Annotated in this window: 47 protein-coding genes and 1 other annotated feature; of the genes, 40 read left to right on the top strand and 7 right to left on the bottom strand. The window is 31.7% G+C overall.

Annotated features, from left to right (window positions below):
- Positions 1 to 306: 306 nt before the first annotated feature.
- Positions 307 to 900 carry a ribonuclease H1 domain-containing protein gene (locus ACTB1H_RS01890; protein ID WP_463261141.1) on the top strand — a complete coding sequence of 198 codons (594 nt, stop codon included), beginning with the start codon at positions 307 to 309 and terminating at the stop codon, positions 898 to 900.
- Here ACTB1H_RS01890 and ACTB1H_RS01885 read toward each other — a convergent pair.
- Positions 892 to 1,320 carry a deoxycytidylate deaminase gene (locus ACTB1H_RS01885; protein WP_463261140.1) on the bottom strand — a complete coding sequence of 143 codons (429 nt, stop codon included), beginning with the start codon at positions 1,318 to 1,320 and terminating at the stop codon, positions 892 to 894. The genes ACTB1H_RS01890 and ACTB1H_RS01885 overlap by 9 nt on opposite strands.
- 89 nt (positions 1,321 to 1,409) lie before the next feature.
- Between ACTB1H_RS01885 and ACTB1H_RS01880 the strand changes: the two genes are divergently transcribed.
- From ACTB1H_RS01880 to pgeF, 3 genes are read left to right on the top strand one after another with little or no spacing between them, the layout of a single operon-like run.
- Entirely contained in the window at positions 1,410 to 2,615 is a 1,206-nt protein-coding gene (locus ACTB1H_RS01880) for a patatin-like phospholipase family protein (RefSeq protein ID WP_463261139.1), read from the top strand.
- Position 2,616: 1 nt separating this feature from the next.
- On the top strand, positions 2,617 to 3,243 hold the full coding sequence (locus ACTB1H_RS01875; protein ID WP_463261138.1) for an NUDIX hydrolase: 627 nt from the start codon (positions 2,617 to 2,619) through the stop codon (positions 3,241 to 3,243).
- A 30-nt stretch (positions 3,244 to 3,273) separates the two neighbouring features.
- Complete coding sequence (pgeF, locus tag ACTB1H_RS01870) at positions 3,274 to 4,047, top strand: peptidoglycan editing factor PgeF (RefSeq protein ID WP_463261137.1); 774 nt, start codon at positions 3,274 to 3,276, stop codon at positions 4,045 to 4,047.
- Positions 4,048 to 4,070: 23 nt separating this feature from the next.
- Here pgeF and ACTB1H_RS01865 read toward each other — a convergent pair whose 3' ends face one another.
- The 5 genes from ACTB1H_RS01865 to ACTB1H_RS01845 all read right to left on the bottom strand — a co-directional run bounded on the left by ACTB1H_RS01865 (position 4,071) and on the right by ACTB1H_RS01845 (position 9,101).
- Positions 4,071 to 5,099 (bottom strand): electron transfer flavoprotein subunit alpha/FixB family protein, encoded by a 1,029-nt coding sequence (locus tag ACTB1H_RS01865; RefSeq protein WP_463261136.1) that lies wholly within the window; start codon positions 5,097 to 5,099, stop codon positions 4,071 to 4,073.
- A gap of 12 nt (positions 5,100 to 5,111) precedes the next feature.
- Complete coding sequence (locus ACTB1H_RS01860; RefSeq protein ID WP_463261135.1) at positions 5,112 to 5,900, bottom strand: electron transfer flavoprotein subunit beta; 789 nt, start codon at positions 5,898 to 5,900, stop codon at positions 5,112 to 5,114.
- Positions 5,901 to 5,912: 12 nt separating this feature from the next.
- Complete coding sequence (locus ACTB1H_RS01855; protein WP_463261134.1) at positions 5,913 to 7,052, bottom strand: acyl-CoA dehydrogenase; 1,140 nt, start codon at positions 7,050 to 7,052, stop codon at positions 5,913 to 5,915.
- A 184-nt stretch (positions 7,053 to 7,236) separates the two neighbouring features.
- Positions 7,237 to 8,460 (bottom strand): tyrosine--tRNA ligase, encoded by a 1,224-nt coding sequence (gene tyrS, locus ACTB1H_RS01850; protein WP_463261133.1) that lies wholly within the window; start codon positions 8,458 to 8,460, stop codon positions 7,237 to 7,239.
- A gap of 39 nt (positions 8,461 to 8,499) precedes the next feature.
- Positions 8,500 to 8,679 (bottom strand) — a binding site (T-box leader).
- A gap of 47 nt (positions 8,680 to 8,726) precedes the next feature.
- The gene (locus ACTB1H_RS01845; RefSeq protein ID WP_463261132.1) at positions 8,727 to 9,101 is read right to left on the bottom strand and encodes a class II SORL domain-containing protein; all 375 of its coding nucleotides are present in this window, start codon (positions 9,099 to 9,101) and stop codon (positions 8,727 to 8,729) included.
- Between the two features lie 118 nt (positions 9,102 to 9,219).
- Between ACTB1H_RS01845 and ACTB1H_RS01840 the strand changes: the two genes are divergently transcribed.
- The 6 genes from ACTB1H_RS01840 to ACTB1H_RS01815 all read left to right on the top strand — a co-directional run bounded on the left by ACTB1H_RS01840 (position 9,220) and on the right by ACTB1H_RS01815 (position 15,067).
- Positions 9,220 to 10,359 (top strand): THUMP domain-containing class I SAM-dependent RNA methyltransferase, encoded by a 1,140-nt coding sequence (locus ACTB1H_RS01840; protein WP_463261131.1) that lies wholly within the window; start codon positions 9,220 to 9,222, stop codon positions 10,357 to 10,359.
- Positions 10,360 to 10,363: 4 nt separating this feature from the next.
- Positions 10,364 to 10,894 carry a cob(I)yrinic acid a,c-diamide adenosyltransferase gene (locus ACTB1H_RS01835; protein ID WP_463261130.1) on the top strand — a complete coding sequence of 177 codons (531 nt, stop codon included), beginning with the start codon at positions 10,364 to 10,366 and terminating at the stop codon, positions 10,892 to 10,894.
- 23 nt (positions 10,895 to 10,917) lie between these two features.
- Positions 10,918 to 12,042: a SpoIIE family protein phosphatase gene (locus ACTB1H_RS01830; protein WP_463261129.1), complete on the top strand. Its 1,125-nt coding sequence runs from the start codon at positions 10,918 to 10,920 to the stop codon at positions 12,040 to 12,042.
- Between the two features lie 12 nt (positions 12,043 to 12,054).
- A complete protein-coding gene (locus ACTB1H_RS01825) occupies positions 12,055 to 13,350 on the top strand; it encodes a glucose-6-phosphate isomerase (RefSeq protein WP_463261128.1) in 1,296 nt (431 codons plus the stop codon).
- A 76-nt stretch (positions 13,351 to 13,426) separates the two neighbouring features.
- The gene (locus tag ACTB1H_RS01820; protein WP_463261127.1) at positions 13,427 to 14,206 is read left to right on the top strand and encodes an enoyl-CoA hydratase-related protein; all 780 of its coding nucleotides are present in this window, start codon (positions 13,427 to 13,429) and stop codon (positions 14,204 to 14,206) included.
- Positions 14,207 to 14,218: 12 nt separating this feature from the next.
- A complete protein-coding gene (locus ACTB1H_RS01815; protein WP_463261126.1) occupies positions 14,219 to 15,067 on the top strand; it encodes a 3-hydroxybutyryl-CoA dehydrogenase in 849 nt (282 codons plus the stop codon).
- A gap of 25 nt (positions 15,068 to 15,092) precedes the next feature.
- Here ACTB1H_RS01815 and murC read toward each other — a convergent pair whose 3' ends face one another.
- On the bottom strand, positions 15,093 to 16,508 hold the full coding sequence (gene murC / locus ACTB1H_RS01810; RefSeq protein WP_463261125.1) for a UDP-N-acetylmuramate--L-alanine ligase: 1,416 nt from the start codon (positions 16,506 to 16,508) through the stop codon (positions 15,093 to 15,095).
- Positions 16,509 to 16,724: 216 nt separating this feature from the next.
- Between murC and spoVG the strand changes: the two genes are divergently transcribed.
- The 30 genes from spoVG to ACTB1H_RS01660 all read left to right on the top strand — a co-directional run bounded on the left by spoVG (position 16,725) and on the right by ACTB1H_RS01660 (position 47,381).
- Positions 16,725 to 17,015, top strand: a complete 291-nt coding sequence (gene spoVG / locus ACTB1H_RS01805) for a septation regulator SpoVG (protein ID WP_463261124.1) — start codon at positions 16,725 to 16,727, stop codon at positions 17,013 to 17,015.
- 127 nt (positions 17,016 to 17,142) lie between these two features.
- Complete coding sequence (gene glmU / locus ACTB1H_RS01800) at positions 17,143 to 18,528, top strand: bifunctional UDP-N-acetylglucosamine diphosphorylase/glucosamine-1-phosphate N-acetyltransferase GlmU (RefSeq protein ID WP_463261123.1); 1,386 nt, start codon at positions 17,143 to 17,145, stop codon at positions 18,526 to 18,528.
- Positions 18,529 to 18,545: 17 nt separating this feature from the next.
- Positions 18,546 to 19,493, top strand: a complete 948-nt coding sequence (locus tag ACTB1H_RS01795) for a ribose-phosphate diphosphokinase (RefSeq protein WP_463261122.1) — start codon at positions 18,546 to 18,548, stop codon at positions 19,491 to 19,493.
- A 16-nt stretch (positions 19,494 to 19,509) separates the two neighbouring features.
- Positions 19,510 to 20,070: an aminoacyl-tRNA hydrolase gene (pth, locus tag ACTB1H_RS01790; protein ID WP_463261121.1), complete on the top strand. Its 561-nt coding sequence runs from the start codon at positions 19,510 to 19,512 to the stop codon at positions 20,068 to 20,070.
- 50 nt (positions 20,071 to 20,120) lie between these two features.
- Complete coding sequence (gene mfd, locus ACTB1H_RS01785) at positions 20,121 to 23,642, top strand: transcription-repair coupling factor (RefSeq protein ID WP_463261120.1); 3,522 nt, start codon at positions 20,121 to 20,123, stop codon at positions 23,640 to 23,642.
- 14 nt (positions 23,643 to 23,656) lie between these two features.
- Complete coding sequence (locus tag ACTB1H_RS01780) at positions 23,657 to 24,577, top strand: peptidylprolyl isomerase (protein WP_463261119.1); 921 nt, start codon at positions 23,657 to 23,659, stop codon at positions 24,575 to 24,577.
- A gap of 21 nt (positions 24,578 to 24,598) precedes the next feature.
- A complete protein-coding gene (locus ACTB1H_RS01775; RefSeq protein WP_463261118.1) occupies positions 24,599 to 26,200 on the top strand; it encodes a putative polysaccharide biosynthesis protein in 1,602 nt (533 codons plus the stop codon).
- Positions 26,201 to 26,212: 12 nt separating this feature from the next.
- On the top strand, positions 26,213 to 27,694 hold the full coding sequence (gene yabN / locus ACTB1H_RS01770) for a bifunctional methyltransferase/pyrophosphohydrolase YabN (protein WP_463261117.1): 1,482 nt from the start codon (positions 26,213 to 26,215) through the stop codon (positions 27,692 to 27,694).
- 37 nt (positions 27,695 to 27,731) lie between these two features.
- Positions 27,732 to 28,031, top strand: a complete 300-nt coding sequence (locus ACTB1H_RS01765) for an HU family DNA-binding protein (protein ID WP_463261116.1) — start codon at positions 27,732 to 27,734, stop codon at positions 28,029 to 28,031.
- A 45-nt stretch (positions 28,032 to 28,076) separates the two neighbouring features.
- Positions 28,077 to 28,319: an RNA-binding S4 domain-containing protein gene (locus ACTB1H_RS01760; protein ID WP_463261115.1), complete on the top strand. Its 243-nt coding sequence runs from the start codon at positions 28,077 to 28,079 to the stop codon at positions 28,317 to 28,319.
- A 61-nt stretch (positions 28,320 to 28,380) separates the two neighbouring features.
- Positions 28,381 to 28,716, top strand: a complete 336-nt coding sequence (locus ACTB1H_RS01755) for an FtsB family cell division protein (RefSeq protein WP_463261114.1) — start codon at positions 28,381 to 28,383, stop codon at positions 28,714 to 28,716.
- Between the two features lie 113 nt (positions 28,717 to 28,829).
- Positions 28,830 to 29,246, top strand: a complete 417-nt coding sequence (locus ACTB1H_RS01750; protein WP_463261113.1) for a S1 RNA-binding domain-containing protein — start codon at positions 28,830 to 28,832, stop codon at positions 29,244 to 29,246.
- A gap of 48 nt (positions 29,247 to 29,294) precedes the next feature.
- Positions 29,295 to 30,680: a tRNA lysidine(34) synthetase TilS gene (gene tilS / locus ACTB1H_RS01745; protein WP_463261112.1), complete on the top strand. Its 1,386-nt coding sequence runs from the start codon at positions 29,295 to 29,297 to the stop codon at positions 30,678 to 30,680.
- A gap of 15 nt (positions 30,681 to 30,695) precedes the next feature.
- Positions 30,696 to 31,235 (top strand): hypoxanthine phosphoribosyltransferase, encoded by a 540-nt coding sequence (gene hpt / locus ACTB1H_RS01740; RefSeq protein WP_463261111.1) that lies wholly within the window; start codon positions 30,696 to 30,698, stop codon positions 31,233 to 31,235.
- A gap of 44 nt (positions 31,236 to 31,279) precedes the next feature.
- Positions 31,280 to 33,094, top strand: a complete 1,815-nt coding sequence (gene ftsH, locus ACTB1H_RS01735) for an ATP-dependent zinc metalloprotease FtsH (RefSeq protein ID WP_463261110.1) — start codon at positions 31,280 to 31,282, stop codon at positions 33,092 to 33,094.
- Positions 33,095 to 33,275: 181 nt separating this feature from the next.
- A complete protein-coding gene (locus ACTB1H_RS01730) occupies positions 33,276 to 34,955 on the top strand; it encodes an acyl-CoA mutase large subunit family protein (RefSeq protein ID WP_463261109.1) in 1,680 nt (559 codons plus the stop codon).
- Positions 34,956 to 34,972: 17 nt separating this feature from the next.
- Positions 34,973 to 35,371: a cobalamin B12-binding domain-containing protein gene (locus ACTB1H_RS01725; RefSeq protein ID WP_463261108.1), complete on the top strand. Its 399-nt coding sequence runs from the start codon at positions 34,973 to 34,975 to the stop codon at positions 35,369 to 35,371.
- 11 nt (positions 35,372 to 35,382) lie between these two features.
- Positions 35,383 to 36,318 carry a methylmalonyl Co-A mutase-associated GTPase MeaB gene (gene meaB, locus ACTB1H_RS01720; RefSeq protein ID WP_463261107.1) on the top strand — a complete coding sequence of 312 codons (936 nt, stop codon included), beginning with the start codon at positions 35,383 to 35,385 and terminating at the stop codon, positions 36,316 to 36,318.
- Positions 36,319 to 36,333: 15 nt separating this feature from the next.
- The gene (gene mce, locus ACTB1H_RS01715) at positions 36,334 to 36,735 is read left to right on the top strand and encodes a methylmalonyl-CoA epimerase (protein ID WP_463261106.1); all 402 of its coding nucleotides are present in this window, start codon (positions 36,334 to 36,336) and stop codon (positions 36,733 to 36,735) included.
- 18 nt (positions 36,736 to 36,753) lie between these two features.
- Complete coding sequence (locus ACTB1H_RS01710) at positions 36,754 to 38,298, top strand: acyl-CoA carboxylase subunit beta (protein ID WP_463261105.1); 1,545 nt, start codon at positions 36,754 to 36,756, stop codon at positions 38,296 to 38,298.
- 11 nt (positions 38,299 to 38,309) lie between these two features.
- Entirely contained in the window at positions 38,310 to 38,672 is a 363-nt protein-coding gene (locus ACTB1H_RS01705) for an OadG family transporter subunit (protein ID WP_463261104.1), read from the top strand.
- Positions 38,673 to 38,687: 15 nt separating this feature from the next.
- Complete coding sequence (locus tag ACTB1H_RS01700; RefSeq protein ID WP_463261103.1) at positions 38,688 to 39,074, top strand: biotin/lipoyl-containing protein; 387 nt, start codon at positions 38,688 to 38,690, stop codon at positions 39,072 to 39,074.
- 25 nt (positions 39,075 to 39,099) lie between these two features.
- Positions 39,100 to 40,278 (top strand): sodium ion-translocating decarboxylase subunit beta, encoded by a 1,179-nt coding sequence (locus ACTB1H_RS01695; protein ID WP_463261102.1) that lies wholly within the window; start codon positions 39,100 to 39,102, stop codon positions 40,276 to 40,278.
- Positions 40,279 to 40,364: 86 nt separating this feature from the next.
- Entirely contained in the window at positions 40,365 to 41,321 is a 957-nt protein-coding gene (locus tag ACTB1H_RS01690; protein WP_463261101.1) for a P1 family peptidase, read from the top strand.
- A gap of 128 nt (positions 41,322 to 41,449) precedes the next feature.
- On the top strand, positions 41,450 to 42,196 hold the full coding sequence (locus ACTB1H_RS01685) for an ECF transporter S component (protein ID WP_463261100.1): 747 nt from the start codon (positions 41,450 to 41,452) through the stop codon (positions 42,194 to 42,196).
- Positions 42,193 to 42,996 (top strand): type III pantothenate kinase, encoded by an 804-nt coding sequence (locus ACTB1H_RS01680; RefSeq protein ID WP_463261099.1) that lies wholly within the window; start codon positions 42,193 to 42,195, stop codon positions 42,994 to 42,996. The genes ACTB1H_RS01685 and ACTB1H_RS01680 overlap by 4 nt, the downstream gene beginning before the upstream one ends.
- Positions 42,997 to 43,022: 26 nt before the next feature.
- Entirely contained in the window at positions 43,023 to 44,009 is a 987-nt protein-coding gene (dusB, locus tag ACTB1H_RS01675) for a tRNA dihydrouridine synthase DusB (RefSeq protein ID WP_463261098.1), read from the top strand.
- A 129-nt stretch (positions 44,010 to 44,138) separates the two neighbouring features.
- Complete coding sequence (gene greA, locus ACTB1H_RS01670) at positions 44,139 to 44,615, top strand: transcription elongation factor GreA (protein WP_463261097.1); 477 nt, start codon at positions 44,139 to 44,141, stop codon at positions 44,613 to 44,615.
- 59 nt (positions 44,616 to 44,674) lie between these two features.
- Entirely contained in the window at positions 44,675 to 46,123 is a 1,449-nt protein-coding gene (gene lysS, locus ACTB1H_RS01665) for a lysine--tRNA ligase (RefSeq protein ID WP_463261142.1), read from the top strand.
- Positions 46,124 to 46,169: 46 nt separating this feature from the next.
- The gene (locus ACTB1H_RS01660; protein ID WP_463261096.1) at positions 46,170 to 47,381 is read left to right on the top strand and encodes a glycosyltransferase family 4 protein; all 1,212 of its coding nucleotides are present in this window, start codon (positions 46,170 to 46,172) and stop codon (positions 47,379 to 47,381) included.
- Positions 47,382 to 47,488: the final 107 nt, after the last annotated feature.

The following is a 47,488-nucleotide window of genomic DNA, read 5'->3' as shown; positions in this document are numbered from 1 at the left end:
TATAATTAATTAATTGTTTAATTGCAAAATCTATTGAATTTTTAATTTTAGCTGTGGATAACTCTATATATTTTTAATTTTGTATTCTGCAACTATCTAATTAAATTAATTGATATAAGAAAACGTTTATATCAATTAATTTAATTGTAGCAGAAATAAAAATTAGTTACAATATAAATAACTGAAAATTAACAATAATATTAAAAATGATACAAATATAACGAACTTATAATATATAGAAAGAAATTACTTGATATTTTCTAAATTTAAAGATAATATTAAACAATAAATTCAATGAGGTGGAATATGTTTTACGCAGTTAAGAAAGGAAGAAATATTGGGATATATAATTCGTGGGAGGATTGTAAAAGAGAAGTAGAAGGTTTTAGTGGCGCTGAATACAAGAAGTTTAAAACTTATGAAGAGGCAAAGGCATTTATAGAGGAAGAATCAACAGATAAAAATCCTTCCATAGATTTAAATCAAGACACTGCCATAGCTTATATCGATGGAAGTTTCGACTTGGAAACACATACGTTTGGATTTGGAGCAGTAATTTTTTACAAAGGAGAAAAGATAACATTTTCACAAAGATATGAGGATGCAGAGCTATCCAATATGAGAAATGTCGCTGGAGAAATCAAAGGTGCAGAAGAAGTAATGAAATGGGCACTTGAAAACAATGTGAAGAAGTTAATTCTTTATTATGATTATATGGGCATAGAGAATTGGGCTTTAGGAAAATGGAAAACCACAAAGGCTGGCACTAAAGCTTATAAAGAATTTTACGATACTATAAAAGACAAATTAAATGTAAATTTTATTAAAGTAAAAGCACATTCTGGGGATGAATTTAATGAAGAAGCTGATAAATTGGCAAAGAATTCTAAGCTACTCTAACTTTTCAATGTCTACTTTGTTGTTTTTTAACAAATATAAGGCATATTCATCCACATTATATTCATGCTTATAATATATTTTTTTAATACCAGCTTGAATTAGAGCTTTAGTACAGTTAAGACAGGGGAAATGAGTTACATATGCTATGCAATTTTTTACAGAAATCCCTTCTTTAGCACAATATAAAAGTGCATTCATTTCTGCATGTATAGTAGCTATACAATGTCCATCTCTAATAGTGTGCCCAACGTCATCGCAATGAGGGTTACCTGACACAGACCCATTGTATCCCGTTGAAACAATTCTATGTTCATCATTTACTAAAACACAACCCACAAATGCTCTATCGCAAGTAGAGCGTGATGCTACCATTTCTGTAATTTCCATAAAATATTTATTCCAATTTTTTCTAGTTTCCATATAAAAACCTCCTATTAAAATGTATTATAACATAAATATATATTTATATTATATGGGTATATAATATTTATCAATGAGGAGGTTTTTATATGTATGGAGTTACTTTAGAAGGTGGAGGAGCAAAAGGAGCTTATCATTTAGGAGCATATAGAGCAATTTTAGAAAATGACTTTGAAATAAGTGCAATTGTTGGTACTTCGGTAGGAGCACTTAATGGAGCAATGATAGCTCAAGGTGATTTTGATATAGCTTATGAACTTTGGCAAAATGTTAATTATACAAATGTTATTAATGCAAATGAAGAAGAAATTAGAAAGTTTAGAGAGTCTAGACCAAATAAAGATGAAATTAGAATATTTTTAAGCACATTGCGAGAAGTTATAGTCGATGGTGGATTTGATATAACTCCACTTAAAAATTTAATTGACACTTATATAAATGAAGATTTAATCAGAAAGTCAAGATTAGATTATGGACTAGTTACAGTAAATGTTTCAGATTTAAAGCCATTGAAATTATTTAAAGAAGATATACCCGTTGGTGAAATGAAAGAATATATTCTTGCATCTTGTTATTTGCCAGTTTTTAAAAGAGAAAGGATAAATGGAAAGTATTATTTAGATGGAGCATATTATGATAATCTTCCATACAAAATGCTTATTGATAAAGGATTTACTGATTTGATTTTAATTAGAACTAAAGCATTAGGTATAACTAGAAAAATACCTAAGGACAAATATAACATAATAACTATTTCACCTTCTGACAATATTGGGAATTCATTTACTTATGAAAAAGATTTAGCTATACAAAATTTAAAACTTGGTTATTATGATGCTCTTAAAGTAATAAATGGATTAAAAGGCAATAAGTACTATTTTTATCCTTTAGGTGAAGAATATTATTTTCATCTGTTATCTAATTTAAAGGAAGATTGTTTAGAATCAATAGCAGAAACTCTAAATATAACTGAAGCCCCTAATAAGAGAACATTGTTTGAAATAATCATTCCTAGGATTGCAAAGTTATTAGATCTTAATGATAACTATGACTATGAAGATTTTGTGTTATTTCTTATAGAGGTGTTATTAGCATATTATGAAATAGAAAAATTTAAGATTTATGAATTTAAAGAATGTGTGAGTCTATTGCAAAAACAGCCAGCTTTAGTAATTCCAAATCAGATATCAACTTTTGAAAAAATACTGGTTAAAGCAAATATCATGAATACTTCTATGAGAGATGATATATTGATAAAAATAGCTTATGATATGATTAGAAATCTGGAGGTATAGAATGAATATCGAAGAATTAAAAAGAAAATTAAATTCAAGAATACCCCAACCAATAGATATAAAAAATAAATACTCCGTTTTAATTCCATTGATAAAAATAGATGATAAATGGCATATAATATATGAATTAAGAGCTTCTACCCTCTTGGCTCAACCTGGAGAAATTTCATTTCCAGGAGGAAGAGTTGAAAAAAATGAAACTTTTGAACAGGCTGCTTTGAGAGAAACCATGGAGGAGTTAAATATAGATGAAGAAAATATATGTAAAATAGGAGAATTAGATTACTTAATATCTTATGCTAATTTTACGATTCATTGTTTTCTTGGAGAGATAAAAAACATAAGATTAGAAGATATTAAACCTAATCAGGATGAAGTTGATCATATATTTGCAGTACCTCTAGATTATTTTTTAACACATGAGCCAATGATTTTTGAGTTAGTATTAAAAACCGAAAGTAATGAGTCTTTTCCTTATGAGCTTATTCCAAAGGGTAGAGATTATAATTTTAGAGAAGGAAAGCATGCTGTATTATTTTATCAATATGGAGAATATATCATATGGGGTTTTACAGCCAGAATGACAAAGCAGTTTATAGATATAATGAAAGAAATTGGAGAACTATAATAACAGGAATAGAAGAAAGGTAGGAGTAAATTGAATTACGACATTGTTTGTTATGAAAATAATAAATTTATTTATGTAAAAGAATTAAGACAAAAGGGTTTATATCATTGCTTTACTACTAAGGATATGGATATTGGGTTAAAAACTACTAAAGACCCTAATATCGTGAAATTAAATTTAGACAAAGCATATGAATTTATTGGTAAAAGACCTACAATGCTTTTTAATGGGCTACAGGTTCATGGGGATAATGTTATGATTGTTAATAGCATTTATGATGGTATAGAAAATAATATAGGAAGACATTTTAACGACACAGATGGCTTGATGACAAATAAAAGAGGTATTGGACTTATTACGAGGTTTGCTGATTGCACTCCAATTATTATTTATGACCCAGTCAATAAAGTTCATGCAAATATTCACTCGGGTTGGAGAGGTACATTAAAAACAATTGTTAGAAAAGCTATAGATATGATGATAGAAAACTTTTCATCAATTCCTACTGATTTAATAGCAGTACTAGGACCTTCAATCGATAAAGAAGATTTTGAGGTAGAAGAAGATGTTTATTTAATGTTTGAGCAAAAATTTTCAAATATATCGGATTTTTCAGCTATTAAAAATACAACTAAGTATTTAATAGATATAAAAGGAATTAACAAGCAAGCATTGATAGAGAAGGGTTTGAAACAGGAAAATGTTATTGACATAGATTTATCTACCTATTCAACCGAATTTTTGCATTCTTATAGACGAGATAAAGAATCATATGGGCTTATGGGAGCGATAACATTAATATAGTGAGTGCATATGCACTCACTATATTAATATGGTCTTTCTCTGTATCTTTTTATTTCTTCGGTAATAAGAGGAACTATTTCTAAAGCATCTCCGACAAATCCAATATTTGCTACGCTAAATATTGGAGCATCTGGATCTTTATTTATTGCAATTATAAAATCTGATTTTTCCATACCAGCCAAATGCTGAACGGCTCCTGAAATACCACATGCTATATAAACTTTAGGTCTTACTGTCTTACCAGTTTGACCAACCTGACGATCTTTTGAAATATAACCTTTGTCTACTGCTCCTCTAGAAGCACCGACTTCTGCGCCGATCATTTTAGCACATTCCTCAAGAATATGGAAATTATCACCAATTCCACGACCGCCAGAGATTATTATGTCTGCTTTTGTAATATCTACAGCCATGTGATCTCTTGGAAGTACTTCAACTAATTTCACTGGATCATTTATGTTTATAATGGAAACTTCCCTTTTTTCAATTTCAAATTGTTTAGTGGTATCCTTTTGAAGTTTTTCCATTACTCCAGGCCTAATAGTTGTCATTTGAGGTCTCTTCGTTTCATTTATGATAGTACCAAATAAATTTCCTCCAAATGCAGGTCTTGTAACATACAATAATGATGAATTTTCATTTTCAGGGTCAAATTCAAGTTTGGTAGCATCTGCTGTTAAACCAGTATCACATCTAGCTGCAATTCTAGGAGCTAAATCTCTTCCCATTACTGTAGCAGGAACGAGTACGATATCAGGTTTATCTTTTTCTATTACCTCATCAACAAATAGAGTAGTGAATATTTCGGTACTATAGTGATTTATATCTTTATTATATAGCCAGATGATTTTATCAGCACCATAATATCCTATTTCTTTTATTAAGTCTTCGCTTAAATTACCAATTGCAACTCCAACTACTTTATATCCAAGTTGAGGTCTATTTTCTACTAATCTACGAGCTTCACCTAACAATTCCAAAGAAGCATCATTTATATTTCCATCTTTCTCCTCGCAAAATACATATATATCTCTATATTCTTTTATATCCATATCTCAATCTCCTTATTTACCAATAAACTTAAAATCTATTAGTGTTTCAACAATTTTTCTAGCGGTTGTTTTTGGATCTAATTCTAGTACATCAGAATTTTTGTGAGCTTCTTTTGTAAAGGTCTTCTTTACTTTTGTAGGAGACCCTTTCAAGCCTATTATTGAAGGATCAATGTCAATGTCGTTAAATGTAACAACCTTTATATCTTTATCAAAAGCATGACTTATTCCTCTAACACTCATATACCTTGGGGTAGCAATTGTGCTCAATGTTGTTATTAAACATGGAAGAGGGCATTCAAGTATCTCATAACTATTTTCTAAAGCTTTTTTTACCCTAATCTTCTCATCGTTTATTTCTAATATTCCGTCAACATAAGTTATTTGTGGTATCCCTAATTTTTCAGCTGTTTGTGGTCCAACTTGTGCTGTATCTCCATCAATAGCTTGTCTGCCAGCTATAATAAGATCATAATCTAATTGATTTATAACAGCAGCTAAAGTATTTGAAGTTGCCCAAGTATCAGCACCGCCAAATTTAGGGTCACTTACTAAAATACATTCGTCAGCACCCATTGCATATAATTCTCTAAGCATATTTTTTGCTTGAGGAGGCCCCATTGTTATACAGGTAACTTTAGCTCCTTTTTCATCTTTTATTCTTAAAGCCATCTCAAACCCTGCTAAGTCATCGGGATTTGTTATTGTTGGAACACCTGTTCTTATAAGTGTGCCGGTTTCTTTGTCTATTTGCATTTCAGTTGTATCTGGAACTTGTTTTAACAATACTAGTATATTCATAATCGACTCCTATCATTTTAATAATTTATTTGATATTACTAATCTTTGAATTTCAGATGTGCCTTCATAGATTTCAGTAATTTTTGCATCTCTGAACATTCTTTCTACTGGATAATCTCTTGTATAACCATATCCACCATGTAGCTGAACAGCTTTTGTAGTAGTTTCCATAGCCACTTCAGCAGCAAATAGCTTTGCCATTGCAGCTTCAGTAGTATAGCTTTGATTAGTATCTTTCAAATAAGCAGCTCTATACACTAAAAGTCTTGCTGCATCTATCTTTGTTTGCAAATCTGCGATTATAAATTGAGTGTTTTGAAAAGCTGATATAGGCCTTCCAAATTGTTTTCTTTCTTTTACATATTTTATAGTTTCATTTAATGCTCCTTGAGCTATTCCAACAGCTTGTGCAGCGATACCTATTCTTCCGCCATCAAGAGTTGACATAGCTATCCCAAAACCTTTACCTTCTTGACCTAATAGGTTTTCTTTAGGAACATAAAGGTCTTTGAAAATCAATTCAGCAGTAGAACTACCATGAATTCCAAGCTTCTTTTCGATTTTACCTATTGAGAAACCGTCCATATCTTTTTCAACTATGAATGCTGATATACCTCTAGTTCCTTTTTGCTTATCGGTCATTGCAAATATGATGTAGATGTCTGCATATCCACCATTCGTTATAAAGATTTTAGAGCCGTTTATTCTATAATAGTCTCCTTCTTTAATAGCAGTAGTTTGTTGCATTGCAGCATCTGATCCAGCATTTGGCTCTGTAAGGCCGAATGCACCAAGTTTTTCACCTTTAGCCAAAGGCACTAAATATTTCATCTTCTGCTCTTCGGTGCCATAAGCATAGATTGGATTACAACAAAGAGATGTGTGTGCAGATAGAATTACACCAGTCGTTGCACATACTTTTGAAAGTTCTTCTACTGCTAAGATATATGATAAATTATCTCCATCTGAACCTCCGTATTTGCTTTCAAAAGGTATTCCCATCATACCAAGCTCTGACATTTTTCTTACATTTTCAATAGGAAATCTTTCCTCTTCATCGATTTCTGCTGCTAGAGGCTTTACTTCTTTCTCTGCAAATTCTCGAAACAATTTTCTCATAAGAGTTTGTTTCTCGTTTAAATCAAAATTCATACCGTTATTCAACAAATTCACCCCTCATAAATGTTAAAAAAATAACTATCATTATAAAAAAAATTAAAATATTTATCCCCAATTATTATTATAAACCTTAGATTTTTTTAATCAAGCGTAAAAGTGTAAAATTGATACTTATTTATCAAATATTAATAAAAAATATAATGTGGAAATTTCCACATTATAATCTGATTTGATGATATTGTTTTTTACCTTTCTTAATCATCAGTTTATTATCAGTAAAATCTGACAATGTTACAATTTTATCTATTGATTCTACTTTAATTCCATTTAGACTTACTCCACCTTGTTCAATCAATCTTCTACCTTCACTTTTTGATTTAGCAAGTTTAGTTTCAAACAACAAATCAACTACATTTATTCCATTTTCAAAGATGGATTTTTCCATAATTGTATGAGGAATAGAATTTTCATCTCCACCATTTGAGAATAATGCTCTAGCAGCATTTAAAGCGGAATCTGCTTCAGCTTTACCATGTACCATTTTGGTAACTTCATAGGCTAATACCTCTTTGGCCTTATTTAAACTTTCTCCACCTTCTTTTGTCAAATCTTCAATTTCTTCTTTAGATAAAAATGTCAAGAGATATAAGAACTTCTTAACATCTCTATCATCTGTATTTCTAAGATACTGATAGAAATCAAAAGGTGAAGTTTTATCTTTGTCAAGCCATATAGTGCCTTTTTCGGTTTTTCCCATTTTGTTTCCTGATGCAGTGGTCAAGAGCTGAAAAGTCATGCCATATGCTGTATCATTTTCAAGTTTTCTTACTAATTCGTATCCTCCAATTATATTTGACCATTGATCACTTCCGCCTAGCTGAAGTTTGCAATTATAGTTTCTATATAAATAAAGAAAATCATAACTTTGCATTAGCATGTAACCGAACTCAAAAAATGTAAGACCTTTTTCTAATCTATTTTTGTAGCAATCAAATGTAAGCATTCGATTAACTGAAAAATGTACACCGATTTCTCTCATAAAATCAACAAATTTTAATTCCAACAGCCAATCTGCATTGTTTACCATTATTGCATTACCATTAGAAAAGTCAAGAAATTTTGACAACTGTTCTTTAAATCTATTAGCATTGTAGTCGATTATATCTCTTGTTAAAACTCTTCTCATATCAGATTTTCCTGATGGATCACCAATCATAGTAGTCCCACCGCCAATTAGGGCTATAGGCCTATGCCCAGCTCTTTGCATATGAGTCATAACCATTATTTGCAAAAAATGACCCAATGTTAAACTATCAGCAGTGGCATCAAATCCTATATAAAATGTAACTTTTTCTTTGCCAAGCAATTCTTTTAATTCTTCTTCATGTGTTACTTGATCTATATATCCTCTTTCACTAAGAATATCAAAAACATTTTCCAAAATATATCCCTCCTAAAATAAAATAAAGGGTCTTCTCATCTAAAGGACGAGAAGACCCGTGGTACCACCTTAATTCGCTTAAAGCCTCATACACGTATGGTGTGAAAACCTCAAAACTCCAGATTGTAATTCGAATACTTGACTGCTACTAGTTTCCACCAAACACTAGCTCTCTAAAAGCACATCATATATTCTAATAAAGTCCTTCATCGTCTAATTTTCAATTAACACCATACTAATATATAAATTGTTTGTTGTCAAGTTAATTATGCCTCAACTTTTATGTCTACTGCATTTTCCCACAAGCCATGAATATTACAATAGCTAGTAGCATATAATGTACCTGGTTGTGTCGTACTAAAAACAGATACAACACAAGGCTCTGTGAATAAATCAGATTCACCATGAGCATTAAAATCATATGTTCCTAATTCAACTGGAAATTTAGATCCTTCTGGTTTGAAGTACAACTTGATCCATGATATATGATGCTCTAATGTATTAGGATGAGGAATTTCTTCACCAATTAAAACTTTTACCTCTATTTTTTCTCCTCTTTTTACAGTCTCTGGAGCATGGATTACTGGAACATGCTTTTCACCCTTAAAGTCTCCTGTTTGATATAAATTACCTATACTCATATATTACCCCTCCTTTAAAATTTTATCCTTATTTTTTATACCCAAAAATTTTTTATTACAACAAATAAATGGTATTAATTCAAATTTTAAGTATAATATAAATATGAGGTGGGATTAATTGAAAAAAATTGATATAATAGCTTCAACAACTTTTGGGTTAGAAGCTTTAACAAAAAGAGAGCTGTTAAATTTAGGATATGATGAATTTAAAGTTGAAAATGGCAAGATAACCATTAGAGGCGAAATAGAAGATGTAGTTAAATTGAATATGTGGCTTAGGACTGCAGAAAGAATATCTATTAAAGTAGGAGAATTTAAAGCTTTTAGTTTTGCAGAATTATTTGATAAAACCAAAGAACTCCCATGGGAAGAATGGATAGATATAGATGGCAATTTTTTAGTTTCTGGAAAAAGCCTAAATTCAAAGCTATTCAGTGTTTCTGATTGCCAAAGCATAGTAGAGAAAGCTATAGTTGAAAGACTGAAAGAAAACTATGATGTGGAGTGGTTCTCAAAAACTGGAGCTAGATTTAAAGTAGAAGTTTCACTTAATAAAGATATCGCGACACTTACTCTTGATACATCGGGAGATGGACTTCATAAGAGAGGTTATAGAAATAGAGCAAATTTAGCCCCCATTAAAGAAACTCTTGCTGCAAGTTTAGTGATGCTAAGCTATTGGAACAATGACAGACTTTTATACGATCCTTTTTGTGGATCTGGAACTATACTATTGGAAGCCTTATTAATAGGCAAAAATATTGCTCCTGGATTAGACAGAAAATTTGATTTTGAAGAATGGGAAGTATTTTCAAAAGAACTTGTTAAAGCAGAAAGGGTTAGAGCAAGAAATTCTGTAAAACATGATGTTAAACTTAGAATTATGGGAAGTGACATTGATAAGAAATCAATTTTGATTGCAAGAGATAATTTGGCGAATTTGGGATTGGACGATGAAATAACTTTCTTTGTCAAAGATATGAGAGAGGTTGATATAAAAAACGAATATGGTGTTTTAATAACCAATCCTCCATATGGCATTAGAATGGGAGACAACGATGAGGTTAGACAGTTATATATAGATTTTGGCAATAAATTTAGAGAACTAGACAAATGGTCAATATATGTTATCACAAGCGATGAGGAATTTGAACATTATTTTGGCAGAAAATCTGATAGAAAGAGAAAGTTGTATAATGGAAGAATAAAGGTTGATTATTATCAATTCTTTGGGCCTAAACCAACAAAGGAAGGGTGATTTTATGGGAATTTATACTAAGACAGGAGATAAAGGGACTACTTCATTGTTTGACAATCAGAGAGTTTATAAAGATGATATTAGAGTAGAAAGCTATGGTACGATAGATGAACTTGGCAGTTTTATAGGTTTAGCAAAGAATTATGTAGAAGAAGATGAAATAAAGGAAATTTTGTTCAAAATTCAAAACAAGTTATTTGTAGTGGCATCAAACCTAGCAACAATGGATCAAAATAAGATAAAATACAGAGTAAAAGAAGATGATATTGATTATCTTGAGAATATAATAGATATTTATATGGACAAAATAAACAATCCAACAGGATTTATCATCCCGGGGACTAACAAACAATCAGCTCATTTGCATGTTGCAAGGACTATTTGCAGAAGGGCTGAAAGGAGAATAATTTCATTATCTAAAGAAGAGTATGTAGATGAAACTCTAATAAAATATGTTAACAGATTATCAGATTGTTTATATGCTTTAGCTAGATATTTAGAGGATAAAGAAGAGAAAGTAAATTATGAAGGATAGTGTATATACCGCGGGGTGATTTTGTGATAGAAAGTAACAATAAATTAAATAGCAAAATTACTATGTTTCAACATGGGATACTAAATTATCAAGTATTAGATGGAATGGCAGATTGGGTAAGAGTAGTATCGAAAGAAGGACTAGTAATATATGCAAATAAAGCTATGAAAAGAGATTTGGGAGAAGACATAGTTGGCTCTAGTTGTTATAATATTTTGACCAAAGAGGATAGATGTGTTCATTGCATAACATTACAAAGCATATTTTCTGGGGAAACTTTCCAAAAGGAAGAAATAGTCAACGGTAGGTATTATTCTGTAAAGAGTTCACCAGTAAGAAATGTTGATGGTGATATTGTCGCTGCAGTTGAAGTTTTTAGAGATGTTACAAGAGAGAGAAAACTAGAATTAGAATTACTGGAGAGAAATAAACTCATAAGTGAAGATTTAAAATTTGCAAGAAAAGTACAAGAGAAAATTTTGCCCAGGCAAGGAATGTTTGAAAATCTTAATATAGAATATATTTATAAAGCATCAGAAATGCTTAGTGGAGATATGTTCGATGTATTTCGCATTGATGATGAAAAAATAGGCATATATATAAGCGATGTAGCGGGCCATGGGATTGCTGCTTCTATGCTTACTATGTTTATTAAACAAATGATGAGAGATATAAAAGACGAAATTAAGAGCCCATCTAAAGCACTTTTAGAATTGCATAAGAGATTTATAGAATTTGGCTTAGAACCTGATAAATATTTCACAATATTTTATGGTGTATACAACAGAACTGAAAGTACTTTTTCCTATTCAAATGCTGGGCATAACTGCTATCCTATAAAGTTCAATAGCATTGATGTCAATCCATTAAAAATGAAAGGATATCCTATTACCATTTTGTTTGATGAGATGAACTATGAAGAAAAGCAAGTAAAACTAAATATTGGAGACAAAATCTTATTATACACTGATGACATAACTGAAGCTATGGACTATAATGGAAAACAGTTTGGAATAGAAGGAGTGCTCGATACAGTTAAAAATCACCCTGACAATTTGCTTCATGAAATCGAAGACAAATTTATTATACACAGTTGGGGAGAGCAAAAAGATGATTATGCATTAGTTTTAGTAGAAGTGAAGAGTTAAAGGAGGAAAAATATGGGAATAAATTTTGATAATACAAATTCATTTATTAAAGATTACGAATATAAGTTTATGGAATCTCAGGTTAGATTAGCACATAAAATGCTTCATGATAGAACAGGGCAAGGAAATGACTTTACTGGATGGCTTGATTTATCATTGCATTTTGATAATGAAGAATATAAGAGATTGTTAAATAAAGCTGATGAAATAAGGGAAAATGCGGATTATTTCATAGTAATAGGCATAGGAGGTTCATATCTGGGGGCAAGAGCAGTCATAGAGGCATTAAATCATAGCTTTTATAACCTAATTGAAAAGAGCAAAAGTCCTAAGGTGTTATTTGCAGGGAACAATATCTCTGGGAAATATCTATCTGACTTATTTGAAGTAATCAAAGATAAAGAGGTATATGTAAATGTAATTTCTAAATCAGGAACTACTACAGAACCAGCTATTGCATTTAGGTTTTTTAAAAAATTCATGGAAGAAAAGTATGGAAAAGAAGGAGCAAAGAAAAGAATCATTGCTACAACAGATAAAAGCAAAGGAGCATTAAAAGAATTAGCTAAAATAAATGGATATGAAACATTTATAATACCTGATGATATAGGTGGAAGGTATTCTGTATTAACTCCAGTAGGCTTACTTCCGATAGCTGTTTCAAATATAAATACTGACGAAATATTAAAAGGTGCTTTTGATGCTGAGAAGATATATTCAAATGATAATTTGTTTGAGAATGAATGTTATATGTATGCAGCATCGAGGCAAATTTTAAATAGAAAAGGTAAAGATATTGAGATTTTGACAAACTATGAGCCATCATTATCTTTTATTTCGGAATGGTGGAAGCAATTATATGGTGAATCAGAAGGCAAGGATGGGAAAGGAATATATCCAGCAAGTGTAAATTTCACTGCAGATTTACATTCAATGGGACAATGGATTCAAGATGGTAAAAGAAATATATTTGAAACAAATTTAATAATTAAAGAATTAGGCAAAGATATGACTATTGAAAATGAAGAAATGGATTTAGATAAACTAAATTATCTCTCAGGAAAGACTATAAGCTATGTAAATGAGAAGGCTTTTGAAGGAACTCTGCAAGCACATGTAAAAGGGAATGTTCCAAATTTAGTTATAGAGATTGAAAAATTGGATGAGTACAATATGGGAAGTTTGATTTACTTCTTTGAAAAAGCATGTGCAATTTCTGGATATATTCAAGGAATTAATCCATTTGATCAGCCTGGAGTCGAAATGTATAAGAAAAATATGTTTAAACTATTGGGAAAACCTGAATAATTCTTAAAATTTGGTGTGGAATTTAAGTTGAAAAACAATAAAGATTGTTATATTATAAACAAAGAGGGGTGATAGCTTGAACTATGAAAATATCATTTTAAAGAAAGATGGAAACATCGGCATCTTATCTATTAACAGGCAAAGTGCTTTAAATGCTTTAAATTTAGAATTGTTGTCTGAAATTTCAAAAGCTGTGGATGAGTTAATCAGTGATGAAGAAGTTTATGTTATTATAGTCACGGGAGAAGGAAGAGCTTTTGTTGCTGGAGCAGACATAACAGAAATGAAAGATTTAGATTCAGCTAGCGCTAGAAAATTTGCTCAAGCAGGTCTTGACGTATTTAGAAAGATAGAAATTTGTGAAAAACCTTCCATTGCTGCAATAAATGGATATGCATTAGGTGGAGGATTAGAACTTGCTATGGCATGTGACATTAGAATAGCATCAAATAAAGCTAAATTCGGTCAACCAGAGGTTGGATTGGGGATAACTCCTGGGTTTGGTGGAACTAATAGACTTCAAAGATTAGTTGGGATTGCAAAAGCTAAAGAACTTATCTTTACCACTGACATAATAGAAGCAGATGAGGCTTTTAGAATTGGATTAGTTAATAAGATAGTTAATCCTGATGAACTTTTGAGCGAAGCCATTAACATGGCAAAAAAAATTGCATTAAAATCGCAACCAGCAGTAAGGTATTCAAAAGTGGCTATAAACAGAAGTGCTGAAGTTGACATCGAGACAGGAATGGAAATAGAAAAAAATTTATTTGGTCTGTGCTTTGCAACAGAAGATCAAAAAGAAGGCATGAAGGCATTTGTTGAAAAAAGAGCCCCTCAATTTAAGGGTAAATAATGGAGGCGAAAAATGAAAAAGATAGGTGTATTAGGCAGAGGCACAATGGCATTAGGAATTGTTCAAGTTTTTGCTCAAAAAGGATATGAAGTAATCGTTTGGGTAAGATCTATCGATGAAAACAACAAAAGGGGTAGCATAACACCGGTTGAAAAAGCTTTTGATAAATTAGTGTCAAAAGAGAAGATGTCTAGAGAGGATATGGAAAAAGCTCTATCATTAATATCCATTACTACATCTTATGATGATTTAAGTGACTGTGATTTAGTTATTGAAGCCATTTCAGAAGATATGGACATAAAAAAAGAAACTTTCAAGAAATTAGATGAAGTTTGTAAGAAAGAAGCCATACTAGCAACAAATACTTCTTCTTTGTCTATTACAGAAATTGCTAACGCAACAAATAGACCTGACAAGGTAATCGGCATGCACTTTTTTAATCCAGTACCAGTTATGAAACTCATCGAAGTCATAAAAGGGATTGCAACTTCAGAGGAAACTAAGAGAATTATATTTGATTTAGCAGTAAAACTTGATAAAGTGGCGGTAGAAGTTGAAGAAGCTCCAGGGTTTGTGGTTAATAGAATACTTATTCCAATGATAAATGAAGCAGTAGGTATTTTAGCCGATGGAGTTGCAACAGCAGAAGACATAGATGAAGCTATGAAACTAGGAGCTAATCATCCTATTGGGCCTTTAGCTTTAGCTGATTTGATTGGTTTGGATGTTTGCCTAGCTATAATGGATGTTTTGTATGATGAATTTAAAGACTCTAAATATAGAGCTCATCCACTATTAAGAAAGATGGTTCGTGGGAACTTACTAGGAAGAAAAACTAAAAAAGGGTTTTTTGAATATTAAAAAGCAGGTTATTTAACCTGCTTTTTTATACTACTATTTTATTTTCTCTATTTTGATTATATAGATTTAATAGATTTTCCCCTATCTCGTATACATTCCCTGCTCCCATAGTAACTATGATGTCGTGATTAGTTACTTCTTTTAATAGAAAATTTTCAATATCTTCAAATGATCCTAAATAAATAGCATCAGTACCTGCTTGTCGTATCTTTTCGGCAAGATCTCTAGAATGAATTTCTCCTAAATCTTTTTCTCTAGCAGCATATATATCAGCTATAATAACTTTATCTGCATCGGAAAAAGCTTTGGCAAAACTATCAAGCAGTATTCTCGTTCTTGTAAAAGTGTGAGGTTGAAAAACACAATAAATCTTTTCTTTTGATGAATTTCTAATAGCTCTTAAAGAAGCCATGATTTCAGTTGGATGATGAGCATAATCATCGATTATCTTGATATCACCTAAGAATCCTTTGTTCTCTAGTCTCCTATGAACTCCGTGAAAAGCAGATAAACTCTTGAGTATATCTTCATCATTAATTCCGATTAAATTAGCAACACTATAAGCTGCCAAAGCATTATATATATTATGTTCTCCCATTACATTCAGCTTCAGATTGCCTATAAATGAACTATCTTTGTAAATATCAAAAGAAGGATAACCTCTAAAATCATATTCAATATTTCTAGCATTTATATTTGCTTCATTATTGATTCCGAAAGTAATTATGTTTGAATTTACATGATTTATTATAGAATTTATATTCTCATCATCAATATTAACAACTAAATAACCATAATCAGGTATATTTTTAAAATATGCTTTGAAAGTGTTTTTTATGTGTTCAATATCCTCAAAATAATCTAAATGATCTTCATCAATATTTAAAATCACTGCAATTGTTGGAAAATATTTCAAAATATTAGCCTTGTATTCGCAAGCTTCAGTTAAAAGCAAATCATCTGAACCTAATTTTACATTTCCACCTATGTCATCTAAATTTCCACCTACAAGCATTGTAGGATCTAAATAATTGTGATTAAGTATGCTTGCAAGCATACTAGTTGTTGTTGTCTTTCCATGAGTACCAGAAATACCGATGCTATTTTTATAATTTTTCATCAATGCCCCTAAAAATGTTGCTCTATCAACTAAGGGGATACCTCTTTTTAAACACGCATTTAATTCTTCGTTATCTTGCGAAACAGCATCAGTATAAATAACTAAATCAGAATCATCTATATTTTTCTCATCATGACCAATAAAAACCTTGATTCCAATATTTTCGAGATGATCTGTGACAGAACTTCTTTTCACATCTGTTCCTGTTACGGAAAAACCTTTATAATGAAGAATTTCTGCTAAACCACTCATACTAATTCCACCTATACCAATAAAATGGATTTTTTTGAAAATTTTTTCATATAAATTAAATTCAAACATTTACTTTCCTCCTGAAGACGTATATAATCAATATATAGTATTGTTTTTTTTATTATTTTAATTGGTTTTCGGATAAATTATATCACAATGAGATAAATATTAAATACTTTTTTAAATTTAAAATAAATAAAGTTAAAATAAATAAAGGTATTTTTCTAAAAAATTAGAATATATATATTTGGATGTGATTGTTTCGTCTAGGAAGGTGGTGAGACTATGAAGATAACAGACGTAAGGGTAAGAAAAGTAACAGAAGAAGGCAAAATGAAGGCAATAGTGTCTGTGACTTTTGATGATGAATTTGTTGTTCATGATATAAAAGTCATAGAAGGGCAAAATGGGTTATTCATTGCTATGCCAAGCAGAAAAATGGCAGATGGTGAATTTAGAGACATTGCTCACCCAATTAATGCCACCACAAGGCAAAAAATCCAAGAAGCAGTTTTTGAAGAGTATGAAAAAACATTAGCACAAGAACACACAGCACAGACTGAAATCAACGAGTAAAAAAGCCAATAGGCTTTTTTACTTTTTTTGACTTAAAATTTATCATCAAATATTGTAATTTGATATAGACTTATTTTTGTTTTGGGATAAAATAAATAAAGAGAGTAAAACAAAAGGTGGTGATAGATTGAATATTGGAATAATTCTTGCAGCTGGAGAAGGCAAGAGGATGAAATCAAGGCATCCAAAAGTATTACATAAAATTTGTGGTAAACCTATGATTTCATATGTCTTAGAAGAGGCTACTAATGCAAACATAGAAAAGAAAGTGGTTGTTGTTGGTCATAAAAAAGAAGAACTTATTGCTTATTTAAAAGAAACTGATTCAATCATTAAAGAACAACCGACAGGAACAAATGATCCATATGGAACTGCGTTTGCAGTAATGCAGGCAATTGATGAGGTCGAAGATAATGACAATGTAATCATTTTATGTGCAGATACACCTCTTATAACAAGTTTATCGTTGAGAAATCTCATAGAATATCACAAAAACACAAATAGCATTGCTACAGTTTTAACTACTATACTTGAAGATCCTACTGGATATGGTAGAATAATAAGAAAGAGCAATGGTGATTTATTAAAGATAGTAGAGCAAAAGGATGCATCGGAAGATGAAAGAAGAGTAAATGAAATAAATTCTGGAATTTATTGTTTTAATGGTAAAGCTTTAAAGGATTCGATAAAAAAAATAGACAACAATAATGTTCAAAATGAATATTATTTAACTGATGCAATCGAGATTTTAAATTCACTTGGCTTAAGGGTAAGTGCATATAAAATTGACGATTTTGAAGAGATAATTGGAGTAAATTCAAGAGAGCAGTTAGCATATGCCTCAAAAATTATGCAAAAGAGAATAAACAGATACCATTTAGATAATGGAGTTACTCTAGTTGATCCTGACTATACTTACATTGAACCAAACGTAAGCATAGGTTATGATACGATTATATTTCCAGGAGCTGAAATAGAAAGTGGTTCTAGAATAGGAGAGAATTGTATAATTAGAGGGATAACTAGAATATCAAATAGCATCATTGGTGATAATTGTGAAATAGAATCAACTCTTATAGAATCAAGCATAGTTGGAAACAACTGTCATATAGGCCCATTTGCACACTTAAGACCAAATTGCAGGTTAGAAGATAATGTCAAAATTGGGAATTTTGTAGAGATTAAAAATTCATCTATTGGTGAAAATTCTAAAGCAGCTCATCTATCTTATGTGGGAGATGCTGAAGTAGGTAAAAATGTTAATATTGGATGTGGGGTTGTATTTGTTAACTATGATGGCAAAAATAAATATCGCTCTATTGTGAAAGATAATGCTTTCATAGGCAGCAATTCCAATTTAGTTGCTCCAGTTATAGTAGAAGAATATGGATACATAGCTGCGGGTTCAACAATAACTGAAAATGTAAATGAAGGAGACCTTTCAATAGCTAGAGCAAGACAAGTAAACATTCAAGGTTGGGTTAAGAAAAAGGGATTAATAAAACATAAATAACTAGGAGGAAAATACAAATGAATCTTTGCTATGGGGAGATTAAAGCTTTTAGTGGTAATGCCAACAAAGAGCTTGCAAAAAAAATATGCGAAGAGATGAATGCTAAACTTGGCGACTGTGAAGTATCGACTTTTAGTGATGGAGAAATAAATGTCGATATAAGAGAAACGGTAAGAGGAGCAGATGTGTTTATCATTCAACCAACATGTTCACCCGTAAATGACAATCTAATGGAGTTACTGATAATGATTGATGCGGTTAAGAGAGCTTCTGCAGGGAGAGTTAATGCTGTAATACCATATTATGGGTATGCAAGGCAAGATAGAAAGACAAAAGCAAGAGAACCTATTACTGCCAAATTGGTAGCTAATCTTATTGCTGTAGCAGGTGCTGATAGGGTTGTAACTATGGATTTACATGCAGGACAAATACAAGGATATTTTGACATTCCTGTTGATCACTTATCTGGGATACCTTTGTTGGCAAACTATTTTAAAAATATTATCGATAAAGATTCGATAGTAGCTTCACCTGATTTAGGTGGCGTTACTAGAGCTAGAACTTTTGCTAATATTTTAGATCTTCCAATAGCGATCATAGAAAAAAGGCGACCAAAGGCAAATGTTTCTGAAGTTATGAATGTAATAGGTGATATTGAAGGCAAGAATGTAATTTTAGTTGATGATATAGCTGATACAGCGGGAACAATTGTAAAAGCTGCAAGTGTTTTGAAAAATTTTGGAGCAAATAAAGTGTACGGCTGTGCAACTCATGGAGTACTTTCAGGACCTGCCATAGAGAGAATTCATGATTCGGTATTAGAAAAATTTGTAATTACAGATACCATACCATTACCAGAAATGGCAAAGATAGATAAAATTGATATAGTAAGCGTAGCTCCTTTATTTGCCGAAGCTATAAAAAGAATTAACAGCAATCAGTCAGTAAGCATAATTTTCAATTGAACAAGGAGATGGTTCGGTGATAATAGTTGCCGGGCTGGGTAATCCAGGCCAAGAGTATGCAAATACTCGACATAATATAGGATACATGCTAGTCGATGAACTGGCTAAAAGAAATAATATAGATATAAACAGAGTTAAATTTGACAGTTTTACTAGGGAAGTAAACCTTTTTGGAGAAAAAGTCATTTTGCTTAAACCAATAACTTATATGAACAATAGCGGTATAGCTATAAAAAAAGCTGTTGCTTTCTATAAAATACCTCTTGAAAACCTGTTGATTATTTACGATGATATAGATATAGATTTTGCATCAATAAGAATAAGAAAAAAAGGCTCAAGCGGAACTCATAACGGTATGAAATCTGTTATAAAAGAATTAAACAGCACTGATTTTCCTAGAATTAGAATAGGTGTTGGCAAAAAACCACAGGCTTGGGATTTAGCTGATTTTGTTCTTAGTGATTTTACCAAAGAGGAAAAAATAAAGATTGATAAAGCTATAATAAAGGCAGCAGATGCAGTAGAAACATTTATAAAAGATGGAATAGATAAAGCTATGAACTTATATAATGATTAACTTAGATGCCCAGGTTTAACCTGGGCTTAAGGTGTTAAGAGGGGAAAAGTATGAAAAATGTTTTAATTGATCCATTGTTAAATTTGGATTCTTATAGAAAACTAAATGAGAGCATTGAAAAAAGCGAATTTCCAATAATGATACATGGATTAATTGAAGAAAATATTTCGCATATTACTTATGCACTAAATAAACATTTAAACAAGCAAATTTTTATTATAACTTCTGAAGAAACAAGAGCGAAAAAATTAGCTGAGAATTTAACATCAATGACAAACAGTGATGATATAGAATATTTTCCTAAAAGGGAAACAATTTTTTACGATATAGAAGCATTAAGCAATCAAATCACACACGAAAGACTGAGAATTTTATACAGACTTATCAAAAATGATAATATGATAATAACATCAAGTCCTCTTAGCTTATTCAATATGTTAATGGATAGGCATATATTTATCGAATCTATAATGCATATAGATATAGATACCACAATAGATATTCAATCGATTCAAAATAAACTAGTAGAAATAGGATATGAGAGGGTAAATCTTGTTGAAGGGAAAGGACAATTTAGCATTAGAGGAGGAATAATAGATATTTATTCTCCAAACAATACTTATCCCGTAAGAATTGAGTTATTTGACAATGAAATAGATTCAATTAGATACTTTGATCATATCACTCAAAGGTCTATTGAGAACACAAATGAAGTGGACATAATTCCTACAAAAGAGATATTTTTATCTGAATCTCAAAAAAAATATTCTGCACAAAATATAATAAAAGATTTAAACAAATATTTGCAAAGACAAAAAAACGCCAAAGCAAGTGATGCGGCAGTTAATAAATTCAATTCAATAATTGAAAAACTAAATGAAAACAGTGATTTAGCAAACTTAGACTTAATAATACCTTATATAAAAGAAGATATTCTTGGGAACATAGTCGAATATTTAGCTAATGATTGTATTATTTTTATTGAAGAGCCAGTAAAAATTGAGGAAAAAATCAAGATAAATAAAGAAATGAACAATTCGGAACTATTGGAGCTTTTTGATACTGGGGAGATACTTAGTGGTCATTTAAAATTTAATTTTGATTATTCAATATTTACGAAGATCTTAAAAGGAAAAAACATAATAATATCAAGCTTTTTTCTAAAAGAGGATAGAGATTTCCCACCTAAGTCAATACATCAAATTTCAACAAAACAAGGTTCATATTATGCAAATAAGTTTAATTTTCTTTTAGATGATTTAAAAAGATATATTTATCGTGGCTATAAAATCATAATTTTTTCAGGAAGTGTAGAACGTGCTCAGAGATTAAAAAAAGAACTAGATGAGGCTGATGTTTATGCATCAATAATAGAGAGTGAAAACGAAGTTATTCAGTCTTCTCAAGTGTTTTTAATTCCAAGAAGCCTGGAGAAAGGTTTTGAATATGAAAGTGCTAAATTTGTTTTAATCAGTGATAGGGATATATTAGGTACTAATAAAAGGACTAAAAAAAGCATAAAGAAGAAATCAAAAGGCAATGATTCTATATCTTTAGGGGATTTAAATGAAGGCGATTATGTAGTTCATGAGAATCATGGCATTGGGCAATATTTAGGAATTGTACAACTTGAAGTAGGTGGAGTAAAAAAAGATTATCTATCAATAGCTTATAAAGGTAAAGACAAACTATACTTGCCAATAGAACAAATGAATATGATTCAAAAGTATGTAGGTAATGATACAAACTTGCCTAAGGTTAACAGCTTAAATAGTATAGAATGGGTCAAAAAGAGAAATAAAACCAAGAAAGCTATTGAGGAAATGGCCAAAGACCTCGTAGAACTTTATGCCAAGAGAGAAAGCATAGAAGGATATGCATTTTCTAAAGATACTGTATGGCAAAAGCAATTTGAGGAAAGTTTTCCATATCAAGAAACTGAAGGACAACTAAGAGCTGTAGAGGAAATAAAAGCTGACATGGAAAGAAAAAGACCTATGGATAGGCTGCTTTGCGGAGATGTAGGATATGGGAAAACAGAAGTAGCTTTAAGGGCTGCTTTCAAAGCAGTAATGGATGGAAAACAAGTAGCAATCTTAGTCCCTACTACAATATTGGCGCAACAACACTATAACACAATTATTGAAAGATTTTCTGATTTTCCTGTAAAAATAGGAATTTTAAGCAGATTTAGTTCTTCTAAAACCATAAAAAACACAATATCAATGATAAGAAAAGGTTCGATAGATATTGTTGTTGGAACACATAGATTATTGTCAAGTGATGTAGTTTTCAAAGATTTAGGATTGCTTATAATAGATGAAGAACAGAGATTTGGAGTTAAACACAAGGAAGCCTTGAAGAAGCTTAAGGAAAATGTTGACTGTTTAACATTAAGCGCTACACCTATACCAAGGACACTAAATATGAGTTTAATTGGTATTAGAGATATGTCCATTATTGATGAGCCGCCAGAAGAAAGATATCCTGTTCAGACATATGTATCTGAATTCAATAAATCACTTATTAGAGAAGCTATACTAAAAGAAATTTCAAGAGGTGGGCAAGTCTACTATGTTTATAACAGAGTAGAATCTATTGAAAAAATCGCTTTTGAACTTGAACAATTAGTACCTGAGGCAAGCTTTAGAGTAGCCCATGGACAGATGACAGAAAGACAATTAGAGAATGTTATGCTTGATTTTATAAATAACGTATTTGATGTATTAGTATGTACTACAATCATAGAGACAGGAATGGATATACAAAATGTAAACACAATAATAATTCATGATGCTGATAAATTTGGATTATCTCAGCTTTATCAGTTAAAAGGCAGAGTAGGCAGAACAAACAGGCTCTCTTATGCTTATCTTATGTATCAAAAAGACAAAGTTTTAAGTGAAGTAGCTCAAAAAAGATTGAAAGCTATCAAAGATTTTACAGAATTTGGAGCTGGATTTAAGATTGCTATGAGGGATCTAGAAATCAGAGGTTCTGGGAATTTACTAGGGTTAAGTCAACATGGTCATATTGAAAGCATAGGATATGATTTATACATTAAATATTTGAGAGAGGCTATTCAACAGGTACAAGGTGTAAATACAGTTGAAAATGTTGACACTACAATAGATTTGAAATTAGATGCTTTTATCAGTTCATCATATATCGAAGAAGAAGAGCAAAGAATAGAGATTTATAGAAAAATATCATCAGTTGAAAACAATGATGATATACAAGAATTAACAGATGAATTAATCGATAGATTCGGCGACATTCCTAAACCAGTCTATAATTTGATAATGATTTCATATATAAGATATCTTGCAAGTAGAAATCAAATAATAAATATTCAACAAACAGATAAAGGTTTAAAAATTTATTTTGCTAATTCAAATAAGCTATCTTTAGAGCTAATTTCTTCTTTAACAGATCTGTATAAAAATAATATTTCATTTGATTTAACAAAAGATGCAAACATTTCTGTTAGGGTAAAAAAGGACAAACTTAAAACAACTCTAGAATTAGTTGAAATAATTGACAAAATCAACAATAAGCTTCAAGATGTATAAAAGGAAGTGGTTATTTGAATAATAATATAAAAAGGATTCTATTCCTTTCATTATCATTAGCAATATTGCTAACTGGTTGTGCTTCGAATAAAAAAGGGATAATCGCTGTGGTAAATGGAGAAGAAATTACAATTGAAGAATACAATAAAGAACTTGAGATATATAAAGCATTTTTTGTGCACCAAAATGTTAAGGAATTTCTTTATGAAGAAGTAGAACCAGGTAAGACATATGAATCCAAGCTAAAAAGAGATGTTCTAGACAAACTCATTCTTGAAAAAATTATAGAACAGGATTTTACAAAAAGTGGCTTGGTGATAACTGATGATGAATTGGCTGAATATATCGATGAAATGATAGGAGATGTAAAAGAAGAGTTTATTGAAGTTATTGACGAGATTGGTGTAAGTTGGCAAGAAATAGAGCGATTAGAAAAAAATGAATTGATGATAAACAAACATAAAGCTCATTATTTTGAAACCATAGAAATTGAAGAAAAATTAATAGATGATTATTATAGAAATTACAAAGATATGTTGATAAAGTATAGGATTAGTGAGATATTTTTAGAAGATGAACAGAAAGCTTTTGAAGTATTAAATAGAATTAGAAATGGAGAGAGTTTTGAAAAAGTAGCAGAGATTGAATCCGAAAATAGTATATCTGCAATTCATGGAGGAGACATAGGGTTTGTAAGAGGCGGAATAAATCCTTTTTTAGATGACTATATAAAAAAGCTAGAAATAGGAGAGATAAGCGATGTAATAAAAGCTCCTAATGGATACTATATAATAAAGCTTACAGATAAACTTGAAACACTAGAAGAACTAAGAGAAGATATAGTACAAGAACTAAAAAAAGAGAGTTATATTGCCTATGTAACAATGTTAAAAGATGAATCAAAGATTAAAGATTATTATGATTATTTTAATTAATTCATCCAGGAGGATAATTAGATGTCAAAACAAAATAATTTCGTAAAAGGGGCAGCTATTCTTGGAATAGCTGGAGTGATTGTCAAAATATTAGGAGCGATATATAGAATACCTCTCTCGAACATTATAAAAGATGAAGGTATGGGATATTATCAAACTGCTTATCCTTTCTATGTTTTATTACTTACAATATCAACTTCAGGTATACCTGTAGCGGTAGCTAAGATCGTTTCAGAAAGAAGGGCACTGGGAGATTATACAAATGCTAATAAAGTATTTAAAACAGCACTTACTGTAATGGCAATTGCCGGAGTGGTTACATCTTCCATATTATTGATATTTGCAAATAGAATAGTCGAATTCTTAGGTAATCCAAATGCTTATTATGCACTTATTGCACTAGCGCCAGCATTGCTTTTTGTACCTATAATGTCAGCTTTTAGAGGCTTTTTCCAAGGTAGACAAAATATGGTGCCTACTGCACTATCTCAAATCATAGAACAATTATTTAGAGTGGTATTTGGACTTACTTTAACGATAATACTGCTAGATAATGGGATTCCAATAGCTGCAGGTGGAGCATCTTTAGGAGGTTCTGTAGGAGCATTATTCGGAACTATTTGCATAGTTTTTATTTATTACTTATTTAGGGATACCATAAAAAAAGAGTCTAATAGAGCAATTGAAGTTAAGGATTACCCAGCCAAAAGCATCATTAGAGATTTATTATTAATAGCAATCCCAATAACAATTGGGTCTGCTATAGCACCAATTATGGATGCAATAGATGCTGGATTGGTATTGCGAAGACTTCAATCGATATCTTTTTCTCAACAAGAATCAAATGCTTTATATGGACAACTAAAAGGGATGGCACAAACACTGATAAATCTACCACAAGTATTTTCGATGGCCATAGCAATGAGTTTAGTTCCTGCTATTTCTTCACTTAAAGCAAAAGGAGAAAAAGGAGAATTAAACTCTACAATTTCATCTGGTATTAGAATAACTTTATTGATAGGAATGCCATGCGCTTTGGGGCTATTTGTTTTAGCTGAACCAATAATCAGGCTCTTGTATTTTAGCAATACTGAGGAAGTAATAGTTAGTACAGGGAGAATATTAAGATATTTGTCTTTTGGTGTAATATTTCTTACATTAGTTCAATCTTTGACAGCCATAATTCAAGGGCTAGGAAAGCCATTTATACCCGTAAGAAACTTGTTTATTGGAGCAATGGCAAAGATTTTTTTAACATATACTTTAACGGCTATACCTTCAATAAATATTAATGGGGCAGCAATTAGTACAGTTACTGCATATGCAATTGCTTCCATGTTAAATTTGAGGTATGTGGTAACAAGAGGTAAAATAGATTTAGAATTAAGAGATATTCTAATAAAACCTATGATTTCTTCATTGTTGATGGCAATAGTTGTTGCGCTAGGCTACTACTTGATAAACATGGTTTTAGGCAACTCAATTTCAACTTTAGTAGCAGTTTTTCTAGGCGTAATAGCATATATCATAGCTTTATTTGCTACAAAGACTATAACAAAAGAGGATATTATGCTGATAACAAAAAATGAAAAGATATTGTCAATAGCTAGCAAATATCTTTAGTTGGAGGTTCTGATGAAAAAAATAAATGTAATAGGCTTAGGTTGTGGGAACATAGAATCCTTGACCTTAGGAGCAGTAGAAAAAATAAAAAGTGGAAATAAGAATATTTTAAGGACTAAAAACCATCCTACAGTGGAATACTTTTATGAAAATAAAGTTGATTTTACAAGCATGGATTATATCTACGAGACGGAAGATAATTTTGATGATGTTTACGATAAAATAGTTTCAGCATTATTCTATGAATTAGAATATAATGATGAAATAAATTATATAGTTCCAGGACACCCGATGGTAGCTGAAAAAACAGTAAGTATTTTGTTGCAAAGAGCTAGCCTTAAATCAGTAGAAATAAATATAGTTCCTAGTGAAAGCTTTATTGAGCCTCTGCTTGCATCTCTTAAAATTGATCCAATAGATGGGATAAAAATTATAGATGCATTAGAATTAAAAACAACCCATATTGATATAAATTTTAATCATATTATTTGCCAGGTTTATAACATGAGAGTTGCTTCTGAAGTAAAACTGATATTATCAGAAATATATGGCGATGAATATGATGTATATTTAGTCCATTATGCCGGTGTAAAAGGAAAAGAATTGATAGAAAAAATAAAAGTTATGGAAATTGACAAATCTAAAAACATAGGGGCATTGACATCTTTAGTTGTTTTAAAAGTTGATAAAGAAAAAAATCCTATATATGACTTTAATGATCTAGTTAATATAGTTGCACAGTTACGCTCTAAAGATGGATGCCCATGGGATAGAGCACAAGATCATTTTACATTGAGAGAAAATTTGATAGAAGAGTCATATGAAGTAATCGAAGCTATAGAAGAAGAGGATTATGATCACCTAGCTGAAGAACTAGGAGATTTAATATTGCAAGTTTTGCTACACACTCAAATAGCATATGAAAATGGCTATTTTACACTAATAGATGTTACAAGCTCACTTGCTAATAAGTTAATTACAAGACATCCTCATATTTTTTTAAAAAAAACACTGGTAAATACTGAAAAAGTAGTATATAATTGGAATATGATAAAGTATGGTTCAAGATCCATTGATACTTTATCGGGTAGAATGGAGAATATCCCTCGATTACCTGCACTTTTAAGAAGTAAAAAGATACAAAATCTAGCTTCTGAAATAGGCTTTGATTGGATTGACATAGAAGGCCCTATAAAAAAGGTTTTAGAGGAATATAATGAACTACTTGAGCTAATTGAAAATGGAGAAAAAAATACTCTTAAATATGAAGATGAATTAGGAGATCTTTTGTTTTCCGTTGTAAATTTAGCTAGATTTTTAAAGGTCAATCCTGAGATTGCTCTGCATAAAGCTACAGATAAATTCATAAGTAGATTTAGAGTAGTCGAAGAATTAGCCAAAGAAAAAGATAGAAATTTGCTTGAGATGAATATAGAAGAATTAGATGAATTGTGGGATCAAGCAAAGACTCGCTTAGATGACACAACAAAATAATTTTTAAAGCTCATTTAAAATAAAAGGAGGAGTAAAAATGAACAAAGCTGAATTAATCGCTAGCATGGCAGAAAAGAGTAACCTTACAAAAAAAGACGCAGAAGCTGCATTGAATGCATTCATGAAATCTGTAGAGGAGACTCTAGTAGCAGGGGACAAAGTTCAATTAGTTGGGTTTGGAACATTCGAAGTTAGAGAAAGAAAAGCAAGAGAAGGAAGAAACCCAAGAAATCCTGAAGAAGTAATTAAGATCCCAGCTTCTAAGGCACCTGTTTTCAAAGCAGGAAAAGCTCTTAAGGAAAGTGTAAACGCAACTAAAAAAGGTAAAAAGAAATAAAAAATCAGGTCTTAGACCTGATTTTTTTTAACAGGAGTGAGATTTATGAGAATTGATAAATTTCTTAAGGATTCAAGAATTATAAAGCGAAGAACAATTGCAAAAGAAGCATGCGATGAAGGGAAAGTATCTATAAATGGGAAAATTGCAAAAGCTGGAGATGAAGTAAAATCAGGAGATATAATTGAGGTTAGGTTTGGAAATAAGAATTTAAAAATTGAGGTAGTAAATACAAAGGAAAATGCATCAAAATCTGAAGCTGCAGAAATGTATAAAATAGTTGAATAGATGTTGAAATTCATACAGAAAAGTGAGATAATTCTATATATAACTTTTAGGTGGTGATCTCATGCCCGTAAAAACTACAAGAAGAAAAAGAAAAATTAAAAAGAAAGGATTTAGAATCCACCATCTTTTAATTTTACTCATGCTTTTATATACAGCCACTACTTACTTAAATCAAATGGAAATGAAAAAGAATCTTATGAAAGAAAAGTCTCAATTAGAAAATGATATTTTTAATTTAGAAAATGAAATTACAATGTTAGATAATGAAATTAAGGAAAGTGGCACTTTATCATTTGTAGAAAAAGTTGCGAGGGATGAGTATGGCTTAGTTAAGCCAAGAGAGATAATATATATTGACAAAAATAAATTAAATGAAAACAATCCATTTAAAAGATAAAATAATGAGTTAATTTAAAACAGTATGACCTCTTAAAGATAAGTGATTGACAAGCAGTAAATATTGATATATACTTATCATATATTATTAATCTAAGGAGGAAGAATTAATTTATGCCCCTATCTGTAGGAGAAATAGTTGAGGGTACTGTAACAGGTATAACAAATTTTGGAGCTTTTGTTGAGCTGCCAGATGGAAAAAGTGGTTTGGTACATATATCAGAAGTGTCTCACGAATATGTAGAAAAGGTATCAGACTATTTAAAAAAAGATCAGAAGGTCAGAGTGAAGGTCTTGTCGATATCTAATGATGGAAAGATAAGTTTGTCAATAAGACAAGCAAAACCAAAAACTTCAAAACCAGCCGATATAGATTGGCACAAGAATGATGAAAGACAGAGAAATTTATCTTTTGAGGACATGCTCAACATGTATTTAAAAGATAGCAATGAGAAATTAGACCAAATGAAAACAAGAGATAATAGAAAGAGTAGTGGATTAAGAAGCAAAAAAGCAGGATATAACGATTAAATAAACCGGGTTTCCCGGTTTTTTGTTTATATAAGAAAAGGTGAAGTTATGGAAGAACTATTTAGAAAATTTTATAAAACAATAGAAGAAAATGGTTTGATTTTACCTAAAGAGAATATTTTAGCAGGTATATCTGGAGGAATTGACTCAGTAGTATTATTGGATTTATTAGTTAAATTAAAAGAAGTGTTTGATTATAATCTTTATGTTGCTCACTTAAATCATGGTGTAAGAGGAATAGATGCAGATAGAGATGAAGCGTTTGTAGAAGAATTGTCGAAAAAATATAATTTGCAATTTTTTAGCAAAAAAGTAGATATGAACAGATATGCTAAAGAAAATAAAATATCATCTGAAGAAGCTGGTAGAATTCTAAGATATGGGTTTTTTAGAGAAGTTTTAAGCACTTTAGGCAGTGGGAAAATCGCTGTGGCTCACAATAAAAATGATCAAGCAGAGACCATAATGCATAGGATAATTCGTGGCAGCGGAATAGATGGACTAATAGGCATGAAATTCAAGTCACAAGATATAATAAGACCTATATTAAATATTAAACGAAGTGAAATTTATGAATACCTAATATTAAATGATTTAGACTATGTCGAAGATTATACTAATGCCAAAACAATGTATCAAAGAAATAAAATACGATTGGAATTATTTCCATATATCGAAGAAAACTTTAATCCTAATATTGTAGACAGTTTATATAGACTTTCTAAAAATGCGCAAGCGGATGCAGAAGCTTTAGATGAAATTGCAGAAAAAAAGTTTAAATTATTGATGAAAAAAAAAGATAATAATAGTATAATCATTCAAGGCAGTATTTTAAATGAGGAAACTCCTGCAATTAGGAATAGAATAATAAGGAAAGCCATATTTTATCTTTGCGATGATATAGTGGATATCGACCAAAAGCATATTGAGATGGTAAGTGATTTATTAAAGAGCAACACAACTGGCAAAAGTATAGATATAGGCAAATCTATAAAGGCTAAAATCTCTTACGGAAATCTACATTTACAATTAGAAAAACCAGAAAGTTTAGCTTTTGAACCAAGAGAATTATCTTTAGGAGAAAATTTGGTAGAAGAATTAAATTTAAAGCTAAACATTGAAATAGTAGATTTATCTGATATAAATTATAATTTATCAAATACAAAGTACTTCGACTATGATAAAATAAAAGAGCCAATTATTATAAGGACAAGAAAAAATGGCGATGTTTTTTATCCTTTAGGTTTAAATGGGAAGAAAAAGATAAAGAAGTACTTTATTGATAAAAAAGTACCCTCTGAAGAAAGAGATAAGATTCCTCTTATTTGTGATGATAATAACATAATTTGGGTTGTTGGATATGATATTTCAGATATTTTTAAGATTACAAATAAAACTCAAAGGGTATTAAAAATGCAGTATAAAAAATTTTAGTTTGGAGGAATTCAATTGGATGATCAAGCAATAAAAGAGATTTTAATTACTGAAGAAGAAATTAAAAAAAGAGTAAAAGAACTAGGTGATGAGATATCAAAAGACTATATAGGTAAGGAACCTGTAGTTTTGGGTATATTAAAAGGTGCAGTAGTATTTTTGTCTGATTTAATTCGAGAAATTAAGATACCAATTAATATCGATTTTATGGCAGTATCTAGTTATGGCAAATCAAGTGTTTCTACAGGAGAAGTTAGAATAATTAAAGACTTGGATTATAGTGTAGAAGATAAGGACATAATAATAGTTGAAGACATAATAGATACAGGATTGACTTTGGGATACCTAAAAGAACTATTAGTAAAAAGAGGAGCAAAAAGCGTAAAAATATGCACTTTACTAGATAAACCTGAAAGAAGAAAAATAGAAATAGATGTGGACTACATGGGGTTTAAAATTCCTGATGAATTCATTATAGGATATGGATTGGACTATAATGAAAAATATAGAAATTACCCTTTTGTTGCATCATTAAAAGAAGAATACTATAAATAACATAACAATCATAGATTTAGTATGAATTGGAGGGAGACAGAACTTTGAAGAGAATTTTTAGAGGCATAAGTATTTATTTAATAATAGTTTTACTGATTATGCTTAGTGCTAGGATGCTTGGAACTAATGTTGAAAGGCCTATAGAACTTAGTTTTACTGAATTAGTAGCAAATTTAAATGATGGTAGTATAACTAGGATTACTTCTATTGGGAATACTGTTGAAGGTGAATTAGCTAATGGAAATAAATTTACCTCTATTTTGCCTGAAGAAACAAGGGTCACATTTTATCACGACTATGTAAAAGATTTGGTTGACAGTGGAGAAATCATATATGATGCCGAGCAGATTCCGACTACACCCTGGTATATAGAATTATTGCCAACTATTTTTATACTCCTTATATTTGGGGTATTTTGGATGGTAATGATGCAGCAAAGCCAAGGCGGTGGAAATAAAGGAGTAATGTCTTTTGGACGAAGCCGTGCTAAAATGCAAAAATTAGAGGAAGGTAAAGTTGTTACCTTTAGTGATGTTGCAGGGCTTGAAGAAGAGAAAGAAGAATTGCAGGAGATAGTTGATTTCCTTAAAAATCCTAAAAAATATATCGATATTGGAGCTAGAATTCCAACTGGAGTACTGATGGTTGGTCCTCCAGGAACAGGTAAAACTTATCTTAGCAAAGCAGTTGCAGGTGAAGCGGGAGTACCATTTTTTACTATATCAGGTTCTGATTTTGTTGAAATGTTCGTTGGTGTAGGTGCAAGCAGAGTTAGAGATTTATTTGAACAAGCCAAGAAAAATGCTCCTTGCATAGTGTTCATTGATGAAATAGATGCAGTTGGTAGAAGAAGAGGCGCAGGATTAGGCGGAGGACATGATGAAAGAGAACAAACTTTGAACCAACTGTTAGTAGAAATGGATGGATTTAGTAAAAATGAAGGTATTATAGTAATGGCTGCTACTAACAGAGCTGACATACTTGATCCCGCTTTACTAAGACCGGGAAGATTTGACAGAACTATATATGTAGGCTTGCCTGATGTAAAGGGCAGGGAAGAGATATTAAAGATTCATTCTAGAAACAAGCCTTTAGCTGAAGATGTCGATCTTAAAGTTGTAGCTAAGAGAACGCCGGGATTTACTCCTGCTGACTTGGAAAACTTAATGAATGAGGCTGCACTTTTAACCGCTAGATATAATTTAAAACAAATACCTATGAATTTGATTGAAGAAGCATCAATAAAAGTTCAAGCAGGACCAGCAAAGAAGAGCAAGGTGATAAGCCCTAAAGAGAAAAGACTTACAGCTTATCATGAAGCAGGTCATGCTTTAACAGCAAAATTGATTCCAGGCTCTGATCCAGTTCATTTAGTAACTATAATTCCAAGAGGTATGGCTGGAGGATTTACTGCATACATTCCCGATGAAGATAGAAACTACATGACCAAAGGCGAAATGGAAGATAGATTAGCAGTTTTATTGGGAGGAAGAGTAACTGAAGCATTAGTATTAGAAGATATCAGCACTGGAGCTCAAAACGATATAGAAAGGGCAACTAAAATAGCCAGAGATATGGTAACTCACTATGGAATGAGTGAAAGATTAGGCCCTATGACTTACGGAACTGACAATGATGAAGTGTTCCTAGGAAGAGATTTAGGTAGAACTAGAAATTATAGTGAAGAAGTTGCTGCTGAAATAGATAAAGAAATGAGAAATATAATAGATAGGGCTTATCATAAAGCAGAGTCGCTATTAAAAGAAAATATAGATGTATTGCATAGATTAGCACAGGCACTTATGGAAAAAGAGACAATAGACGGAAAAGAATTTGAAGCTATAATAGCAGGGAATTAAAGCAATTTAATTTCCTGCTTTTTTTCTGTTAGTAAAGTGAAATTTAAGGTAAAATAACTATGAGGAATAAAATTTTGCAATATATATTTCATTTTCTTATTAAAATGAAATATATATTGCAAAATTGCTACATTTTCTAATATAATTAAAAATGATAGTGAAATCCAAGGGGGTCAATGAAATGTATAATGAAGATAAGCTTGATAAAATATTATCGTCTTATCAAAATTGGGAAGATAACAAAATAGCAAAGTTAATTGAGAAATTTCCAGAACGAAAGAAAACATTTACAACAGGATCAGGGCTCGAAGTCAAGAGGCTATATACACCAGTAGATATCAAGGATATTGATTATGAAGAAGAGCTTGGATATCCAGGACAATTCCCATTTACAAGGGGAGTACAGCCTACCATGTACAGAGGAAGACTCTGGACTATGCGACAATATGCTGGATTTGCTACTGCTGAAGAATCAAATAAGAGGTATAAATATTTGTTAGAGCAGGGGCAGACTGGATTGAGTGTTGCATTTGATTTACCAACTCAGATAGGGTATGATTCAGATCATCCACTTAGCGAAGGGGAAGTAGGAAAAGTAGGAGTTGCGATTGACTCATTAAAGGATATGGAAATATTATTTGATGGCATACCTTTGGATAAAGTTAGCACATCAATGACTATAAATGCACCGGCAAGCGTTTTGCTGGCAATGTACATAGCAGTTGCAGAGAAACAAGGTGTAACGACAGATAAGTTAAGAGGAACAATTCAAAATGATATACTTAAAGAATATATAGCTAGGGGAACTTATATATTTCCTCCAGAGGAATCAATGAGATTGATAACTAACATATTTGAATACTGTTCTAAATATGTTCCTCAGTGGAATACCATAAGTATTAGTGGATATCATATTAGAGAAGCCGGTTCAACAGCTGCTCAAGAAGTAGCATTTACATTAGCAGATGGAATAGCCTATGTTGAAGCAGCAATAAATGCGGGGCTTGAAGTAGATGAATTTGCTCCTAGATTATCATTTTTCTTTAATGCCCATAACGATTTATTAGAAGAAGTAGCTAAGTTCAGAGCTGCTCGAAGACTTTGGGCAAAGATAATGAGAGATAGATTTAAAGCTAAATCTGAAAAATCAATGCAACTTAAATTTCACACTCAGACTGCAGGCTCGACTTTAACTGCTCAACAACCAGATAATAATATTGTTAGAGTAGCAATTCAGACACTTGCAGCGGTATTAGGAGGAACTCAATCACTTCATACAAATTCCAGAGATGAAGCTTTAGCATTGCCTACTGAAGATTCTGTAATGATTGCTTTGAGAACTCAACAAATTGTTGCTTATGAATCAGGAGTTACTGAAACAATTGACCCATTAGCAGGCTCTTATTATATAGAAAGTTTAACTGATAAAATCGAAAAAGAAGCAATGGAATATATAAAAAATATCGACAATTTAGGCGGTGCAACTAAAGCGATTGAAACAGGATATATTCAAAAGGAAATTCAAAATTCTGCTTATAAATACCAAATGCAAGTAGAAAGCGGCGAAAGAGTTGTAGTAGGTGTAAATAAATTTAAAATTGAAGAAAATCATAAGAAAGAGATATTAAAAGTAGACCCTCAAGTTGAGATAGTTCAAAAGAAGAAATTACAAAGATTACGTCAAGAAAGAGATAACGTGAAGGTAAAAGAAAGCATTGATATGCTTGTAGAAAAGGCAAAGACTGATGAAAATTTGATGCCATATATTTTAGAAGCTGTAAAAAGTTATGCTACACTTGGTGAAATATGTGGTGCATTAAGGGAAGTATTTGGAGAATATGAACAATCGGTCATTTTATAATATGAGGAGGAAAACAAATGGAAAGACCAATAAGAGTTTTGGTTGCTAAGCCAGGGTTGGATGGACATGATAGAGGCGCAAAGGTAATTGCTAGAGCTCTAAGAGATGCGGGAATGGAAGTAATATATACTGGTTTAAGGCAAACTCCTGAACAAATCGTTGAAGCGGCTATCCAAGAAGATGTAGATGTTGTTGCAATGAGTATTTTATCAGGAGCACATAACACATTATTTCCTAAGGTAGTAAATCTTTTGAAAGAAAGAGGAGTTACTGATAGACTCATAGTTGGAGGTGGAGTAATTCCTGAAGATGATATTCCTTTTTTGATTTCCTCGGGAGTCGAGGCAATTTTTACTCCAGGAACTAGTACAAAAGATGTAGTCGAATTTATTAAAACTCATGTAAAGAGGCAATAGGCGGTGATGAATTGAATATCGAAGAAAAAATTTTAGCCGGAGATAAAATAGCCTGTGCTAGACTTATATCAATGCTTGAAAACAATGAAAAAGAAGCAGAAGAAATCCTAAAAAAATTATATGAAAAAACTGGAAATGCCTATGTGATAGGAGTAACAGGATCACCTGGAGCAGGTAAGTCAACTTTAACAGATAAAATGGCTAAAAAATTGCGTGAAAAAGGATTTAAGATAGGTATTCTTGCAATAGACCCAACTAGCCCCTTTACAGGAGGAGCAATACTTGGAGATAGAATTAGAATGACCGACCTCATATTAGATGAAGGTGTTTTTATAAGGAGCATGGGAACTAGAGGGAATCTAGGGGGTTTATCAAAAGCCACTTCAAGTGCAATAAAAGTTTTGGATATTTTTGGATGTGATTATATTTTTATTGAAACAGTAGGTGTTGGACAATCAGAGATAGATATAGTAAAAATGGCAGATACAGTTGTGATGGTTTTAACTCCAAACATGGGGGATGACATTCAGGCTATTAAAGCTGGGACGATGGAAATAGCAGATGTTTTTGCCATAAACAAATCAGATTTAGACGGAGCTGATAAGACTAAATTTGAAATAGAGATGAACTTGGATTTAAACGAAAACACAGATTTCAGACCAAAAGTTATAAAAGTATCAGCTTTAAAAAACAAAGATATTGACATTCTTTTAGATGCTGTTTTAGAACATAAAGATTATCAGATGAGAACTGGGAATTTTGAAAAGAGAAGAATAGATAATGTTAAACAAGAAGTTTTGGATTTAGTAAAAGAGAATTTAATTAATTTGATTATGAAAAAAGCAGTTGAGAATGATTTGTTAAATAAACTTGCAAAAGAAGTATATACAAGGAAGAAAGATCCTTATACAGCTAAGGAAGAACTAATAAATTTATTATTGAACTAAGTGAGGAGTGTTCTAATGGTAAAAAAAATAGATCATATTGGAATAGCTGTAAAAGATTTAGAAAAGGCAGTTGAATTCTACGAACAAATGTTAGGAATTAAGTGCGAAGGTAAAGAAGTAGTAGAAGAGCAGAAAGTAAAAGTGGCTTTTTTGCCAATAGGAGATACTGAGATAGAACTCTTAGAATCGACTGATGAGGAAGGGCCTATCGCAAAGTTCATTGAAAAAAAAGGTGAAGGTATTCAGCATATTGCATTTAGAGTAGATAACATAGAAGCAACACTTGAAGATTTAAAAAACAAAGGAGTAAGGCTAATAGATGAAAAACCTAGATACGGAGCAGGTGGAGCAAAAATTGCATTTTTACATCCCAAATCAACAAATGGCGTACTTATTGAAATAAGCGAAAGAGAATAATCTCTAAGGAGGATAAAGATGAATGACAAAATCAATGAATTAATCAAAGAAAAAGAGAGGATCAAACTAGGCGGTGGCATTAAAAAGATAGAAAAACAACATAGCTCTGGGAAATTGACTGCGAGAGAAAGAATAAATTTACTTTTAGATGAAGGAAGCTTTATCGAAATAGATATGTTCATAAAACATAGATCTACTAATTTTGACATGGCAAACGTAGAAGCACCTGCTGATGGAGTAGTCACTGGGTATGGAACTGTAGATGGAAGACTAACTTTTGTATATGCACAAGACTTCACTGTTGTCGGTGGTTCATTAGGAGAAATGCATGCAAATAAGATTGTAAAGGTTCAAGATATGGCACTTAAGATGGGAGCTCCTATTGTAGGCTTTAATGATTCAGGTGGAGCGAGGATTCAGGAAGGAGTAGATGCTTTATCAGGATATGGCAAGATATTCTATAGAAACACATTAGCTTCTGGTGTTATACCACAAATATCTGTTATTATGGGGCCATGTGCAGGAGGAGCAGTTTATTCTCCGGCTCTTACTGATTTTATATTTATGACTGAAAAAACTAGCATGATGTTTATTACAGGGCCTCAAGTAATAAAATCAGTAACAGGGGAAGAAGTAACTCAAGAACAACTTGGAGGAGCAATGACACACAATAGGATTAGTGGAGTAGCTCATTTTATCGATAAGACCGAGGAAGAGACAATAAAAAGAGTTAGAGAATTGCTTTCGTATCTACCTTCAAACAATATGGAGATGCCACCAATCGTTAGGACAAATGATAACATCAATCGAACTGATGAAATGCTAAATGAAATAGTACCTGAAAATCCAAATAAACCATATGATATGAAAGACATAATTAAATCTATTGCAGATGACAATATATTTTTTGAAGTTCAACCACTATATGCAAACAATATAATAACTGGATACATTAGATTAAATGGAAAAACTATAGGTGTAGTGGCTAATCAGCCTAAGATATTAGCTGGATGTTTAGACATAAACGCATCTGATAAAGCAGGCAGGTTTATTAGGACTTGTGATGCTTATAATATTCCATTGCTAAACTTAGTAGATGTTCCTGGATTTCTACCAGGTACAAATCAAGAATATGGAGGCATAATTAGACATGGAGCAAAAATGCTTTATGCATATTCTGAAGCTACAGTTCCTAAAGTTACACTAATCATAAGGAAAGCTTATGGAGGAGCATATCTTGCAATGTGTAGCAAAGATTTAGGAGCTGATCAAGTATTTGCATGGCCAACAGCAGAAATTGCAGTAATGGGACCAGACGGCGCTGCAAATATAATATTTAAAAATGAAATTGCGAATTCAGATGATCCTATAAGCACTAGAAAAGAAATGATAGAAAAATATAGAAATACTGTAGCAAATCCTGCAATCGCAGCTCAGAGAGGTTTTGTAGATGATATATTAATACCAAGTCATACTAGACCTAGATTGATTAGTGCATTTGATATGCTAGAAACTAAAAGAGAAAATAGGCCTAGCAAAAAGCATGGCAATTTACCTGTATAGGAGGCATTCAGATGGGAGAAAATATAAGCATTGGTGAATCCTTAATTATAGCATTAACTAGTATACTTGTTGTATTTTTGATACTTTTATTGATTTCCTTTCTAATAAATAGATTGAAAGCTTTTGGAAAAAGTGAACAGAAAAATACAAATGTTGAAACAAAAAATACATTAACAAAAACATTTGATATAGAGAATGAATCTATAGAAGATAAACTTAATGAAGAATTAGTGGCAGTAATAGCAGCTGCTATAGCATGTTCTACCGGTAATAAAGTTGAAAATATAAAAATAAGCACAATTAAAAGAATTCCTTCTGAAATTAGCGAATGGAAACGTGCTGCTCAATTAGAACAAATCTTTAACAAAATATAGATCGGGGGATTAAAAATGAGAAAATTCATAATAAATGTAAATGGACAAAGTTATGAGGTTGAAGTAGAAGAAATTGCTTCAAATGAAAGCGCAGTACAAACTCAGAAAATGGATAATTTAGAAAAAAACACAGTGGAAAAAGAATTACCAAAAAAAGAATCTAAAATAGAAGTAACTACTTCAAAAGATCAAGAATCTATAGAAGCTCCTATGCCAGGCAATATATGGAAATTAGTTGCTAAAGAAGGACAACAAGTAAAAGCTGGAGAAGTAATTTTAATATTAGAAGCAATGAAAATGGAAAATGAAATTGTAGCACCTAGAGATGGCAAACTAGTTAAAATATTAGTTAATGAAGGCAATTCCGTAAATACTGGTGACAAATTAGCAATAATTGAATAGAGCTAACTCAGAAAGGGTGAAATAAATGACTGCAACTGTATTAGTTGATTTTCTTGAGAGTACAGGGTTTGCAACAATATCTTTTGGCAATATTATAATGTTGACAATATCGCTAGTGTTGTTGTATTTAGCGATAGGTAAGGGTTTTGAGCCATTATTATTGGTGCCGATAGCTTTTGGGATGCTTTTAACAAATCTACCCGGTGCAAATATGATGAAAGAACCAGTTGTTGAGATAATTAAAGACCCAAACACTGGAGAACTGATAAGCCACACAAAGGAGTATGGAGGATTATTGTACTATCTTTACCAAGGAGTGAAATTGGGGATTTATCCTCCTCTAATATTTTTAGGTATTGGTGCTATGACTGATTTTGGTCCTCTTATAGCAAATCCAAAATCTATTTTACTTGGCGCAGCTGCTCAAATTGGAATATTCGCTACATTTATCGGTGCAATACTTTTGGGATATCCAGGAGCAGAAGCAGCAAGCATTGGAATAATTGGTGGAGCAGATGGGCCTACTGCCTTGTATCTAACTGCAAAGTTAGCACCTCAACTTTTGGGACCTATTGCAGTAGCTGCATATTCATATATGGCATTAGTACCAATCATACAACCACCTATTATGAGAGCTCTAACGACTAAGGAAGAAAGAACTGTAGTTATGGAACAGTTAAGACCAGTATCAAAAAGGGAAAGAATCATATTTCCTATTATGGTAACTTTAGTTGTATCTTTACTTTTGCCTTCAGCTGCAACATTAGTTGGTATGCTTATGCTAGGTAATTTATTTAGAGAATCAGGTGTTACTGATAGGCTATCAAAGACTGTGCAAAATGAGCTTATAAATATAGTAACAATCTTATTAGGCGTAACAGTTGGAGCAACTGCAAGTGCTGAGAGTTTTTGGAATTTAAAAACACTAGGGATTATTGCATTAGGGTTAGTTGCATTCTCAATAGGGACAGCATCAGGAGTTTTATTTGGCAAAATAATGTATAAAGTAACAGGTGGAAAGGTAAATCCTTTGATTGGTTCAGCGGGAGTATCTGCTGTTCCAATGGCAGCTAGAGTTTCACAAAAAGTAGGGCAAGAAGAAAATCCAAAGAATTATTTACTTATGCATGCTATGGGGCCAAATGTAGCAGGGGTTATAGGTTCAGCAATAGCAGCAGGAATGCTTTTAATGTTTTTTAGTTAAAATAAGCCATCAAAGTTTGGGACTTTGATGGCAATTTTTAAGTTTTGGGTAATAAATAGAAAATTATATATTAGGAGATGTAAAAAATGTACAGTGGTTATATAACAGATGTAAAAGGCATAAAAGTAGGACATGCACATTCGGAAGAAGGAATTACAGGGCTAACTGTCATTATTAGTGAAGAAGGAGCAATCGGAGGAGTTGATGTTAGAGGCAGTGCACCGGGAACAAGAGAAACCGATCTTTTTAGACCTGATAAGATGGTAGAAAAAATAAATGCTATAGTATTATCAGGAGGTTCTGCTTTTGGATTAGATGCTTCATCTGGAGTTATGGAGTTTTTAGAAAAGAAGGGGATAGGATTAGATGTAGGATTTACTAAAGTTCCTATAGTAGCATCTGCAGTTATATTTGATTTAAATTTAGGGGATCATACGATTAGACCTGATAAAGAAATGGGTTATAGAGCATGTGAAAATGCAACTTTAAATGAAGATAGGCAAGGGAATATAGGCTGTGGAATGGGTGCTAGTGTCGGGAAAATTTTGGGATTTGAAAGTGCTATGAAATCAGGAATAGGTAGTGCCTCGATCAAAGTAGGAGATTTAATTGTTTCGGCAATAATATGCACTAATAGCTTAGGAGATATATACGAAGGAACTGAGCAAATTGCAGGTGTTTATGATTATAATGAAAAGAAATTGCTAAATACTCTTGAAATAATGAAAAGTGGACATTTAAAAAAGACACTAAATCATACAAATACAACAATAGGGGTAGTAGCAACCAATGCAAGATTGACTAAAGCATATGCAAATAAGCTTGCAGAAATATCACACAATGGATTTGCCAGAGCAATAAATCCTGTTCATACAATGTATGATGGGGACACAATCTTTTCTTTGGCTACTAATGAAATAGATGCAGATATTAATTTAGTATTTACATTGGGAGCAGAGGTTGTTAGGAGAGCAATAGTAAATTCAATTTTTAATGCTGAAAGCTTAGCAAATCTCAAAGCCTATAAGGATATAATAAATTAATCTTGTATATTTATTTCTAAATATGTATAATTATCTTGTTAATAAGCTGGTATCTGTTTGAGCCAGACTAAAATAAAAAAATTGGAATATCGACTGGTATCCAAAAGGAACTAGAGCGGAGGTATAAAATGAAAAATGGTAAAAGTGTAAATGTTAGAAGATTGACTGTCATTGGAGTTTTAGGAGCTGTTTCAATTGTTTTAGGAATGACACCCTTAGGGTTTATACCAGTAGGGCCTACTAGAGCTACAACTATGCACATACCTGTTATAATAGGAGCAATACTGGAAGGACCCATTGTAGGAGCGTTAGTTGGATTAATCTTTGGACTATTTAGTATATATCAAGCAATTACCGCACCTACGCCTGTAAGTCCATTCTTTCTTAATCCATTAGTTTCTGTTCTTCCAAGAATACTTATAGGGATAACATCTTATTATAGCTATAGCTTTTTTAATAAAATTGGCAATAAAAAAACGATATGGATTATGAATTTAATATGGGCGGGAATAATTTTATATTTGGCTAGAGGATTATATCTTGATATAATCAATTACACTAGCATATGGAGTGTGCTTATAAATATAATATTAATTATATTGGCATCAGCGATGATATATGTTACGACCAAGAAATTTAAAGGTAAATCAATAGATGTTTTGATAAGTGCTGTCATAGGGACACTTACAAACACTGTATTAGTATTGTCTATGATTTATTTAATATATGGGGAACAGTTTGTTGAATCTATAGGACAGGATACACAATTTGTAGGAAGAGTAATCGCAGGAATTGGTGTTGCAAATGGTATACCAGAGACAATAATTGCAGCAATAGTTGTATCAAGTGTTGTTACTGCACTCAAAAGAAAATGATGCTAGAAGGTGAAAAATTGTTATTGGTTATAGATGTAGGAAACACTAATATTGTATTTGGAGTTTATGATGGGAATAAATTGGTTTATGATAGAAGAATTGCCACTGATAAAGAAAAAACCTCTGATGAATATGGATTGCTATTTGATCAATTTTTTAAGTATGACAATATCAAAAGAGAAGATATAGATGATATAATCATTTCTTCTGTAGTTCCGACACTAATGCATACTTTACCAGCAATGTCACAAAGATATTTCAATAAAGTACCTATTGTAATAGGACCAGGGGTAAAGACGGGTATGAATATCAAATACGATAATCCAAAAGAAGTCGGAGCTGATAGAATAGTCAATGCAGTTGCAGCTTATGAGAAATTTGGTGGTCCAGTTATAATTGTAGACTTTGGTACAGCTAATACATTTTGCTATGTGAATGAACAAGGGGAATATTTAGGTGGGGTTATAACACCTGGGATAAATATTTCTGCTGAGGCATTGTTCTTAAGAACAGCTAAGCTGCCTAAGGTAGAGATTACTAAACCTGAGAAAGTAATTGGGAAAAACACTATTACAAGCATCCAATCTGGGCTTATTTATGGTTTTGCGGGAATGATAGATTACATCATAGAAAAAATGATAGAAGAAATGGATAAAAATCCTGATGAAGTTATGGTAGTAGCTACTGGAGGATTTGCTAATCTGATTTCTGCGCAGACTAAGAGAATAAAAGTCGTGGATAAGTATTTAACACTAGAAGGTTTAAGGATAATATATGAAAGAAATAAGGTAAGTAACTAGACGTTACTTACCTTATTTGATAGGAGTTGATCGGTATAATAGGAAAAGTAAAAATTGATTCAAAAGCTGTATTAGCTCCAATGGCTGGCTATACAGACTTACCTTTTAGAAAAATAGCAAAAAAACTAGGAGCTGGATTAGTAACAAGTGAGATGGTCAGTGCAAAAGCAATGTATTATAATGATAAAAAGACAGAGGAATTGACCATTACTGATGAAATAGAGAGACCTATGGCTATTCAAATATTTGGCTCTGACCCAGATATAATGGCATATGTTGTTGAAACTAAACTAAACACACGAAATGATTTTGACATAATTGACATAAATATGGGTTGTCCAGCTCCAAAAATCGTAAAAAATAATGAAGGCAGTGCATTGATGAGAGATATGAAATTGAGCTACAGAATTGTAAAAAAGATAGCAGAAGTTTCTAATAAACCAGTTACAGTAAAAATAAGAATGGGCTGGGATAAAAACAACATAAATGGTGTTGAATTTGCAAAGATGCTAGAACAAGCAGGAGCAAGCGCGATAACAGTACATGCTAGAACTAGAGAAATGTTCTATTCTGGGAAAGCTGATATTGATTTCATAAGAAAGGTAAAAGAAAACGTATCAATACCAGTTATTGGTAATGGAGATATATTTGATGCAAAAGATGCGTTAGATATGATAGAAAAAACTAATTGTGATTATGTTGCTATTGGGAGAGGTGCAATAGGAAATCCATGGATATTTTTAAATATCAAAGAAGCACTAGAAAACAGAGAAATAACAATACCTAATCCAGAGATGATTATAAATATGGTTATATATCACTTGAATGAAATGTGTGATTTAAAAGGAGAAAAAGTAGGCATAAAAGAGATGAGAAAACACATACATGCATACATCAAAGGATTAAGAAATTCAAAATCAGTTAGAGACCAAATTAATAGGATAAGTTCTCGAGAAGAATTGGAGATGGTTTTAAGTAACTATTTAAGAACACTAAATGTTCTTGACAAATAAGATTGTTTATAGCTTGACAACTAATTTATGCTTGATTATAATAGGTTGCATACAAAGTTAGAAATATTCAGATACAATTTGAAGCATAATCACATCACATGTAATAATTAAATCAAAGGAGAGAGTCAAATGACCGAAAAGGAAGTATTTCTGACCCCTGAAGGTTTAGAAAAACTAGAAATGGAATTAGAGGAAGCAAAAGTAGTAAAGAGAAAAGAGATAGCAGATAGAATAAAACAAGCTCTTGCTTTTGGAGATATCAGCGAGAATGCAGAATATGACCAAGCCAAAAACGAGCAGGCAAAATTAGAAGAGAGAATAGCTAAACTTGAAGCTATGCTTAGAAATGCAGTAGTTATAGATGATGATGAAATATCTACTGAAATAGTGACAATAGGATCAAGAGTTATTGTTTTAGACATAGAATTTAACGAAGAAATGGAATATACGATAGTAGGTTCAGCTGAGGCAGATCCATTCGAAGGTAAAATATCAAATGAGTCTCCTATGGGTAAAGCACTGCTTGGAAGAAAAGTAGGAGATACTGTAAGTGTACAAGCGCCTGATGGAGTTATCAAATATAAAGTAAAGGCAATAATGAGATAATATGAATTCTAAATTGAGGGGGGCTTTAAGTGGATAATAATGAACAAAATTTAAATGAAATGCTAAAAATTAGAAGAGACAAATTAGCTAAACTTATTGAAAAAGGTAAAAACCCTTATTTAATTGAAAAATATGAATATACTCATCATAGTATTGAAATCAAAGAAAATTACGATGAACTCGAAGGGCAAAAGGTAAGTGTAGCGGGAAGGTTGATGTCTAGAAGAGGGCATGGTAAAGTTACATTTTTCGACTTACAAGATAGTGATGGAAGGATTCAACTATTTGCTAAGAAAGATGTACTTGGAGATGAAGGATACGAAGATTTAGATTTTTTGGACATAGGAGATATTGTCGGAGCTGAAGGGATTGTATTTAAAACTCAAACAGGAGAAATTTCAATAAGAGCTGAAAAAATAACTCTTTTATCAAAATCACTTCAAATTCTTCCTGAAAAATTCCATGGTCTTAAAGACCAAGAACTTAGATATAGACAAAGATATGTAGACTTAATAGTCAACCCTGAAGTTAAAGACACTTTTATACTTAGAAGCAAAATAATTAAAGCCGTCAAAGAGTTTCTAGACAACAGAGGTTATTTAGAGGTTGAAACACCAATACTTAGCACTATTGCTGGAGGTGCAAATGCAAGACCATTTATAACTCATCATAACGCTTTAGATATTGACATGTATTTAAGAATTGCAAATGAACTTTATTTAAAGAGGCTAATTGTCGGCGGATTTGAAAGAGTTTATGAAATGGGGAAAATGTTTAGAAATGAAGGAATGGACCAAAGGCACAATCCTGAATTTACAAGTATAGAATTTTATCAAGCATATGCTGATTTTGAAGACATGATAAAGCTTACAGAAGAATTATTCTCATATGTAGCCATGAAAACATTGGGGACTACAGTAATAAACTATCAAGGGACTGAAATAGATTTGACACCTCCTTGGGATAGAATGGATATGGCTGAAGCGGTAAAGAAATATACAGGAGTTGACTTTAGCCTAATTGACACCGATGAAGAAGCAAGAAAAGTTGCTAGAGAAAAGGGTCTAGAAATCGAAGATAATATGACCAGAGGAATGATAATAGCTGAGATGTTTGAAGAATTTGTTGAGCAGCATCTTATCCAACCTACATTTATTACTGGTCACCCTGTGGATATATCACCTTTAGCAAAGAGAAATCCTAAAGATCCAAGAATCACAAATAGATTTGAAGCATTCATAAACACTTGGGAAATCGCAAATGCATTCTCAGAATTAAATGACCCTATAGATCAAAGAGAGAGATTTGAAGAACAAGTAAGACAAAAGGAATCCGGAGATGAAGAAGCTCATCCAATGGATACTGACTTTATAAATGCCATTGAAGTAGGCTTGCCTCCTACAGGAGGAGAAGGGATTGGAATAGACAGAATGATTATGCTATTAACAAATCAGTCTAGCATAAGAGATGTAATCCTATTCCCTACTATGAAACCTTTAGAAGATTAATTATTTATTGCGGCTATTTAGCCGCAATATTTTATAGGTGAGAGAGATGAAAATACTTCATATCATATCTCAATTTCCGGGAAAAACTGGAAGTGGGATATATGTAAATTCGTTGATTGATGAAGGAAAGAAGAATAATCATGAACAAGGATTAGTTGGAGCAATACAAGAAGGCTTAACATATGAAAATGATTCTTTAAGCTATTTGGATTTAGTCGAATTTAATACTGAAGAATTACCATTTAATATTGTTGGGATGAGTGATATAATGCCTTACCCGAGCACTAGATATAAGGATTTAAGCGATGAGATGCTATCAACTTGGGTTAAAGCATTTGAGAAATCATTTTTAAAAGCTTTAAATATTTTTAATCCAGACATAATAATATCACATCACCTTTGGATTTTAACATCACTTGTATGTAAGTATAAAGGGAATAAAAAAGTCGTAGCAATATGTCATGGGACAGATATCAGACAAATGTATCTAAATCCTAAGTACATAGAATTTGTACTTGAAGGGTGCCAAAAATTAGATTATGTATTAACATTGTCAACCGAACAAAAATCAGAAATTAACCTTTTATATAATATTCCACAAGATAAAATTGAAGTTATAGGAGCCGGATATAATCAAGAATTCTTCTATCCACCCAAAACAAAGCCTGATATCAAACCAATTAAATTGATTTATGCCGGAAAATTGAGCAACAGCAAAGGAATACCTTATCTCATAAAAGCCTATAGTAATTTGAGACATAAATATGATATCGAACTTAAATTAGCAGGAGATGGAAATGGAGAAGAGAAAGAAAAAATTCTAGAAATGGCAAATGAAAATGGGGCAATATGGCTTGGAAATCTTAGTCAAAAAGAACTGGGAAATGTATTTAGGAAGTCACACATATTCGTTCTTCCCTCGTTTTATGAAGGATTAGGCTTGGCTACTATAGAAGCATTAGCTTGTGGATTGCTAGTAGTAGCAACAAACCATAATGGAATAAAAGAGTATTTGGGAGATAAAATAAATAATAGTGGTATAATAGAATATGTTGATTTGCCACCAATGTCTAGCATAGATGATGTTTCAGAGGATGGGAAAATTATTTTTGAAAAATCGCTAGAAAAAAGCATAGAAAAAATGATTAAAAGAATACTACATGGGTATAATCAATTTACCGCAATAGATCATGATTTAAAAGAACTATCGTGGGAGCATTTATTCAATGATTTTGAAAAGATTTTACAAAAACTTTAAAAAAGGTATGTCAATAACCTGTGAAAATGTCACCTAAAAAATCATGATTTTATTCTATGAAAATGTCACCTTCGAGATATAATTTTGCTTTTTAAGTAACGAGTTAG

This window comes from Soehngenia sp. (assembly GCF_055108775.1).
Note: the sequence above shows the minus strand (reverse complement) of the source record. Positions and strands in the feature narration are given on the sequence as shown.

Bases quoted from the DNA above. Each gene is read 5' to 3' on its own strand.
- ACTB1H_RS01890 (WP_463261141.1), top strand. From the start codon at position 307: ATGTTTTACGCAGTTAAGAAAGGAAGAAATATTGGGATATATAATTCG.
- ACTB1H_RS01885 (WP_463261140.1), bottom strand. From the start codon at position 1,320: ATGGAAACTAGAAAAAATTGGAATAAATATTTTATGGAAATTACAGAA.
- ACTB1H_RS01880 (WP_463261139.1), top strand. From the start codon at position 1,410: ATGTATGGAGTTACTTTAGAAGGTGGAGGAGCAAAAGGAGCTTATCAT.
- ACTB1H_RS01875 (WP_463261138.1), top strand. From the start codon at position 2,617: ATGAATATCGAAGAATTAAAAAGAAAATTAAATTCAAGAATACCCCAA.
- ACTB1H_RS01865 (WP_463261136.1), bottom strand. From the start codon at position 5,099: ATGGATATAAAAGAATATAGAGATATATATGTATTTTGCGAGGAGAAA.
- ACTB1H_RS01860 (WP_463261135.1), bottom strand. From the start codon at position 5,900: ATGAATATACTAGTATTGTTAAAACAAGTTCCAGATACAACTGAAATG.
- ACTB1H_RS01855 (WP_463261134.1), bottom strand. From the start codon at position 7,052: ATGAATTTTGATTTAAACGAGAAACAAACTCTTATGAGAAAATTGTTT.
- ACTB1H_RS01845 (WP_463261132.1), bottom strand. From the start codon at position 9,101: ATGAGTATAGGTAATTTATATCAAACAGGAGACTTTAAGGGTGAAAAG.
- ACTB1H_RS01835 (WP_463261130.1), top strand. From the start codon at position 10,364: ATGGGAATTTATACTAAGACAGGAGATAAAGGGACTACTTCATTGTTT.
- ACTB1H_RS01825 (WP_463261128.1), top strand. From the start codon at position 12,055: ATGGGAATAAATTTTGATAATACAAATTCATTTATTAAAGATTACGAA.
- ACTB1H_RS01815 (WP_463261126.1), top strand. From the start codon at position 14,219: ATGAAAAAGATAGGTGTATTAGGCAGAGGCACAATGGCATTAGGAATT.
- murC (WP_463261125.1), bottom strand. From the start codon at position 16,508: ATGTTTGAATTTAATTTATATGAAAAAATTTTCAAAAAAATCCATTTT.
- spoVG (WP_463261124.1), top strand. From the start codon at position 16,725: ATGAAGATAACAGACGTAAGGGTAAGAAAAGTAACAGAAGAAGGCAAA.
- ACTB1H_RS01795 (WP_463261122.1), top strand. From the start codon at position 18,546: ATGAATCTTTGCTATGGGGAGATTAAAGCTTTTAGTGGTAATGCCAAC.
- mfd (WP_463261120.1), top strand. From the start codon at position 20,121: ATGAAAAATGTTTTAATTGATCCATTGTTAAATTTGGATTCTTATAGA.
- ACTB1H_RS01775 (WP_463261118.1), top strand. From the start codon at position 24,599: ATGTCAAAACAAAATAATTTCGTAAAAGGGGCAGCTATTCTTGGAATA.
- yabN (WP_463261117.1), top strand. From the start codon at position 26,213: ATGAAAAAAATAAATGTAATAGGCTTAGGTTGTGGGAACATAGAATCC.
- ACTB1H_RS01765 (WP_463261116.1), top strand. From the start codon at position 27,732: ATGAACAAAGCTGAATTAATCGCTAGCATGGCAGAAAAGAGTAACCTT.
- ACTB1H_RS01760 (WP_463261115.1), top strand. From the start codon at position 28,077: ATGAGAATTGATAAATTTCTTAAGGATTCAAGAATTATAAAGCGAAGA.
- ACTB1H_RS01755 (WP_463261114.1), top strand. From the start codon at position 28,381: ATGCCCGTAAAAACTACAAGAAGAAAAAGAAAAATTAAAAAGAAAGGA.
- ACTB1H_RS01750 (WP_463261113.1), top strand. From the start codon at position 28,830: ATGCCCCTATCTGTAGGAGAAATAGTTGAGGGTACTGTAACAGGTATA.
- tilS (WP_463261112.1), top strand. From the start codon at position 29,295: ATGGAAGAACTATTTAGAAAATTTTATAAAACAATAGAAGAAAATGGT.
- ACTB1H_RS01730 (WP_463261109.1), top strand. From the start codon at position 33,276: ATGTATAATGAAGATAAGCTTGATAAAATATTATCGTCTTATCAAAAT.
- ACTB1H_RS01725 (WP_463261108.1), top strand. From the start codon at position 34,973: ATGGAAAGACCAATAAGAGTTTTGGTTGCTAAGCCAGGGTTGGATGGA.
- mce (WP_463261106.1), top strand. From the start codon at position 36,334: ATGGTAAAAAAAATAGATCATATTGGAATAGCTGTAAAAGATTTAGAA.
- ACTB1H_RS01710 (WP_463261105.1), top strand. From the start codon at position 36,754: ATGAATGACAAAATCAATGAATTAATCAAAGAAAAAGAGAGGATCAAA.
- ACTB1H_RS01705 (WP_463261104.1), top strand. From the start codon at position 38,310: ATGGGAGAAAATATAAGCATTGGTGAATCCTTAATTATAGCATTAACT.
- ACTB1H_RS01700 (WP_463261103.1), top strand. From the start codon at position 38,688: ATGAGAAAATTCATAATAAATGTAAATGGACAAAGTTATGAGGTTGAA.
- ACTB1H_RS01695 (WP_463261102.1), top strand. From the start codon at position 39,100: ATGACTGCAACTGTATTAGTTGATTTTCTTGAGAGTACAGGGTTTGCA.
- ACTB1H_RS01690 (WP_463261101.1), top strand. From the start codon at position 40,365: ATGTACAGTGGTTATATAACAGATGTAAAAGGCATAAAAGTAGGACAT.
- ACTB1H_RS01685 (WP_463261100.1), top strand. From the start codon at position 41,450: ATGAAAAATGGTAAAAGTGTAAATGTTAGAAGATTGACTGTCATTGGA.
- ACTB1H_RS01680 (WP_463261099.1), top strand. From the start codon at position 42,193: ATGATGCTAGAAGGTGAAAAATTGTTATTGGTTATAGATGTAGGAAAC.
- greA (WP_463261097.1), top strand. From the start codon at position 44,139: ATGACCGAAAAGGAAGTATTTCTGACCCCTGAAGGTTTAGAAAAACTA.
- lysS (WP_463261142.1), top strand. From the start codon at position 44,675: ATGCTAAAAATTAGAAGAGACAAATTAGCTAAACTTATTGAAAAAGGT.
- ACTB1H_RS01660 (WP_463261096.1), top strand. From the start codon at position 46,170: ATGAAAATACTTCATATCATATCTCAATTTCCGGGAAAAACTGGAAGT.